Genomic DNA, 55,350 nt, shown 5'->3' on the forward strand with positions numbered 1-55,350 from the left:
CCCCCCCCCCCCCCCCCCCCCCCCCCCCCCCCCCCCCCCCCCCCCCCCCCCCCCCCCCCCCCCCCCCCCCCCCCCCCCCCCCCCCCCCCCCGGCGGCGCACCAGGCCCCGCCGGCCAGACGGGACTTTGACGACACGACCTAGAGGGAGCCGTGGAAGGTGCGGTTCAGCACGTCGAGCTGCTGGTCGCGCGTCAGCCGGACGAAGTTCACCGCGTAGCCGCTGACGCGGATGGTCAGCTGCGGGTACTTCTCCGGGTGCTCCATGGCGTCCATGAGCGTGTCGCGGTTGAGCACGTTCACGTTCATGTGGAAGCCGTCGACCGCCATGTAGCCGTCGAGCACGCCCGCCAGGTTCTTGATCCGCTCCTCGGGGGTGCGGCCCAGGCCGTCGGGGGTGACGGTGTTGGTCAGCGAGATGCCGTCCTCGGCGTCCTCGTACGGGAGCTTCGCGACCGACAGCGCCGAGGTGACGTAGCCGTGGGTGTCGCGGCCGTTCATCGGGTTGGCGCCCGGGGAGAACGGCTCGCCGGCGCGGCGGCCGTCGGGCGTGTTGCCGGTCTTCTTGCCGTAGACGACGTTCGAGGTGATCGTCAGCACGGACTGGGTGTGCTCGGCGCCCCGGTACGTCTCGTGCTTGCGCACCTTCTTCATGAACTCCTCGACGAGCCAGACGGCGATCTCGTCGACGCGGTCGTCGTTGTTGCCGTACGCCGGGTACTCGCCCTCGACGGTGTAGTCGGTGGCCAGACCGGTCTCGTCGCGCAGGGCGGTGACCTTGGCGTACTTGATGGCGGACAGCGAGTCTGCGGCGACCGAGAGGCCGGCGATGCCGCAGGCCATGGTGCGGCGCACGTCGCGGTCGTGGAGCGCCATCTCGATGCGCTCGTAGGCGTACCGGTCGTGCATGTAGTGGATGACGTTCAGGGCGTGGACGTAGGTGTCCGCGAGCCATTCCATCTGCTCGTCGAACTTGGCCATGACCTGGTCGTAGTCCAGGACCTCGGAGGTGAGGGCGCCGGTCTCGGGGCCGACCTGGGCGCCGGACTTCTCGTCCCGGCCGCCGTTGATCGCGTAGAGCAGGGTCTTGGCGAGGTTCACGCGGGCGCCGAAGAACTGCATCTGCTTGCCGACCGGCATCGCCGAGACGCAGCACGCGATGGCGGTGTCGTCGCCGAAGCGCGGGCGCATCAGCTCGTCGGACTCGTACTGGACCGAGGAGGTGTCGATCGAGACCCGGGCGCAGAACTCCTTGAAGCCCTGCGGCAGCTGCGGCGACCAGAAGACCGTCATGTTCGGCTCGGGAGCGGGTCCCAGGTTGTAGAGGGTCTGGAGGTAGCGGAAGGAGGTCCGGGTGACCAGCGGGCGGCCGTCCTCACCCATGCCGGCGATCGACTCGGTGACCCAGGTCGGGTCGCCGGAGAACAGCTCGTCGTAATCCGGGGTGCGCAGGAAGCGGACGATGCGGAGCTTGATGATGAAGTCGTCGACCAGCTCCTGGGCCTGCTCCTCGGTGAGGAGGCCTGCCTCGATGTCGCGCTGGAGGTAGACGTCGACGAAGGTGGAGGTGCGGCCGAGCGACATGGCCGCGCCGTTCTGCTCCTTCACGGCGGCGAGGTACGCGAAGTACAGCCACTGGATGGCCTCGCGGCCGGTCGCTGCCGGGCCGGAGATGTCGTAGCCGTAGGAGGCGGCCATCGCCTTGAGTTCGCCGAGCGCGCGGATCTGCTCGGAGAGCTCCTCGCGCAGGCGGATCGTCTCCTCCAGCGAACGGTTGCCGGCGGGGAGGGAGTTCAGCTCCTCCTTCTCCTCCTTCTTGAAGGAGACGAGGCGGTCCACACCGTAGAGGGCCACGCGGCGGTAGTCGCCGATGATGCGGCCGCGGCCGTAGGCGTCCGGGAGGCCGGTCACGATGCCGGCCTTGCGGGCGGCGCGGATCTCGGGGGTGTAGGCGTCGAAGACACCGGCGTTGTGGGTCTTGCGGTACTCGGTGAAGACCTTCTCCAGATCCTCGGAGACCGGGTAGCCGTAGGTCTCCAGGGCGCCGGCGACCATGCGCCAGCCGCCGTACGGCATGATCGCGCGCTTGAGCGGGGCGTCCGTCTGGAGGCCGACGATCAGGTCCTTGTCGCGGTCGATGTAGCCCGGGGCGTGCGCGGTGATCGACGAGGGGATGTCGTGGGCGACGTCGTAGACGCCCTTCTCGCGCTCCTGCGGGAACTTGTCCGTGATCGCCTTCCACACGGCGGTGGTGCGCTCGGTCGGGCCGGCGAGGAAGCCGTCGTCGCCCTCGTACGGCGTGTAGTTCTGCTGGATGAAGTCGCGGACGTCGATGGCGTCACGCCACAGACCGCCCTTGAAGCCCTCCCAGGCCTCGCCGGCCTCGCCGTTCTTCGTGGTTTCCGCAGGGGTGACAGTCATCGCCCGCACCTTCCGAGTCGCCTCATTGCTTGTCTCCATTGCACGCCTTTTGATCGATCATTTGGCGCCGCGTTGGTCCCGAGCTGGGGCCCGAAGGTCCCCCGGTTCACTGAATCCGGGGTCGTTCATGCCCTCTGACCTGGCATTTCGATCAGGCCGAAGGTCCATCGTGAGCTTGTGAATGCTTTCACAAGGATTTGAAGAAATCAGACGATATGAACCAGGACGAAGCCTGTGGATACCGCGACGCAGGTCGTGACCAGGCCGGGCAGCATGAAGGAGTGGTTGACGACGAAGCGGCCGACGCGGGTGGTGCCCGTCCGGTCGAAGTTGATCGCCGCGATGAAGGTGCCGTAGGTGGGGAGGAGGAAATAGCCGTTCACGGCGGGCCACATCGCGATGAGGAGGGGGGCCGGTATGCCGAGTGCCAGCCCGAGCGGCATCAGGGCCTTCGTGGTGGTGGCCTGACTGAAGAGCAGAGCGGAGAGGAGCAGCAGCATGATGGCGAAGAACCAGGGGTGGTCCTGCGCGACCCCGCCCAGCGCGCCGGTGATCCGGGCCTCGTTGGCGCCGATGAAGGACAGGCCCAGCCAGGACAGTCCGAAGACTCCGATGACGGCGACGAGACCGGACTTGGCCACGTCCGTGCCCGGTATCCGCTTGGCGTCGACCTTGCAGAGCAGCAGGATCAGCGCGGCCACGGCCATCATCAGGATCTCGATGGTGGCGGGCATGGACAGCGGGCCCTTGTCGGCCCGGGGACGCAGGTCGGGGAAGAGCCCGCTGAGCACGACGGCGACGGTCCCGCCGAGGAAGAGGTACGCCGACCAGCGCGCCCGCGGCGGCAGCGGCGGGGCGGCTTCGGCGGGGGCGGGGGCCTCGATCTCGCCGGCGGCCAGCCTGCGCAGGTACTCGGCGTCCTCCGCCAGCTCCTTGCCCACCCGGGACTGCACGGTGGCGGCCGCGATCACACCGAGCAGGGTGGCCGGTACCGCCACGGCCATGATCCGGGGCAGGTTCCATCCGTCGCCGTCGAACATCACGATCATGGCCGCCATGGCGGCGGAGACGGGGGAAGCGGTGATACCGAAGGTGGCGGCGATCGAGGAGACCGCGATGGGCCGCTCGGGCCGGACGCCGCCCTCGCGGGCGACGTCGTGGATGACGGGGAGCAGGGGGTAGAAGACGTGGGCCGTGCCGGCGCCGAGCGTGAACATCCATGACACCAGGGGGGCGACGTACACGACCCGGGCGGGCTTGCGCCTGATGGCCTTCTCGGCGACCCCGACGAGGTAGTCGATGCCGCCGGCCGCCTCCATCGCGGCGGCGGCCATGATCACCGCGAGGATGATCAGCATGACGTCGACGATGCCGGAGGTGTCGGCGGGGGTGACCCCGAAGAACGTCGCGAGCACGAAGACGCCGACGGCGCCCCATAGCCCCATGGCCACCCCGCCCTTGCGGGACCCCAGCCCGATGGCCGCCACCATGACGGCGAGTTGCAGGAACATGCCGAGCACTGGTGCGACCTTTCGTTCTGCCGGGGCGGAGCGCGCGTGCGGCGACGGGTCTAGCTCGGGGCTTCCGCGCCCTTGCGGGCGTAGAACCACCAGGCCACGACGACACAGGAGGCATAGAAGGCGACGAAGCCCCACATCGCGCTGGTCACGGCGAAGTTGGCGAACATCGCCGGGATGAAGAAGAAGCCGTAGGCGGCGATGGCGGCGGTGAAGCCGGTGACCGCGCCGGACTCGATCTCCGCCTGCTTGAGGGCCCTCGCGTACTCCGGCGTGCCCTCCGTCAGGCCCTTCAGGTGCTGGCCCCGGAAGATGACCGGGATCTGGCGGAAGGTCGAGCCGTTGCCGATGCCCGAGAAGAAGAAGGCCGACAGGAAGCAGAAGAAGAAGCCGTAGAAGGAGCCCTGGTCGGAGCCGGCCGGGAGGAAGGTGATGACACCGATGATCGAGGCCGCCATGCCCACGAAGGACAGGATCGTCACCCGGGCGCCGCCGAGCTTGTCGGCGATCCAGCCGCCGGCCCAGCGGGCCAGCGCACCGAGGGCCGGGCCCATCCAGGCGTAGGTGGCCACCGAGTACGCGGGGAAGGTGGTCTTGATCAGCAGCGGCAGCGCGGCCGCGAAACCGATGAAGGACCCGAAGGTGCCGACGTAGAGCCAGGTCATCAGCCAGTTGTGCTTGCGCTTGAAGATGATCTTCTGCTGGCTGAAGGGGGTGGAGGCGACCTTGAGGTCGTTCTGGCCGAACCAGGCGACGGCGGCGAGGACGATCAGGACGGGCACCCAGACGAAGGCCGCGTTCTGCAGGTAGATCTCGGAGCCGTTCGCCTTCTTCTGGCCCGCGCCGATCGCCAGGACCGACGAAGTGATCAGGATCGGGGTGAGCAGCTGGACCACGGAGACGCCCAGGTTGCCCAGGCCGCCGTTGATGCCGGTCGCGTTGCCCTTCTCCTGCTTGGGGTAGAAGAAGCCGATGTTGGCCAGGGAGGAGGAGAAGTTCGCGCCGCCGATGCCGCACAGCGCCGCGATGGCGATCATCGTGCCGTAGGAGGTGTCCGGGTTCTGCACCGCGAAGCCGAGCCACAGCAGCGGTACGACCAGCACGACCGTGGAGAGGGCCGTGAAGCGGCGCTGGCCGATCATCGGGCCGATGAAGGTGTAGAGGATGCGGGCGGTACCGCCGGTGATGCCCGGGACGGCCGTCAGCCAGAAGAGCTGGGACTGGGAGAAGCCGAAGCCGACGTCCTTCAGGTTGGTCGCCGTGATGCTCCAGACCTGCCAGACCACGAAGGCCACGAGCAGGGCCGGCACCGCGATCCACAGGTTGCGGGTGGCGACCTTCTTACCCGTGGACTGCCAGAAGGACGGATCCTCCGGCGTCCACTCCGTGATGGTGCGGCCGGGGCGGTACTGCGCCGGATCGGCCAGCGTCCTCTGCGCTTCCTGCGTGGCGGTACTCATTGCACGTCCTGAACTGCGAGAAGGGTCCTGACTTATCCAGGTTCCGCCTCGCTCGGCGCCCGCGGCAGAGGAGAACGCACTGTGGGCGACAGGACAAGGTCCCGTCGCCCACAGTGCGTTGGTAAGCGGCTCCGACAGCCTTACGGCCGCTTACGGCCGCAGGCCCACCGGCAGCTCCACCACCGGGAGCGACACCTCGGGGTCGTCCAGGCAGACGCCGGTGCGCAGGTCGAAGACCTGTTTGTGCATCGGGGACGCCACCACCGGCACCCCGTCGCGCGAGCCCATGATGCCGTTGGCGATCACGTCCGCGCCCGAGAAGGGGTCCCGGTTGGCGACCGCGTACACCTCGCCGGCGCGGTCCTTGAAGACGGCCGCCTGCGTCCCGTCCGGCAGTACGGCGGTGCGTCCCCGGCCCGGTTCCAGGGCCTCGCCGGCAGCCGCCTCGGAGTCCACCGCGCCGAAGTCCACCGCCCCGAAGCGCTCCAGCGCCGCCGGGTCCTCCAGCACGGCCTGCCACTCGTCCTGGTACGCCGCCACGTGCCGCTCCATCTGCGCCTCCAGCTCGGCGCAGATCCCGAGCGAGTCCTCGATCAGGACCTCGCGGAGGTGCTCCACCGCGGCCGTGCTCCCGCCGAGCCGCTCCATCCAGGCCGCCGTGCGCTCCAGCCGCTCGCCGGTGCGGATGTAGTACATGAGGAACCGGTCGGTCAGCGCGAAGAGTTCGGCGCTCGTCAGGTCCGAGGCCAGCAGGTCCGCGTGGCGCGGGGTCGCCCCGCCGTTGCCGCCGACGTACAGGTTCCAGCCGTTGGCGGTGGCGATGACGCCGATGTCCTTGCCCCGCGCCTCCGCGCACTCGCGCAGACAGCCGGAGACCCCGCCCTTGAACTTGTGCGGCGTGCGCAGCCCCCGGTAGCGCAGCTCCAGGTCGATCGCGAGCTGGATCGAATCGCCCTGCCCGAACCGGCAGAAGCGGGCGCCCACGCACGACTTCACCGCCCGCAGCGACTTCCCGTACGCCTGCCCGGACTCGAAGCCGGCGCCGCCCAGGCGCCGCCAGATGTCCGGCAGCTGCTCCTTGCGGACACCGAAGAGCCCGATCCGCTGCGCACCGGTGATCTTCGTGTAGAGGCCGTAGTCCCTGGCCACCTCGCCCAGTGCGATGACCTGCTCGGCCGTGATCTCGCCGCCCGCGACGCGCGGGACGACCGAATAGGTGCCGTCCTTCTGGAGGTTGGCGAGGAAGAGGTCGTTGGAGTCCTGCAGGGCCGCCTGCTCGCCCGCCAGGATGTGCCCGATGCCCAGGTCCGGCGCGAGGGTCCCGAGCACGTTCGCGACGGCCGGCTTGCACACGGCGCAGCCCTCGCCGCCCTCTCCGTACGCCTCCAGTAGCTCGCTGAAGCTGCGGATCTTCTCGGTGCGGACCTTCTCGTAGATCTCCGCCCGCGTGAGGGTGAAGTGCTCGCACAGCCCGCGCGGCTTCTCGATGCCCGCCGCAGCCAGTTCCGCGTCCAGCACCGCCTGCAGCGTGCCCAGGCAGCCACCGCAGCCGGTGCCCGCCTTGGTGCACTTCTTGATGCCGCCGATGTCGGTGAGGGATTCGGCCGCCACCGCCGTACGGACCTGCCCCTTGGTGACGTTGTGGCAGCTGCACACCACCGCCTCGTCGGGCAGCGCGTCCGCGCCCGGCAGGGCCACCCCCTCGGTCGACGGCAGGATGAAGGCCTCGGCCGGAGCCGGCAGCTGCCGGCCGGCGTGCGGCTTCAGCGATCCGTACGCCTCGGCGTCGCCCACCAGGATGCCGCCGAGCAGCGCCCCGTCCGGGCCGAGCAGCAGCTTCTTGTACACGCCTTCCCGGGCGTCGGAGAAGACCACCGAGACGGCCCCGTCCCGCCCCTCGGGCGCGAACGGGTCGCCGAAGGAGGCCACATCGGCGCCCATCAGCTTCAGCTTGGTGGAGGTGTCGGCCCCGGTGAAGGTCAGCGCCCCCGCCCCCGCCAGCGCCTCGGCGACCGTCTCGGCCATCTGGTAGCCGGGCGCGACCAGCCCGTACACCTTGCCGTCCACGGTCTGCGCGCACTCGCCGACCGCGTAGACGTACGGGTCGCTGGTGCGGCAGTGGGCGTCCACGACCACCCCGCCCCGGTCGCCGACGGCCAGCCCGCACTCGCGCGCCAGGCGGTCGCGCGGGCGCACGCCCGCCGAGAACACGACGACGTCGGAGCTGAGCTCCTGCCCGTTGGTCAGCCGCAGGTTGACGGCCTTGCCGTCCCCGTCGGTCTCGACCCCGGCGGCGCCCACACCCGTGTGCACGGCGACGCCCATGGATTCGATGGTGGCCCGCAGCGCGGCCGCGCCGCCGTCGTCCACCTGCAACGGCATCAGCCGGGGCGCGAACTCCACGACGTGCGTGGTCAGTCCCAGCGTGCGCAGCGCGCCCGCCGCCTCCAGGCCGAGCAGCCCGCCGCCGATGACCACGCCGGTCCGCGCCCCGCCGCCCGCGTACGCGGTCAGCGCCTCGACGTCGTCCAGCGTGCGGTAGGTGAAGCAGCCTACGGCGCCCGCGCCGTCGATCGGCGGTACGAAGGGGTAGGAGCCGGTCGCCAGCACCAGGGCGTCGTAGCGAAGGACGGCCCCGGACCGGCTGGTGACCGTACGGGCGGCGGTGTCGATCTGCTCGGCGGGGTCGCCGAGCCGCAGGTCGATGCCGTACCGCTCCAGGAACCCGGGCCCGACCAGGGACAGCTCCTCGCCCGTGGACCCGGTGAAGGCGCCGGACAGGTGCACACGGTCGTAGGCGGGGCGCTCCTCCTCGGCGAGGACGGTGACCTGCCAGCCGCCGCTGCCGGGGCGGGCCGGGTCGGCGAGCGCGTCACGCTCGGCAAGCGCCTCCAGCAGGCGGTGTCCCACCATGCCGTGGCCGATGACAACCAGCGTCTGCCCCATGGATCACTCTCCGAGTGCGTGCATACGTTCCGACCTTTCGACGGTAGGTCCGCCCCACCGGCAGGACCGCCCGAAAAGGGCCCCTCGTGGCGGGGAGCCCGACCCCTTTCGCACAGGACCTGTGACCTGCGCCGAAGGTCTTTGGCCGGGCTCCGCCGGGGGCCGCGCCCGCCTAGCGTGGAAGGCATGCTCGTACTCGCCGTACACGGCAGCGCGGCCCCGGCCGCCGCCGCCACCATCGGCCGGCTCGTCACGGCCATCGAGGCACGGAGCGGGGTCCGCGCGGCCGTCGGCCACCTGGACGTGCAGCGCCCCTGCCTCGCCGACGTCGTACGCGACCACCCGCGCGCGGTGGTCGTCCCGCTGCTGCTCGGCGACGGCTACCACCGCCGCGTGGACATCCCGGCGGTGCTCGACGGGACCGGCTGCGTGCTGACCGAGGGCCTCAGCGGCGAGCCCGACATCGCCCTCGCCCTGCACAGCCGGCTGCGCGACGCCGAGCGCCGCCACGGCCCGCGCGCAAGGGCCGACGCCGTCGTCGTGGCCGGAGCCGGCTCCTCCCGCCCGGGCGGCAACGCCGGTACGGAGGCCTGCGCGGCCGGGCTGGCCGCCCTGCTGGAGTACGACCGCGGCCCCGGGCCTGAGCCCGTCCCGGTGGTTCCCGCGTACCTGACCTCGGCCGGGCCCACCGTTCCCGAGGCCCTGGCCGCGCTGCGGGATGCCGGCCACCGCCGGATCGCCGTCGCCGCGCACCTGCTGGCCCCGGGCCGTTTCACCCAGGCCCTCGCGGGCCTCGGCGCCTGGACGGTGTCCGCGCCGCTGGCCGACCATCCGCACCTGGCCCGGCTGGTGCTGGCGCGCTACAAGTCCGCCCGGGGCATGTGGGCGCTGAGGGCCGCGCGCCTCGCCTGCTGAACCGGTACCCCTCTGGTCTGCTGTCGGCCATGGCCTACTCCCCCATGACCGCCCGCAGCCGTGACGAGGACCACCGGGCGGCCACGCCGCTGGAGCTGTTCTTCGACCTCTGCTTCGTCGTCGCCATCGCCCAGGCCGGAGCCCGGCTCGTGCACGCGCTGGCCGAGGGCCATCCCGGCACCGGCGTGATCGGCTACTGCTTCGTCTTCTTCGGCGTGTGGTGGGCGTGGATGAACTTCACGTGGTTCGCCTCCGCCTACGACTGCGACGACGTGCCGTACCGGATCGCGACCCTCGTCCAGATCGCCGGCGTGCTCGTCTACGCGGCCGGCGTGAGCCGGGCCTTCGACCAGAACGACTGGACGGTGGCCGTCATCGGCTACCTGATCATGCGCGTCGCGCTCACCGCCCAGTGGCTGCGGGCCGCCGCGGGCGAGAGCGGCGAGGCCCGCGCGGCGGCCCTGAAGTACGCGGCCGGGCTGGTCGTCTGCCAGGCCGGCTGGGTGGCGCTGCTGTTCGCCCCGGACGACGCCAAGCGCTGGCTGTTCCTGGTCCTCGTCGTCGCCGAGCTGCTGGTCCCGGTGCTGGCCGAGCGCGGACACCAGACGCCGTGGCACGCCCACCACATCGTCGAGCGGTACGGCCTGTTCACGATCATCGTGCTGGGCGAGACGATCGCGGCGAGCACGGTGGCCGTGAAGTCGGCGATCGACGAGCACGAGGCGCTCGGCGAGCTGCTGCCCATCGCCGCGGGCGGCCTGCTGATCGTCTTCGCCGCCTGGTGGATCTACTTCGCGGTGCCGATGCACGAGCACCTCACCTCCAACCGGGAGGCGATCCCGTGGGGTTACGGGCACCTGCTGATCTTCGGCTCGGGCGCGGCCATCGGCGCCGGCATCGAGGTCGCGGTCGAGCACGCCGTCGGCAAGGCCCACATCTCGCAGCTCGCCGCGAACGCCGCCGTCACCGTCCCGGCCGCGGTCTTCCTGCTCATGGTCTGGCTGCTGCACTCCCGCCATTTCAAGCGGGGCCCCGCACAGCAGCTGACCCTGCCGGTCTCCGCCCTCGCCGTGCTCGCCTGCACCTGGGCGGGCCCGTACGCCGTCCTGTACGCGGGCCTCGTCGCGGCGGCGACCGTCGCCGTCGGCATGACCCTGGCCACCCGCGGGCCCGGCCCCGCCGCCCGGGTTTGAGGCGCCGACCCGTCACCCCCGCGCCACCGGCGCCGTTCTCCAGCGCAGGACGACGCGTCGCAACTGGAGGCAGGCCATGACACTCCCGGCACAACGGCACGGCACGGGCGGCGACCCCGGCAGGGAGCTGGCCGACCCGGGCTTCTGGCAGCAGCCGCCCGCCCACCGGCTGGCCGCCTTCGCCCGCCTGCGCGCCCTGGACTCCCCCGTGTTCGTCCCCGAGGGGAAGGGCGGCCACTGGGCCCTCGTACGGCACGCCGACGTACAGGAGGCGAGCCGGCTGCCGAAGGTGTTCGCCAGCGCGCCCGGGGTGACCACCCCCGAGCCGGCCCGCTGGGTGCGGGCGCTGTTCGGGGACTCGATGGTCAACCTCGACGGCGCGGACCACGCACAGCTGCGCAAGATCGTGCAGCGGGCCTTCACGCCCCGTCTGCTGGCGGCCGCCGAGGAGGACATCCACGCGGTGGCGGCCCGGATCGTCGACGACGTACTGGCCGAGGAGCCCGACGAGTTCGTCTCGGCGGTGGCCTCCAGGCTGCCGCTGGAGGTCATCTGCAACATGATGGGCATCCCGGAGCGCTACCGCGCCGAGATCGCCGACCGCGTCAACCACGCCTCCGAGAACATCGGCGTGGAGCGGGCCCTGGCCTCCCGGCTGCGCATGCCCGGGCGCGGGCTGCGCGCCCTGGCCCGGATGCAGCGGATGGTCGCGGGCATCGGCCGGGAGCGGCGCAAGAACCCCACCGACGACCTGATCTCGGCGCTGGTCCGCGCGAACGTCGACGGCCAGGCACTGGGAGCCCGGCAACTCGGCGCCTTCTTCAGCCTGCTGATGGTGGCGGGCGTGGAGACCACCCGCAACGCCATCACGCACGGGCTGACCCTGCTGACCGACTTCCCCGAACAACGGGACCTGTTGCTCTCGGACTTCGAGAAGTACGCCGAGGGAGCCGTCGACGAGATGATCCGGCACTCGACGCCGATCATCCAGTTCCGCCGGACGGTGGCCGCCGAACACACCCTGGGCGGACACCCGCTGCACCCCGGCGACAAGGTGGTGCTGTACTACGCCTCCGCCAACCGGGACGAGGCCGTCTTCCCCGACCCCGACGCCTTCGACATCACCCGCTCCCCCAACCCCCACCTGGGCTTCGGCGGCGGCGGACCGCACTTCTGCCTGGGCGCGCACCTGGCCCGGGTGGAGATGAAGGCGCTGTTCCGCGAACTGCTGACCCGGCCGGTCGGCCTGCGTGCGGCCGGGCTGCCGGATCTGGCGGGGTCCAACTTCGACAACCGCGTCCGCTCGCTCAAGTTCGCCTTCGAGCGCCCGTAGCCCCGTAGCCCGGCGGCCGCCCACGGGAGAACCGGCCACCGGGCAGGCTGGGAGCCCGGCGGCCGGAGCGGGATGGGCTCCCCCGTCCGCGCTACTTCTGCAGGCGCCGCACCGCGAGGACGGCGTGGGCGCTGCTGGTGAGCACCTCCTCGTCACCCGCGAACGCCTGCAGGGTCTCCGCGGAGACCGGCTTGCCGGGGACCGCCTCGGGCCAGGCGCGCGTCGCGAAGAGGAAGTACGCCTGCCCGCTGTCGTCGGCGGCGGCGACCCACTCCGGCGGGGCGATGCACTTCGCGTTCAGACCCGGCAGGGTCAGCGCGATCTGGTTGCCCTCCAGGAGGATCTGCACGGGGAAGCCCGCCGGGTTGCGCACGCCGTCCATGACCACGTCGCCGATGGGCAGGCCGAGCTCCTCCAGCAGCCCGCGGGCCGCCTCCTCGCCGGCCTCCGGGCCGTCGGGGCCGTCACCGAGGGAGTAGGCGAGGAGGTACGGGATGTCGTGGGCCTCATCGGGGTCGCCGATCCAGGCGAGCACGGAAAGGGTGCCGAGCTTGGACCGGTCGATTTCGGCTTTGGTTGAAGTCATGCGCGCACCCTAGTGGTCTCTCCCCCGGACCCTTCACGGCCTTTCACCCGGCCGGGCTACACCGCCCAGAATCCACCTCCGGGATTCGCCTGCGTGTTCGCGTCCTGGTACTGGAGCCGCACAATGCGCGTATTTTCCGGAATTTCGAACACGACCCAGCCTTCGGCCCGCTCACCGACCGCGAGGGAATCGAAGACGAGGGGTTTGCCGGTCGTCAGTTCACCGGTCGGCACCACCGGATGGCGCTGCCCCGCGCCGTCGAGCGCCCACATGCGTCCGAGGGCCCCGTACGAGGCTCCGCCGACGTTGACGAACGACATCGAGGCGGCCACCCAGCGCTTGCCCGCGGGCGGCGCGAAGTTCTTCTCGACGCTGACCGCGGGATCCACGTACGCGTTGAGCACCGCCTGGAGGTGGCGGCCCACCTGGGCGCCGTGCACCCGTACGGACTCGCCCACACGGGCGGCGTTCTGCGTGGTCCGCGCGGGCGCGTCCTCCACCCCCGGCACCCCGTCGTCCACCGGGACGGCGGGACCCGCGGCCGGCGCGAGCGCGGCTCCCTCGGGAGCGCTCTGACAGGCCGTAGCACCGAACAGGAGGAGCGGGAGGAGAGCGGCGGCGAGGACGGAAGCGGACTGGCGCATGCGGGATCCCTCCGGGGATGTATTTCGGCCAGTCTCACGCGCCCGAGCGGGCAATTGCACACACCGACACGAGCCCGCGGGGCGAGTTACCCCCTCGACTGCCAGCACAATGCGTTCCGGCGGTTCCCGCCAACCGGATCCCTCTGGAGCAAAAATGCGAGGACGAATGCGCACGCCCGCCCGCCGAATGGCACTGACGGCCCTCTCCGCACTGGCCGCCACTGCGGTATTCACGGCCCCGGCCGAGGCCACTGTTTTCAACCAAGGCATTTCCGTGGACAAGTACGCCGCCATCAACTCGGACGACGGCGTCACCCTTTCCGGCAGCTACCACTGCGAGCAGGCGTCACCCTCGGGGGCGATGCAGATCAAGGTGACCGTCGCCCAGGACGGCAGCAGCCTCAGCATCGGAACGAGCGGCGACCTCGTCTGCGACGGCCACGAGCGCCAGTGGCGGGCCCACTCGCCGCTCAGCGGCGGCCTGCACCCGGGCCACGCGACGGCCAGGGTGCAGCTCCAGGAGATCCAGCTCTCCGGCGGGCTGTTCCCGCGCTCGATCAGCACGGTCGCCGAGGACACCCAGGACATCAAGATCCACGGAGTCCACTGAGTCCGTGGCTCGCCCGCAGGCCGGTAGCCGCCGCTACCGGCAAGCGGGCGCGACGGCCGTCATCGACATGAACGCGACGGTCTGGCACCCGGGATCCGCGTGCGGACGCCCCGTCGTCCAGTCCACGACCGTCGGCATCCCGGCCGCCAGCAGGAGCAGGGCCAGGATGCCCAGCGCGGCGCCTTTGCCCAGGCGGCTCACAGCAGAACCTCTTTCATGGTCCGCATCATCACCCCGACCCCGGCGGGCCACAACTCGACGTGAGCACGCGGTCACCCCATGCGGTCACCCCGCGCTGCGAGCCGCGCTGCCCGCCGCGTCGAACTCGCACCACACCGCCTTGCCGTCGCCGCGGGACTCCACGCCCCAGTGCGTCGCCAGCGCGTCCACCAGCAGCAGCCCGCGCCCGGTCGTCGCCGACTCGCCCGGGGTCCGCCGCCGCGGCCACACGCTGGAGCGGTCCTTGACCCACAGCCGGATCCGCCGGACCGGCTCGGGCAGCACCTCCATCGTCAGCACCGCCCCGCCGTCCGTGTGCAGCAGGGCGTTGACCAGCAGCTCCCCCGCCGCCAGTTCCACATCGTCCGCGAGCTCCGGCATGCCCCAGTCCCGCAGCGCCTGCCGCAGGGCGTAGCGCGCCTCGGAGAGCCCCTCGGGGTCCGCCTGGTGGATGTACTGGTGGATGCGCGGGGCCCGGTGGGTGCCCGGGTCGGGAGCCCGGCGCAGCACCAGCAGCGCCACGTCGTCGCCGGAGCCCCAGCGCTCCCAGAGCCGGTCCGAGAGGTGGTCGGCGAGCGCGCCCGCCTCCTGCGGGCCGCTGCGCACCGCGTGGGCCAGGGCCTCCATGCCCTGGGTGATGGCGGTCCCGGGCTCCTCCACGAGGCCGTCCGTGCACAGGACGAGGGTCTCCCCGGGGACCAGGTCGAGGCGGGTCTCGGGGAACTCCTCCTGCTCGAAGATCGAGGCCAGCCCCAGCGGCAGGCCGCCGCGCACGTTGGGCCAGCCGGTACGCCCGTCCGTGTGCCGGATCAGCGGGCCGAGATGGCCCGCGCGGACGGCCCGTACGCCTCCGGTCTCCAGGTCCACCTGCGCGTACATGCAGGTCGCGAAGCGCTCGGTGTCCAGTTCTGCCAGGAAGCGCGAGGCCCGCGCCAGCACCGTGGAGGGCGGGTGGCCCTCGCCCGCGTACGCCCGAAGGGCAATCCGGAGCTGGCCCATGATGGCCGCGGCGTGCGTGTCGTGGCCCTGTACGTCGCCGACCACGATGCCGACCCGGTCACGGGGCAGGGAGATCACGTCGTACCAGTCCCCGCCGACCTCCCGTCCGCTCCATGCGGAGTGGTAGCGGACGGCGATCTCCCCGCCGGTGATCTCCGGGATCCGGCGCGGCAGCATGGACGCCTGCAGGCCGGTCGCGAACTCCCGCTCCTGGTCGAAGAGGAGCGCCCGCTGGAGCGACTGGGCGACGATGCCGGCCAGGCCCAGGCAGAGGTTCTTCTCCTCCGGGGTGAACTCACGGCGCCGGCGGTAGAAGAGCACCAGCCCGCCGATGGCCTTGGCCTGGGCGATCAGCGGCAGGTAGGCGGCCGCGTCGAACTGGATCCGGTTCAAGTAGTCGGCGAGCAGCGGGAATTCGCCCGCCAGCTCGGTGAGCGAGGTGACGAAGCGCGCCTGCCGGGTGATCACGGCGTGCGACAGCGGGAGCGTCCCGTCCAGCCGGGTGAACTTGCGCTCGCTGAGGATCTCCAGGGACTCCCCGCTGAGCGCGATGATCTTGATGGCACCGTTCTCGACCAGCCCCAGCGCCAGCCCGTCCGCGCCGAGCCGCTCCAGCGCGCCCGCGCCGGTCAGCGTCGCCGTGACGTCATCGACGGTCACCGCCCGCGACAGCGCCTCCGTCGTCCGCTGCACGATGGTCGTCTGCTGGGCCCGCGCCGTCTCCAGCCTCCGCAGGATCGTGGCGTGCTCCAGCTCTGCGGTCGCGTCCCGGACGATCCCGAGGATCCGGTACGGCCGCCCGTCCGCCTCCCGCAGCACCCTGCCCTGGGTGTGGGTCCACTGGGCGCGGCCGTCGCGCCGCTGCACCGTGAAGTACGAGCCGTACGTCTCCTCACCGCCCTCCAGGACGGCGATCACGGAATCGGCGAGCCGCAGGCTGTCCTCGGCCGGGATCCGCAGCCCGAGGCCCTCCGGGGTCCCGTCGAACTCGCCCGGACCCAGGTCGTAGACGGCCATCCCGGCCTCGTCCAGCGCCAGCGTCCCCGCGTCGAGGTCCCACTCGAAGCTGCCCATGCCGTTCAGCGCGAGCCGCTCGCCGGGCCCGGTCACGGGCTCCGGGCGGTCCTGCCCGGGTCTGTCGCGTCGCTCCGCCGCTGCCAAGAGTCACACCACCTAACGGCCGGGCCAGCACGGCTGGGAGATGAGCCGCTCCCACTCCTCGTCAGGATGCCCCGGAAGGGTGCGTCCGGCCTCCCGCCAGCGCTTGACCAGGGACATGTAGATCACCGTCTGGTCCCCGTACGTGGCCCCCGCGTACGGCGGGTACGCGGGGTACTGGGCATACGGGGGCGTCTCGTACGGGGACGGCCCGGCCGTGGCGGTCCCGGGCGCCGCGGCCCTGGGGCCCGCGGACGCGCCGGTCCTGCCGGGCTGTTCCCCGCGGCTGGCGGGAATGCGTACCCAGCCACGGCCCTGTCCTCGCTCCGCGCTCATCGCGGACCCCTCTCACCGCAGATACGTGCTCGGATTGCCGGCAGTGGTCCGGTCCGGCCGCGCCCCACCGGTGGGGCCCGGCAGCGGACCCCGGGCGCCGAGGCGCTTTCGGACTCCTCTGACCAGTCTCCCCGCCGTGAAGCCCGCGCCGTGCACGAATCGCATGGAAGGGCCGAATGAGGGAGCCGTCAGCAGCCCCGCGAAGAACAGCCCCGGCCAGGAGGACTCGAATCCGGGGCTCAGCTCCGGCGTCCCGCTCCCGCCCACCGTGGCCAGCGCGGCCCGCAGCCCCGCGTCGAGCAGCTCCAGCCGGGCCAGGTCCGGGGTGAAGCCGGTCGCCGCGATCACATGCGCGGCGTCGAGCACCACGGACTCCCCGGCCGCCGTGGTCAGCCCCAGCCGGGTCCGCTCCCCCACCGCGACGGCCCGGTGCAGCCGGTGGCCGAGCAGCGCGGGGACCCGCCGCTCGAAGCGCTCCCGCAGCCACCAGGCCCCCGCGGGGCCCAGCGCGGTCGCCACGATCCGCTCCCGGGTGGGCGCGGGCAGCCGCCGCACGGCCCAGGGCAGCTCCGACCAGGCCCAGCTGCGCCAGCCGGTGCCGAGGCCGCTGTGCGGGTCGCGCAGGGCGCGCAGCGGGGGCCGCCGCAGCGGCTGGGGCACGGTGTTCCAGTTCAGCCGGGAGCGCCGGGCGACCAGGCAGGGCCGGGCGCCGCTCTCGGCGAGCAGGGCGGCCGTCTCCAGGGCCGCCTGCCCGGCTCCGAGCACGGCGACCTCCCGGCCGGCGAACCGGGCCAGGTCGCGGTGGCCGCTGCTGTGCGAGTAGTGCGTGGGCGGCAGGTCCCGCAGGACCTCGGGATGGTTGACGAAGGGCATGACCCCGACCGCCAGGGCGACGGTGCGGGCGAGCAGCGCGGGCCCCTCGGCGGTACGGACCCGGAAGCCCTCGCCCTCGGGCGTGACCTCGGTGACGGTGACCTCCTCCACTTCGGGCGCGGCGTGCCGGGCGAACCAGAGCCCGTACGAGCTGAACGTGCCGATCGGCAGCGGAGTGCCGTGTTCCGCCGGAATCCCGCGGGTGGCGCAGTAGTCGGCCAAGGTGTGGTCCCCGCCCGGCGCGGACAGGTTGGAGGACCACGGCTCCGACTTCAGGTACATGCCGTCGGGCATATGGTCCCGCCAGGAGGCCATCGGCCGTCCGAGCACCCGTACGTCGAGTCCCGCGCCCGCCGCGTGCGCGGCGATCGACAGCCCGTACGGGCCCGCGCCGACCACCACGAGATCGTCCATCCGCGTCACGGCCGTCCTTCCAGTCTCACGTTCAAGAGGTCACAACTCATCGGGCACCGCGGGCCGCAGCCTCAGCGGATCACCGGGCCACCAGTTCGTCCGGCTCCGCCGCCGATGCCCCGGGCGGCGCGGTCCGGGAGGCCGGCGCGGTCGCGCCCGGCGCCGCTGCCGCCGACGGCAGGTCCCGTCCGCGCTGGCGCGGAGCGCGGACCACCGCGCGCGCGGTCCGCCGCCCGTGCGCCGGTACGCCGCGCAGCGCCCGTACGCCCTTCCCCGCGCCCCGGCCGAGGAAGGCGGCGAGCATCGCCAGGAACGGCAGCGGGTCGTCGGCGGCGAACCAGGCCGCCTCCATCCGCCCCCGCTCCCCGCGCGGTACGGAAGCCTGCGCGGGCTCGCGGCGCCGCGGGAGCGACCCGCCCCGCACCGCCGCCAGCAGGGCGTAGTTCTCCGCCACGAACACCCGGCCCGGCCCCCCGGAGGGCTCCGGCACCCGTTGGCCCGTCAGATCCAGGTACATCGCCTGGACCACGTCCAGCCCGGCCGCGTCCGCGAACAGCCGGAACTGCGCTCCCGGCCGCGGGTTGAAGTCCACCAGCCGGAAGCAGCCGCGCTCGTCCCGGCGGAAGTCCAGGTCCAAGATGCCCTGGTAGCCCAGCCGTTCGGCGATCCGCAGCCCCGCCTCCTCCACGGCCGGATCCGGCAGCCAGCGCCCCACCGCCGTCAGCCCGGTCCGCACTGGCCAGGACAGCTCCTTGCGGCCCGACCCGGCCAGCAGCGGCCGCCCCCCGCGGGCGAAGGCACCGTGGAAGAACCAGTCCGTGTCCGGCCCGGCGGGAAGGAACCGCTGGAGCAGCAGCCGGCTTCCGGCCTCGGCGGAGCGCTCGTACAACCGCCGCGCCTCGGCAGCGGTCTGCACGAGCGTGGTGCTGCGCAGGTCCGTGCCGGCCGGCAGCAGCCACGGCCGACTCCACTTCGCGATCACCGGCAGCCCCAGCCGCCACGCGGCCTCCGCCGCCTCGGCCCCGCTCGCCGGGATCACGGTCTCCGGGTGCGGGATGTCCCAGCGGGCGCACAGCCTCGACAGCTCGGCCTTGTCGGCGACCCGCGCGGGCAGCCCGTCCGGCTGATGGGGGATCAAGAGCCTGCCCTTGAGCATCGGCGCGATCCTGGACACCGCGATGGCGCTCAGATCGTCCATGGCGAAGAGCACCGCGGGCCGCCCGATCCGCTCCGAGACACCGACCAGGCATTCGAGGAGCGCCTCGGGCGCCTCTGGATCCAGCCCGTCCGCGCCGCAGTCGGGCCCGGGGTGCACGGTGCGCAGGTAGCGCGAACGCCCCATGGGACCTCCCCCGGCCTCGACGACGGCATGGACCTCCACGCCCTTGCGCCCAAGGGATCTGACGGCGCCGAGGGTTCCGTGGTGGAACGGATTCCGATCGAGTCTGAGCAGAACAGCGGGCACATGGTTGGCGAACGCGTGCATGGAAACGGTGTCTTTCACCTAGTCGGACCAAGCGGGGAGGATGCGCACCTGCGAATGGCCTATGCAGCGGTCACCGGACAGGCCATTCGTCAGATGTGATGCCTAACGTCTTTGACAAGCACACCGATTCAGGAGAGCTCGGGAGACGCCATGCCCAGACCACGCCACAGACTGGCGAGCACCTGCATCGGTACGGTCACGGCCGCGCTGCTCGCCACCGGGGCCGCGCTCGCGGCGCCCGAGGGGGACCAGCCCGAGGGCTCCGACATCGCCATGGGCGCCTATCTCGACTACGGGCCGCCGGGGGTGGCCCGGATCCCGTACCTGTCGCGCTGGCTGGGCGGCAAGGAGATCCGGGTCGGGCACACCTATCTGCCCGGTGACCGGTGGGCCGGCATCGAGGGCAACGTCAGCTTCCTGCAGAACTGGGCGCAGTGGCGCCGGGCCGAGGACGACCGGATGTTCGTCCTCAACGTGCCCATGCAGGAGCGCAACGAAAGCCGGGTGCCGGACTACCAGGTGGCCCAGCTGATCCGCGCGGGCGCGGACGGGGACTACGACCGCCACTTCAAGAAGCTCGCCGAGCGGCTGGTGGAACTGGGCGTCCCCGACACGGTGATCGTGCTCGGCTGGGAGATGAACGGCACCACCTACACCCACCGCTGCGGGCCGGACCCGGAGAACTGGAAGGCGTACTGGAAGCGCATCGTCACCACCATGCGCTCCGTACCCGGTCAGCGGTTCAAGTTCGACTTCGCCCCGAACCGGGGTACGGACGCGATCGGCTGGACCAAGTGCTACCCCGGTGACGACGTGGTCGACATCGTCGGCATGGACTCCTACGACCAGGCTCCCGGCCGCACGTTCGACGAGCAGATCAGCCAGCCGTACGGGCTCCAGGCGCATGTCGACTTCGCGAAAGCACACGGCAAGCAGATCTCGTACCCGGAGTGGGGGCTGTTCCGGCACGGGGACAACCCGGAGTACGTGCGGCGCATGCTGAAGTGGATCGAGCAGCACCGGCCGGTCTACCACACCATCACCGACTACTGCCCGCACGGCGTGTGGCAGTGCAAGCAGAACCCGCAGTCCGCGAAGGCCTTCCGCGAGGCGCTGACGCCCGAGAAGCCGGGCCCGGCGATCCCGACGCCGGGGATCCCGACTCCGGCCATCCCCACGCCGGTCGTCCCGACCCCGCAGATCCCGACGCCCGAGGTCCCGACCCCGCAGGTCCCGACCCCGCAGATCCCGACGCCCGAGGTCCCGACCCCGCAGGTCCCGACCCCGCAGATCCCGACGCCCGAGGTCCCGACCCCGGCCGTCCCCACGCCCGTGGTGCCGAGCCCGGCCGTCCCCACGCCCGACGTGCCGTTCCCCTCGCCGGTGGTGCCCACCCCCGAGGTCCCGCTGCCCTCGCCGGTGGTCCCGGCGCCCGAGGTCCCGGTCCCGGTGCCCAGCCCCGCCGTGCCCGAGCCCACGCCCGACGTACCCAAGCCCGACCCCGTGCCCGAGGTGCCCGGTCCGGCCGTGCCCACGCCCGCCGTACCCACGCCCGAGGTGCCCACGCCGGACGTACCCACGCCGGACGTGCCCAAGCCCGAGCCCGTGCCCGACGTGTCCGTCCCCGCGCCCGTGCCCTCGCCCGAGGTCCCGTCGCCCGAGGCACCGTCCCCGCTGCCGTCGCCCGTGGTGCCCCCGAGCCCGCTCGCGCCCGAACCGCCCGCGCCCCAGCCGCCGCTGAACAGCGCGCAGTGGTGCGTGCCGCTCAACTTCGGCGAATGGCTCTCCAAGCTGGTCGGCAAGCAGTCGGTCTGCGTCAAGATCGACTGGGGCAGGGAGTCCGGCATCTGGCCCTTCTAGACCCCGGCCCCCGCCCCGGTCCCGGCGCGGCGGTCCGCTCATCGGACCCGGAGTTCGTTGAGCCGGGCCCGCCAGTCCCGGGCCGCCGGCAGCGCCTCCCGCAGTACGTCCACCGCCCGCTCCCGCCCCGACACCTGCGACTCGTGCAGCCGCAGCAGGGGCGCGAGCGCGGCCGTGGCCAGCAGGAAGCGCTGGTTGACCACGGTCTCGGGCCGCCAGTGGTTCTTGTACGGCTCGTTGCCGCGCAGGAAGCTCACCACCGGGCGGCCCTCCGCGAGCGCGCGCCCCGTCTCGTAGCGCAGCAGCAGGGTCGCCACGTCCACCTTCCGGTCGCGCAGGTCCGGGTCGGCCCCGTACAGGTAGCCGCCGCTGAGCGCGCCCGACAGCAGCGTGAGGTTCGCGGCCACCACCTTCCCGTCGAGCCGGAACTCGGCCAGCCGCCCCTCCCCGGCCCGCACCATCCGCCGCGTGGCCCGGGTCAGGTGCTCGGCGAAGCGCGGCTTGAGGTGTTCGGGGGTCACCCCGCGGCCGCGCCACTGCTTCTCGTGCAGCCGCAGCAGCGTCCGTACGGCACGGGGCACTTCCTGCTCGGTGACCTCGTGCTCCTCGATGCCGGCCGCGTCGGTCTTGCGGAGCTTGGCCCGCACCCGCTGCGCGCCGGAGGCCGGCATCCGCTTGACCAGCTCGTCGAACGGCATCGCGGGCAGCTCCATGCAGGTGGAGTCGGCCAGCTTGCAGCGCGCCCCCGGCCACGCCTCGTACACCGCCTCGGCGGCGGCCCCGGGCCGTACCTCGCGCAGGTCCACCACGGCGCCCCGGGCGGCCCGGTGCAGCCCGCGGGCCAGCGCCGGGACGACCTGGTCGGCGTGCTCCCCGGCCACGAGCACGTCGAAGTAGTCGGTGATCCCGCCGCCGAGCGGCACGAGCAGCGGCAGCGGCCGGTGTACGAGCATCAGCGCGGCCGCGCCGACCAGCTCGTCACCGCGCCGCGCGAGGACGATCCGCAGCCGGCCGTCCTTCCCGTACGAGAGCCACCAGGAGTGCAGCCAGGCGTGGCTCTGGAAGGGGGTGGCGGTGGGGCAGCCGCGGACGAGCCGGTTCCACTGCTCCTCCAGCGCGGCGAACTGCCGGGGGTCGCGGCACAGCGTCACCGACAGGGCCCCTGCGGAGCCCGCGGTCATCGAACGGGCTCCTTCTCCTTGGATTCGGTGTGCTCGCTCTGCGCGGGCAGCGAGGCGTACTCCTCCACGGCGGACTGCCCGGCCTCCTCCGCCGCCGGCTCCTCCCGGCGCCGGGTCGGCCGGGCGAGGAGCCACAGGCCGCCGAGGAGCCCGCCGGCGCACAGCCCGACGGCCCCGCTGACGGGCGCGGACGGCGAGGCCGGGTCGCTGGGCGCCACGGCCTGGTTGAACAGGAGCAGCTGGACCCCGGTGTTCTTGGCGGCCTGGTTGCTGCTGAGGGACAGGGCGTCCGCGACGGCGTTGGCGATGTCGGCGGCCTCGGCCGGGCTCTTGGAGGTGCCCGTGATGGCGATCATCGGGGACTCGGGAGAGGTCTCGGCCCGCACCTGCGTGCGCAGCTGCCGGGCGCCGATGCCCGCGCGCGGCTGGGCGTACGCGAGGGTGGAGCTGCTGGTCGCGATGCGGGCGTACGCCTGGGCGAAGCCGAGGGCGGTGGCCGGCTCGGTGGTGTCGTCCGGGACGGCGACGACGTAGCTGGTGGCCGCGTACTCGGGCGCCTTGAGCACCCCGTACGCCCCGCCCGCGGCCAGGCCGAGCAGCGCAAAGGCGGGCAGCGGCCACCAGGCGGGCGGCGGCAGCAGCCGCGTCCGGCGGCGGTGGACGGTCTTCTTCTGGTCTGCGGTATCGGCCATGAGCGTGCTCACTTCCTGAGTGAAGGGGGTTCCTGGGATCCCGTGCGGGGCGTGTCCAGCCCCGCCCGGGGGCCCCTGCCGGCGGCGGGGGGAATCGGGGGCGCGGGGTCCGGGGCGGCCAGCGCGACGGCGTAGACGGACAGCAACTGCTCGGCGCTGCGCGCGATGTCGTAGCGCCGGACGACCGGGGGCGGCGGGAGCCGGCGCGCGCCCGCCTCCATGTGCCCGCGCAGGGCGGCGACCAGCTCCTCGGTGCCGGTCCCGATGCGCCGCGCGCCGGGGGCCTGGGTGGCGGGGAGGTCGTCGATGGCCGGGCAGGTCACGTGCAGCACGGGCAGCCCGGCCGCCAGCGCCTCGACCACGGCGAGGCCGAAGGCCTCCTCGCGCGACGGGGAGACGAACACGTCCATCGCCGCGAGCAGCGCTGGGATGCCCGGCGTACGCCCGTCCGCGCTGTCGCCGAGCGGGTCCCGCTCCCCCAGCAGATGGATGCGGCTCTGCGCGCCCAGCTCGGCGGCCAGGGTGCGCAGCGCGGCCCGCTCCGGCCCGTCCCCGGCCAGCAGCAGGTGCGCCCCGGGGAGCGCGGCGACCGCCCGTACGAGTACGTCGAACCGCTTGCCCGGCACCAGCCGGCCGACGCCGCCCACCACGAACGCCCGCTCCGGCAGCCCGGTCCGGGCCCGGGTGGCCCGGCGGACACCCTCGTCGAAGCGGAAGCGGACGGCCTCGATCCCGTTCGGTACGACGTGCACCCGCGCGGCCGGCACCCCCCAGCCCTCCAGCCGCGCCGCGACCGTCTCCGACACCGCGACCGTCGCGGCGCCGAGGCGCTCGCTGGCCAGGTACAGCGCCCGTACCCCGCCCGACAGCGGCCGGCCCTCGATCTCGCCCTCGCCGAGGGAGTGTTCGGTGGCGACCGTCGCCCCGACCCCCGCGAGGCGCGCCGCGAGGCGCCCGTACACGCAGGCCCGGTACAGGTGCGTGTGCACGAGGTCGTAGCGGCCGCGCCGGATGAACCTCACCAGCCTCGGCAGCGCCCCGAGATCCCGGTTCCCGCGCATCCCGAGGTGGACGACCCGCACCCCGTCGGCCCGCAGCCCTTCGGCGACCGGGCCGGGGTTGGTCAGCGTCAGCACGTCGCACTGCATCGGCATGTGCCGCAGCAGCAGGCGCAGTTGCTGCTCGGCGCCGCCGACGCCCAGGCCCGTGATGATGTGCAGCGCCTTCAGCGGTGTCACCGGCGTCACCGCGCCACCGCCCGCCGCAGCTCCCGCACCCGGTGGCGCAGCTGCTTGACGCGCAGCCGGGACCCGCCGTCCGCCTGGCTGATGTGCGTGCGCGGCAGGGCGTGCGGGCCGGCGAGCCGCCCGGGGTCGATGGCGCAGGCGTACGCGTACCCGGCGGCCCGCGTCTGGGCGACGACCCGGGCGTCGAGGTGCCCGTACGGGTAGCAGAACCCCTCGGGCAGCTTCCCGGTCAGCTCGCGCAGCAGGTCGCGGCTGCCCCGGAGCTCCTGCTGGAGCACGTCGTCGGGGGTGCTGGTGAGGTCCTGGTGGAGCAGCCCGTGCGAGCCGATCTCCTGCCCGGCGGCGGCGACTTCGCGGATGCCCTCGGCGGTGAGCAGGGACTTGCGGGGGCCCAGCGGGTCCCACACGTTGTCCACGCCGAGCCGGCCGGGCAGTACGAACAGCGTCGCCGTGCAGTCGTGGCGGCGCAGCAGGGGGAGCGCGTTGGTCAGGAAGTCGGTGTAGCCGTCGTCGAAGGTCAGGCCGACGAGTCCGGCGCCGCGTCCTGCCGCGCGGGCCCTGAGCAGCTCGCCCACGGACACCCCGCGCAGGCCCCGGGAGCGCAGCCACAGCAGCTGGGCCTCCAGCACCTGCGGGGTGACGGTGATGCCGTACGGGTCCTCGGCGTTATCGGTGAACTCGGCGACCGAGTGGTACATCAGGACCCACGGCGATGCGGCCCGGCGGGCGGGAACCACCGCGGCGGGCTGCGCCGTGTGGGTGTCAGCGGACATTGCGGAACCTCTGGGTGAGCTGGGAGGTGAGCGAAGCGGAGAGCTTGGCGATCTGGGCGGGCATGGCGGTGACCTCCAGGGCCCGTATGGCCATTCCGGTGGCCCCGAACATGGCCGGGACGAGCAGGCAGCCGAGGGCCGCGCTGACCAGCGGGTCGGGGATCATCGGCCCGGCGATCCAGCCGGTGGCGCAGGCGGCGAAGGCGGCGACCGAGAGCCGGCCGATGCTGATGGCCACCCGGCGGACCTGGATGGCGATGATCCGCGAGCCGAGGCCGGTGAGCAGCAGCGCGGCGGTGGTGGAGATGCCGGCGGCGTTGGCGGCGGCGATGCCGTAGGTGCCCCACCAGCCGACGGCGAAGGCTCCGGCCACGATGTTGACGAGGAGTCCGGCGCCCATCGCGAGCGCCGGGAACCAGGTGGGCCGGGCGGTCGAGAAGAAGGGCCGGGACAGCGCCCCGACGAGGCAGTGGCCGAGGAGCCCGAGGCCGTAGACCCGCATGACGGAGGCGGTGGCGACGGTGTCCTGGTGGGTGAAGGCGCCGCGTTCGAAGAGGACTTGGATGATCTGGGGCGCGTAGCCGATGACGAGGGCTGTGCCGATCAGGACGGCGAGGGAGGCGAGCGCGAGGTCCTGCTCGACGCGCCGCCGGGCCTTCTCCCGCTCGCCGCCGGCCATGGCCTGGGCGACGACGGGGAAGGTGACGGTACAGATCATCAGGGAGAGCACCATCGGCATCTGCGCCACCTTCTGGGCGTAGTTCAGGTGCGAGATGGCGCCCGGCGGCAGCGAGGCGGCGAGGAACCGCTCGACGAGCACCTGGGACTGCCGGAACACGGCGAAGAGGATCACCGGGGCGATGACCCCGAAGGCGATCAGCGTGGGCCGGTCACGGTCGCGCAGGCTGCGCGGGGCGCCCTTGGCCCGGGGCGGTCCGAAGCCCACGTTGCGGATGAAGGCGGGCAGTTGGACCAGGGCCATCAGCAGACCGCCGACGGCGACCCCGGCGGCCGCGGCCCGCACCCCCCACACGGCGTGCAGGGCCACCATCGTGCCGATGATCCCCACGTTGTACGACACGTAGATGGCGGCGGGCGGCACGAAGGAGCGGTGCGCCCGCAGCGCGGCGCTGAAGTACCCGGCGATCCCGAACGACAGCACCGTCAGGGCCGTCATCCGGGTGCACTCGACCGCCAGTTCGGGATCCGGCAGCCCGGGGGCGAGGACGGAGACGACGAGCGGCGCGGCCACGATCAGTACCGACGCGACGGCGGCCAGGAACACCGCGAGGCGCGGCAGCGTCGCCCCCACGAGCAGTCGTACGGGATCGGCCGCGCGGGCCTCCCGGCGGGTGAGCCCGGCCCTACTGGCGGCCCGGCGGGCCAGGGCGTGGCTGAACGCGGGCACCATCAGCAGCGCCATGGCGTCCTCGATCAGCAGCGTCGAGGCCATCTCGGGCACGGTCCAGGAGATCAGGAACGCGTCGCTGTCGTGCCCGGCGCCGAAGAGGTGCGCGATGGTCTGGTCGCGTACGAGCCCGAACACCGCGCCGGCGGCGGTCAGCCCGGCGGTCACCGCGGCGGCCTTGGCCAGGAACCGTCCGAGCGGCGCCGGTCCGCTGCCGCCGGGCGAACCGGGTTCGGAACCACCGCCCGCCCGCGCACCGGCGACGGGTCCGGGCCGCCGCGGGCCGGCCGCCGCCCGGGCGTCCCGCCGGGACACCACCCGGACGGCCCTCGCCCCCGGCCCGCCGCCCGGGCGGGGGGGTGTGCCCGGGACGTGGGCGGGGCCCGCCCCGGCCGGAGGGCCGGAGGCGGGCCGCCAAGGCGTGGTGTCCGTCACCGGCCGGCCGCACCCTCAAGGGCCGGGCGGCGCAGTGCGTCCGCGTCCCCCCGGGAAGGCAGGGCCCACCAGGCGGCCAGGCCGATGATCACCCCGGTCAGGACGGTGGACGGGCCGCCGATGTCCGCGTACAGGAAGTCGGTCAGCTGCCAGACGAGCAGCCCGACCGCGACCAGGCCGCAGTCCCGGATCCCCCGGTCGGCGCCGCCGGCGGCGAACCGCCGCAGCCCCGCGACCAGTACCGCCGCCCAGCCGCCCGCCAGCGCGGTCAGCCCGATCAGGCCCTGCTCGCTGAGCACCAGCAGGTACATGTTGTGCGGGGAGAGCAGCGGCTGGCGCAGGTACGCCTGGCCCGCGCCCGCGGTGTCGCTGCCGGAGGAGAGCCCCAGCGAGGAGTGTCCGTCCCGGTGGGCGGGGAAGCCCTTGAGGCCCACCCCGGCGGCCGGCCGCTCGCGCCACATCGAACCGGCGGCCGCCCACATCGTGTAGCGGTCGGTCACCGACTGGTCGGGCGCGCTGGAGACCTGCGTGATGGAGGTCAGCCGCTCCGCCACCATCTCGGAGCCGACCCCGAGCCCGCCGACCAGCACCACACCCGCCGCACCGAGCGCGAGGAGCACCTTGACGGCCCGCCGGATCCCGGCCAGCCCCATCACCAGCACCGCCGCGCCGAGGGTGGCGATCCAGGCGCCCCGGCTGAACGACAGCACCAGCGGCAGCACCAGCACCAGGGCCGCGCCGCCCGCCAGCCGCCGGACCTGCCTCGGCAGCCCCGGGGCCAGCGCCACCGCGGTCGCGACGACCAGCCCGTACGCCACCACCGTGGCCATGCCCATCACGTCGCCGGGGCCGAAGGTCCCGACGGCCCGGATGTCCTCGCCCTGGTACGAGGCCCCGGTGTGGGTCGCGTACTGCACGACCCCGACCGCGCCCTGCACCAGCGCCAGTACCACGAAGCACCCCGCGGCCAGCCGGAACTCCCCCGCGTCGCGCACCAGCAGCACGATCGCCGCCGGGACCAGCACGAACACCTGGAGGTAGCGCACGAACCCGGGCAGGGCGGCGTACGGGTCCCCGGCGGTCACGGTCGCGACGGCCAGCCCGACGGCCGGCAGCCCGAGGAGGAACGCCGCGAGCGGGGTCAGGGACCGCACCCGGCCGCGCAGCGCCTGCACGGCGCAGACGAACACGAGCAGCAGCGAGGCGGCGTCGGCCGGGCCGACCTTGCCGGAGGCGGTCGCGTCCCCCGCGGGGAGCGGGGCGAGGAGGAACAGTACGGTCGCGGCGAGCGGCAGCAGCGGCCAGTGCCGGCGCAGCAGCACCGGCAGCTCGGGCCGTAGCCGGGTCGTCGATACGGCAAGGCTCATGTTCAGCTGCCCCCCAGCCGGAATCGGAAGAACGAGGCCGCGGTGCGGGCCAGGATCCACAGGTCCTGCCACAGCGACCAGGTGTCGATGTAGTGGTTGTCGAAGCGGGCCCGGTCCTCGATGGAGGTGTCCCCGCGCAGGCCGTTGATCTGCGCGAGGCCGGTGATGCCGACGGGCATCCGGTGGCGGGCCTCGTAGCCGGGGTGGACGCTGCTGAACTTGGCGACGAAGAAGGGCCGTTCGGGGCGCGGACCGACCAGGCTCATGTCACCCCGGACCACGTTCCACAGCTGCGGCAGCTCGTCCAGCGAGGACTTGCGCAGGAAGGAGCCGATGGGGCTCATCCGGCGGTCGCCGGCCACCGTCCAGCGGGTGGCGGACTCGTGCGCGTCCGCGCTCAGGGTGCGGAACTTCAGCAGGGTGAAGGACCGCCCGTACAGGCCGACCCGCTCCTGCCGGAAGATCACCCCGGGCCCGTCGGAGAGCCGTACGGCCAGGGCGCACAGCGCCATCACGGGCGCGGCCGCGACCAGTGCGAGCGAGGCCAGGAGGGAGTCGATGCCCCGCTTCGCGAACCGCTCCAGCGGCCGCGCCGGGCGGGGCAGCAGCGGCTGTACGGCGTACCCCCACAGCTGGTCGGCGGGCTGCGCCACCCGCATACCGGTGACCTTGGCGGTACCGGCCGGGTCGGCGAGCCAGAGCCGGCAGCCGTGGTCGTGGAAGAGCCGGACCAGGGAGGCGGTGCGCTCGTCGGCCTCCGGCGGGCGGGTGAACACCGCGTGCCGGACCGAGTTCTGGATGACCGCGCGGCGGATGTCCTCGTGGGTGGCGAGCACGGGCACGGCGCCGCTGTCGCCGTCGGCCGCCGCGGCGGTGTCGGCGAGCCCGACGGGGCGCAGCCCGTACTCGGGGCGCCCGTGCAGGGCGGCGGCGACCGCGCTCGCCCCGGCGACGGGCCCCACGACCAGGGTGGAGGCGGGCCTGCGGACGCGGACCCGGCGGCGGAGCTGGTTGACGAACCCGCGTCCCGCGCACGCCAGTACGGCCTGCAGGCACACCGCGCCGAGCAGTGCGCCCCAGGCCAGTACCCGCCCGGGTGCGGCGGCGGCCACGACCGCGGCCGCCGCGCACCACAGGACGGCGGCCCGCCCGGCCAGCGTGGGCAGTTCCCGGAGCGCGGAGGGCGCGAGCCGCGGCCGGTACAGCCCGGCCTGCGCGTGCAGCCCGGCGAGGACCATGGCCGCGGGTACGGCCGCCTCGACGGGCAGTCGCAGTCCGGGCAGGGCGGCCGCCGTCGCCACGACGGCCAGCGCGTCGGCGGTCAGCAGCGGGAACACCCCGTCACGGCGGCGGGCCCGCTTGGGCCGTACGGCCGCCCGGGCCTGCTCCGCCTTGGGCCCGCGCGGCGGGTGGATGGCGGTCACGGAACGGCGGACGGCGGTGGTGCCGGTGCCGGTACTGCCTCCGGAAGGCCCCGTGCCGCCCTGCCCGGTGTGCCGGGCGGGTGCGCTGTCCATCGTCATCGGCTGATGCGCTCCTGGTTCAAGGGCCGGGGCCTGCCCAGCAGTTCGTGGTACAGACCGGTGACCGCGTCCGTGGTCCGCCGCACGTCGAAGTCGGTCCGGGCGTGCTGCTGGGCCTGCTCGCCGAGTTCGGCGAGCAGCCGCGGCTCGGCGAGCAGCCGTCCCAGGGCCTTGGCCAGGGCCGCCGGGTCCTCCGGCGGCACCAGGCAGAGCCGTCCCTGGCCGGGCGGCAGGCTCTCCCGGGCACCGCTGACGTCGGAGACCAGGACCGGTCGGCCACAGGCCATGGCTTCGAGCGGGGCGAGCGCCATGCCTTCCCACCGCGACGGCAGTACAACGAGATCGGCGGCCCGAAGCCACGGTCGGATGTCGCAGGCGGCCCCCGCGAAGTGCACTGCGGACGGCGCGGCGCGGCGCAGCCGTTCGGTGTCGGGGCCGTCGCCGACGAGCGCGAGCCGGGCTCCGGGCAGGTTCCCGAGCACCTCCGGCCAGGCCCGCAGCAGGATGTCCTGGCCCTTCTGCTGGCAGATCCGGCCCACGCAGACGACGAGCGGCCCTCCGCCGTCCCGGAAGGAGGTGGGCAGCAGCAGTCCGGCGCGCGCCCGGGCCCGGTCCAGGTCTGGGTCCGGGCCGCCGGGGCGGAAGTGGTCGAGGTCGACTCCGTTGCGGATCACCGACCAGCGGGCGGCGATCCCCTCGGACTCGCCCGTTCGGCGTTCGGCCTCGCTGACGCAGAGCACGCGGTCGGCCCAGCGGGCACCGAACCGCTCCCAGCGCAGGGCGAGCGCGGCGGTGGCCCCGCCGACGGCGTCGAAGGACCAGGCGTGCGGCTGGAAGACGGTCGGCACGCCGCCGCGCACGGCGAGCCGGCCGGCCAGCCCGGCCTTGGCGCTGTGGGCGTGCAGGATGTCCGGCTGGACGCGGCCGATCACCCGGCGGGCGCCGAGCACTTCGGCGGGCAGGCCGGGCCCGGGGGCCCGTCCGGCGCGCCAGTTGAGCACCTCGGCCCCGGCGTCGCGGGCGGCCTCGGCGAGCTGTCCGCCGCGCGGGCAGCCGACGACGGTCCGCAGCCCGGCCGCGGACTGGGCGCGGACGAGGTCGACGACGACCCGGGCCACACCGCCCTCGACGGGCTGGACGAGATGGAGGACGGTCACCTGCGGGGGGTTCGGGGGTTGTGCGGTCGAAGGCTGTGGTGACACGTGGAGTGATCTCCTACGTTCAGCGGCGCGCGTCTGTCTGAACGAAGAGCACACCGAGGAAATGACCCTGGCTTTCGCCCGCGAACCTGAAGGTCAGGTTCCGGGCGCCACCGGACAGGGCGGGACTCAGGTCGAACACGTCCGCGTCATATCCGAGATTATTCATATGTTCGGGCTGTCGCACGAACGAGTGATGCCCGAATTCCGTGATCGTGGAATTCATAACATCATTAAAAGGATTTTCTCCATCACTGAGGCTCACCCGTCGGCCGCTGTCGGCCGTCACGGTCAGTGAGTCCCCGAGCGTCCCGCGGTCCCCGTCGTACGCCACCACCCCGACCCGCCCCGCGGACCCGGCCGCCGCGTCCAGACCGGAGAGCTCCACCATCTCCCCCGAGGCCTCGCCGGGCCCCGCGGCCAGCCCCTCGAAGCCGTCCCACAGCGAGATCCGGCGTACCGGCTCCTGGGGGTGCTCGTAGGCGACCACCAGCGTCCAGCCGCCCCAGGCGCCCACCTCGGAGTGCCCCATGGCGATGTTGAGCTGGGCCACCGTCCACATCCCCGCGCCGCCCTTGCGGACCAGCGGGGTCACGTCGGCGGAGGCCTGGTAGGCATCGCTGCCCGCGTCGCTGCGGTGCCCGATCACCGTGTCGGCCACCACCGCCTTGTACGCGCCGCCCGGCTCGGCGACCAGCACCCGGCCGTTGTCCTCCGGCGGCTTCTGCTCGCCGACCCGCAGGTTCCCGCCCCAGTACAGCCGGGCGTACGAGACCTTCGCCCCCTGCGGGACCTTGAGCTCGGCGCGGGTCGAGTTGTACGTGTCCGGGTCCTTGTCGACCTCGTCGTAGAACATCTCGAAGTCGCTGTTGACCCCGGCGGCGCCCCGCTTCACCTCGGCGCACGACTCGGCCTCCTCGGACTCCTCCTTGCGGCAGCCGATGGACGAGTTCGAGGCCCGGACCAGCCCGCCGTGCTGCACGGCCTGATAACGCTGGGTGAACGGCACCCGGGGCAATTCGCGCGTCCCCGGCGGGGCCGCAGCGCCGGCTGCGGGCACGTTCGCCGAAAGTGCGAGGCAGGACAGCAGACCGAGCGTGCCGAGGATTCTGCGGGGTGAACCCATGACCCTGTCTCCATTTTCGATCAAGGGGACAAAACAGGAGTGAACTTTGGCAGAAATCAGGCTGGAAATCACGCCGGACTCGCTCGTACGGCCTTTTGGGCGATAGCACGCACCCTCGCACCTGTCAGGTCGTTATGGGGGTGCACCATTGTTCGAACCGAAAGGGAAAACGGAGATGCAGAAGAGGCTGGTGCGCGGCACCACCATGGCGGTCGCGGGCGCGGCGATGCTGATGGGCGGCGCGGGCCTCGCCTCCGCGCACGGCGGGGACGGCGCGACGGCGACGGGCTTCACGGCCGAGTCCCCGGGCGTGCTGAGCGGCAACCTCGGGCAGGTCCCGGTCCACGTCCCGGTCAACGTCTGCGGCAACACCGTCAACGTCATCGCGCTGCTGAACCCCGCGTTCGGCAACACCTGCGTGAACGCCTGAACGTCAACCCCGCCGCCCGAAACGGCGGCATCCGAGTGAAGTCACGCAACCCGGACCGGGGTCCGGCCGTTGATCCGGGTGCTCCAGTACCGGGCAATCCTGCCAAAAAAGGGACGACAATGATCAAGAAGTTTGCAGCCGGCGCAGCGGTTGCCGCCTCCTTCGTGGGCCTGGGTGCCGCCATGGCCCCGCAGGCGATGGCGATCGGGAACGACAACGGCATCAACACCGTCAACGGCAACGGTGCCTCGCAGATCTACGGCAACCAGGCGACCTACGGCCACATGAGCCCGCAGATGGCGCTGATCCAGGGCTCCTTCAACAAGCCCTGCATCGCCCTGCCCGCGAAGGCCAACGTGCAGTCCGTCCTCGCCCTCATCAACGTCGGCGTCCAGGACATCCCCGTCCTGTCCAGCCCGCAGAACCAGCAGTGCACCGAGAACTCCACCCAGGCCAAGGGCGACGAGGCTCTCTCGCACATCCTCAGCAACATCCCGATCCTGTCGGGCAACGCCTCGGCCGGCAGCTGATCGCACCCCCCAGCGCCCCGCGCCAGCGAGGCCGCCGCACCTTCGGGTCGCGGCGGCCTCGCCGCTTGTAGGGCCTCCTCCGAATTCTCGCGCAACGCGCAAATCGACCTCGAATTCCCAGTGCGCGAGCGTCGGAGTGAATTTCCGACACACCCCGGAAAACCTGTGGTTTCTTTTTCCGGAGCCACTCGTTATTAATTCTGCAGCGGATACGCCTCTGCGGGAAGGATCGAAATCAAATGACGTACAAGAAGGCAGTGGTGCTGGCCGCCGGCGTGCTGATGGCCGCCGGTGCCGCCTCCCCCGCCATGGCCGACTCGGTGGCCGACGGCAAGGCCGTGGGCTCCCCGGGCGTCCTCTCGGGCAACCTGCTCCAGGTCCCGGTGCACGTGCCCGTGAACGTCTGCGGCAACACCGTCAACGTCATCGCGCTGCTGAACCCCGCGTTCGGCAACACCTGCGTCAACGCCTGACGAAGCACCTGTGCCCGCAAGGGCAGACCTCCTCGGGGTGGCCTCGGAGTGCACGGCGGTGCACTCCGAGGCCACCTTCGATTCAGCACCGGCCAGCAGCGCCGGTAGACAGGGAAGGACCCATGCGACAGGTACTGAGCCGACAGGTACTGGGCAAGGGCGTGCTCACCGCGGCGGCCGCCTCCAGCCTGCTGTCGATCGCGGCGGGCGCGGCCTACGCGCATCCCGGGGCCATGGCCGAAGCCTCGCATTCACCGGGTGTGCTGGCCGGCAACAGCGTCTCGGTACCGATCACCTTCACGCCGAACGCGTGCGGCAACACCGTGGACGCCGGGGCGGGCCTGAACCCCGCGATGGGCAACAACTGCGCCACCGCGACCGGCTCCGCCGCGCACGGCGACCACGACTACGAGCGCTACCTCAGCCCCGAGAACGCCGAGGCCCTGGAGCGGTACCTCGACGAGCGCGAGGCGCGGCACGCGATGCCGCGGCAGCGGGTCGAGGAGGCGCCCGACGAGACGCCCCGGCGGGCGCCGAAGCACGCGGCACCCAAGCACGCCGCCCCGAAGCACGCGGCGCCGCGCCACGCCGAACAGGCGCACGACGAGGGCGGCTACGGCGGCTCGGGCGAGTCCGGCGGCCCGGGCGAGGAGGAGTGCGACGACCACCCTCCGCAGCCGCAGCCCCACGCCGAGCACCCGCAGGCCCCTCCGGCGCACCACGCTCCCCCGGCGCCCCCCAAGCCCGAGCCGAGGCCCGAGCCGAAGCCCGAGCCCGTCGTGGCGCAGCCGGCTCCGGCGCCCGCACCGGTCCAGGAGGCGCCCCAGCCGCCCCCGGCACCCGCCCCGGTTCCGGTCCCCCCGGTCGAGGAGGCGCCCCACACGCTCCCGGCCCCGGCTCCCGTCCCCCCGGCCGAGGAGGCGCCCCACACGCTTCCCGCGCCGGCGCCCGGGCCCGCTCCCGTAGCGGAGGAGGCGCCCGCTCCCATGCCCCCGCGCGGGAGCCAGGTCGTAGAGCACCCGGCGCCCGTCCCCGCGCCCGTGCCGCAGACCGTACGTCCCGCGGACCAGCCGCCGGCAGCCCCCGCCGGTGACCTGCCCGTACCCATGCCCCCGGCGCCCGTTCCGGCGCCCGTTCCGGCGCCCGTTCCGGCGCCCGCGCCCCTCCCCGCGCCGGCCGCGGCGCCCGCTCCGGCTCCCGTACCCGCGCAGGTCTCGGCGCCCGTACTGGCCGAGACGGGTGCGGGGCAGACCGGCGCCGCCGCAGCCCTCGCCACGGCCCTGATCCTGGGCGGCGCCATTCTCTACCGCAGGTCCCGTATCGCCTGACGGCAATACCGGTAATAAGAAGAAATATCGGCCGGAGAGTCCCTTGTCGGATTCTCCGGCCGTTGCCGTGTTCGGTTCCGCGTTTCCGGATCGGCGGGGAATCGTTAGCCAGGGCGAAAGCGGCGCGACGGTCGCCGCTGACGCCTCTGTCCACGAAAGAAGAGGATTTCCATAATGAAGCTCTCGAAGGTCGCCGCTGTCGTCGTCGGCTCCGTCGCCGCACTCGGCGCCACCGCCCCCGCCTTCGCCGCCGAGGCGCCGACGACCTCGCCGGCGATGAGCCTGACGAGTGGGGTGACGGAGACCCTCAACGCCGTCAACCCGGTCTCGCAGGCGCTCCCGCAGACCCTCGGCAACGGCCTGGCCGAGCAGGGTGAGGCCGTCAACAAGGTCGTGGGCACCGTGCAGAGCGTCAACAAGGTCCGCAACGATGCGCCGGGCGAGGTCATGAAGCTGGCGAACGGGGCCACCCAGGGCAACCCGATGCTCGGCGGTGTGAAGCTCAACGGCGGCGCCAGCTGACGGGCCCTTCCCCCCAGTGCGCAGATACGACTGTGGGCGCCACCGGCGAGGCCGGTGGCGCCCACAGTCGCGTGCGCGACGACTGACGTCAGTCGTTGATGCAGGTGTTGCCGAACGCGGGGTTCAGCAGGCCGATCACGTTCACGGAGTTGCCGCAGACGTTGACCGGGACGTGAACCGGGACCTGGAGCAGGTTGCCCGAGAGGACACCCGGGGAGCCCACGGCCGCACCCTCGGCCGAGGAATCGGCGGCGGCGGAACCGGCGGCACCGGCCGCAGCGAGACCGGCGGAGGCCAGAACCAGGGCGGCCTTCTTGGCAGAGTTCATGGGAAGTGCACCTTCTGTTCGATGTTCTGCCCCGATCCGGGGCTCACACCGAGCGAAACGGTCCACCATCCCAGACGACACGGGTCGGTGCGCGATCAGACCTGTTCAGCTTAATAGTCGTAACCACGCACGAGTCCCGTCACGGCGATCCGAGGATCGGGATGTCGGGAATGTCGGGGATCGCGGGCACCAGCTCCACCGGGGGCGCCACGGGTACCGACGGCACCGCCGGGTTGGAGACGGGCAGCTGCGGGACGCCGGGGATCTCGGGGATCGTGATCTCCGGGAGCGGGATCTTGGGGATCTCCGGGATCGCCGGCAGGTTCGGCAGGTTCGGCAGCTTGATCTCCGGGAGCTTCACCCCGGGCAGCAGGGTCTCCAGGGACTTGAGGAGGTCGGCCAGGGTCTTGGAGACGCCCGCGAGGAGGTCGTCCAGGGGTCCGGCCGCCGCCACTCGCTCGTTGATCTCCTCCTGGGCTGCCGCCACCCGGTTCGTGAGGGCGGCGGACCCGGCACCGTCGGCGGCGCCCGCGGGGGCAGCCGCGCCGGTGAGTATGACGACCGCGAGGGCCGACGGGACGAGGATGCGGACGCGGGAGGGCTTCGTGCGGTGCATGGGGGATCCGTTCTGGTGGTCGCGCAGAAACGGACCCGAGCGATCCGCCTCCTTACCCACCGTGCGAACACCTCCCACGGTCCGCAACCGGACCGTGGAGCCCCGAACACGGCTGCTGGCTGCGTACGGGCTTCGCGCACGCGTCCGGAGGCGGCTCACCCGGCCCGGGGAAATCCTCGCCCTCCGCAGGCCGTTTGAGTGAAGCAGCAGAACCAACCCCCGTCCGGGCAGTTGATCAGGGCGCTCCACTAGCGGGCACTCGTGCGACAGACAAAAGGATCAAGATGCTCAAGAAGATCATGACTGCTGCCGCGGTCACCGCCGCCGCCGTCGGCGCGGGCGCTGCTGTTGCCGCCCCGGCCATGGCCATCGGCAACGACAACGGGATCAACACCGTGAACGGGAACGGTGCCCAGCAGATCTACGGCAACCAGAAGACCCACGGCGACATGAGCCCGCAGCTCGGCCTGGTCCAGGGCACGCTGAACAAGCCCTGCATCGGCCTGCCCGTCAAGGTCAACGCCCAGTCCCTGGTTGCCCTGCTCAACGTCGGTGTCCAGGACATCAACGTCCTGTCGAACCCGCAGAACCAGCAGTGCACCGAGAACTCCACCCAGGCCAAGGGCGACGAGCCGCTCTCGCACATCCTGGACAACATCCCGGTCCTGTCGGGCAACGGCTCCATCGGCAGCTGATCCACGCACCCCTCGCGGTCCGGGCGCACGGCGCCCGGCGTGGAGCAGGAACGACGAGGGCCCCGGCAGCCTCCAGCTGCCGGGGCCCTCGCCCGTGCGGTACGGGTACGGGGTCGGGCCGCCGCCGTCAGCTCGTCCAGAACTCCCACCACCGGGTCAGGATCAGCATCCCGATGACGCCGGCGTGCAGGGCCGGCGGGGCCCAGCCGAACTCGGCGAAGAAGCCCCTGACCGGGGCGGGCGCGGGGAGCGTGCCAGCGGTGACGTTGTGCGCGGTGACCGCCCAGAACATCAGCAGGGTCGCCACCCAGGCCAGGCAGCACCACAGGCAGAGCGCGTTGATCTCGTAGAGCGACTGGACCATGAGCCAGGAGCAGAATCCGACGCCGAAGGCCGTTCCGGCGTTCAGTCCGAGCCAGAACCAGCCGCGGTGGCGGGCCCCGGCCAGCAGGCCCGCGCCGACGCACACGACGACCCCGTAAGCGACCAACCCCAGCATCGGGTTGGGGAAGCCGAAGACCGCCGCCTGGTCGCTCTTCATGACGCTGCCGCAGGAGACGACGGGGTTGAGGCTGCAGGCGGGCTTGAAGTCGGGGTCCTCCAGCAGCAGGAACTTGTCGAGGGTGATCACCCAGGAGGCCAGCAGGCCGGCCGCTCCAGTGAGGACCAGCAGCCAGGCCAACCCCCGGGGGGTGGCGGGCGGTTCGCCGTCGATGCGGTTGCGGGGCCGTCCCTGCTGGCGGGGGACGCCCACTGTATTCGTTGCCATGCCACCCATAGTCCCGCCTTTCCTTCCATACCGGGCCTAACCATGCCCATGCGTAAGGAAGTTGACCTGAAGGTGTGGCGGGAACCCCTGATGCTTCCCGGACGTTTTACCGAACCCCGGACGTGATGTCAGAGCCAGGGGCTACGTTGAGCTTCCGCGAAGTGACAAGCTGCGACGGCCTGGAGACCCACCTTGAGCGATCCGTACGAGACAACCGAGGCGCACCTCGAGCGACTCCTGGGCCGCGCCCTCAACTCCTTCGACCTGCCCGACCGGTTGGTCGAGCGCCTCGGTACGGCGCTCGCCCACAGCTCTTCGCTGTACACCACCCACCGCAGCCACGCGGCGGGGGTGTGGCGGGAGACCCACCGGCACACCTACCTGCTGGCCGACGGCGGGGCGGTGTCCCTGTGGGAGCTGGCGTACCGGCTGGAGGGCGACCGGGCCGTCCGGCACGAGGTCTTCGCGGGCAAGGCCGAGACCTGCCTGGCCGTGGCCCGGCTGTTCGGCGAGGCTCCCGCCGAGGCGCTGCTGGACCCGACGCTGACCGACTCCGACGATGACGACGCGAGCGATGTGGCCGTACTGAGCGCGCTGTTCGCGGCCGCCGCGGCCGCGCCGGCGCAGCGGTACCGAGAGTACGCGGTGGAGCAGTCCGCGGACCACGCGCGGCGGGTGCTACGGCGTGCGGAGAATCCGGACCGGCCCGGTGAGCCGGTGGCGGAGCGGCTGCGCTCGGCGTACGCGCACCAGATCACCCAGGCCTTCGGCGGCCGCCAGTGCCTCCTCGACGGGCGGGACGCGGGTTTCAGCCTGTACGAGCACGCCTTCGTCATGCTGGACGGCAGCGAGTTCAGCCTGTGGGAGGTCGAGCACACGGCGACGCCGGACGGGCGCCACATGTGCGAGGTGTACGAGAGCGAGGCCGCCGCGCGCGGAGCGATGGAACTGCGCGCGCGGGTCCGGTGAACTTCCCGGTGAACCTTGCCGGTCGCATCACTGGCTAGGCCGCGGCGCCGATCTCCTGCCGTTCGGCGCCTTCCGCGTTCTCGGCCGCGGGGGCGGGGGTTTCGCCCCGGCCCCGCGCGCCCTTGAGGAGGATGACCAGGCCGGCGCTGGTGGCCGTACCGGCGGCGATGGCGAGCAGGTAGAGGAGGGGGTTTCCGATCAGCGGGATCACGAAGATCCCGCCGTGGGGGGCCCGCAGGGTGCACTCGAAGGCCATCGAGAGGGCACCGGTCACCGCGCCGCCGGCCATCGCGGACGGGATGACCCGCAACGGGTCGGCCGCGGCGAAGGGGATGGCGCCCTCGCTGATGAAGGAGGCGCCGAGGAACCAGGCCGCCTTGCCGTTCTCGCGCTCGGTGCGGGAGAAGAGCCGGCCGCGCAGGGTGGTGGCCAGCGCCATCGCGAGCGGCGGCACCATGCCGGCGGCCATCACGGCGGCCATGACCTTCAGGCTGCCCTCGTTGGGGGTGGCGAGGCCGCCGATGGCGAAGGCGTAGGCGACCTTGTTGAGCGGACCGCCGAGGTCGAAGCACATCATCAGGCCGACGACGACGCCGAGGATGACCGCGTTGGCCCCGGAGAGGCCGGACAGCCAGTCGGTGAGGGCCTGCTGGAGCGAGGCGACGGGCTTGCCGACGACCAGGAACATCAGGAACGCGGTGACGGCCGAGCCGATCAGCGGCAGCACGACCACGGGCATGATCCCGCGCAGGGCCGCGGGGATGTTCAGCTTCTGCACCGCGAGGACGGTGGCGCCGGCGATGAGACCGGCGATCAGGCCGCCGAGGAAGCCGGCGTTGATGGTGAGCGCCACGGCGCCGCCGACGAATCCCGGTACGAGGCCCGGCCGGTCCGCCATGCCGTACGCGATGTAACCGGCGAGTACGGGCACGAGGAAGCCGAAGGCGAGGCCGCCGGTCTGGAAGAGGAGGGCGGCCCAGCTGGCGGCCTCGGTCCAGACGAAGTGTTCGGCCACGGAGGGGGCGTTGTTGATCTCGTACCCGCCGATGGCGAAGGCGAGGGCGATGAGCAGTCCGCCGGCGGCGACGAACGGGACCATGTAGCTGACGCCCGACATGAGCCAGGTGCGCAGTCGGGCCCCGTAGCCGTCCTGTGGTTGTCCGGCCTGCTCGACGGGGGTGGGTGCGTGCGCCTCCACCTCGCCACGGGCGGCCTTGTCGCGGGCCTCGGCGAGGAGTTCGGCGGGGCGGTTGATGCCGGCCTTGACGCCGACGTCGACAGTGGGCTTCCCGGCGAAGCGGGCCCGGTCCCGCACCGGGACGTCGTGGGCGAGGACGACGGCGTCGGCGGCGGCGATGTCCTGTGCGGTCAGCCGGGTGAAGCCCGCGGAGCCCTGGGTCTCGACGGTGATGTCGATCCCCGCCGCGGCCGCGGCCTGCTGGAGCGCCTCGGCCGCCATGTAGGTGTGCGCGATCCCGGTGGGACAGGAGGTGACGGCCACGACGCGCAGCGGCACTACGGGGCTCGGGCGGGCCGGCACACCGGCCTCGGCGGAACCCGATACCAGGGCGGCGGCCTCGGCCGGGTCGGCGACGCCCCGCAGGGCGGCGGTGAACTCCGCCCGCATCAGGCGGCGGGCCAGTGAGGACAGGATCGAGAGGTGGGCGTCGTCGGCGCCGGCGGGGGCCGCGATGAGGAAGACCAGGTCGGCCGGGCCGTCCGGGGCGCCGAAGTCCACCCCCGCGGCCGAGCGGCCGAAGGCCAGGGTCGGGGCGCTCACGTGGACCGAGCGGCAGTGCGGGATGCCTATCCCGCCTTCGAGGCCGGTCGGCATCTGGGCCTCGCGCGCGGCCACGTCCGCCAGGAAGCCTTCGAGGTCCGTGACCCGGCCCAGGGCGGCCATCCGCTCGGCGAGGGCACGTGCCGCCCCCTCCTTGGACTCGGCGGACAGGTCGAGGTCGACCAGTTCGGGGGTGATCATCTCGCTCATCGCTCGTCACTCATTTCGGACAGGGGGAGGTCCAGGGGCAGGTCCTGGGTGACGTGGACCGCTTCGGGGCGCAGGTCCGAGGGGGTCGGCATGGCGCTGCCGGGGAGTTGGACCGCGGCCGCGCCGTGGGCCAGGGCGCTGGCCAGGGCCTCGGCTCCGGTGCCTCCCCCGGAGCCCCCGGCCCGGGAGGGGCCCGCGGCGATCAGGAAGCCGGCCAGGGAGGCGTCGCCCGCGCCGACGTTGCTGCGGACGCGGGAGACCGGCGCGGTGCCGTAGAAGGTGCCCTCCGCCGAGGCCAGGAGCTGGCCGTCCGCGCCGAGGCTGGCCAGTACCGCGCCCGCGCCCAGCGAGCGGAGCTCCTCCGCCGCCTTGACCACGTCGGCCAGGGTGGACAGCGGGCGGCCCACCGCCGCGGCGAGTTCCGAGAGGTTCGGCTTGATCACGTCCGGGCGGGCCGGGAGCGCCGCGAGCAGCGCGGGGCCCGAGGTGTCCAGGGCGATCCGGGCGCCGGCTTCGTGGGCGCGGGTCACGAGGTCGGCGTACCACTCGGGGCGAAGGCCCCGCGGGAGGCTGCCGCAGCAGGCGATCCACGACGCCTGGCCGGAGCAGGTGCGCACCGTGTCGAGGAGGAGTGCCGACTCCTCGGGCGAGAGTTCGGGGCCCGCCGCGTTGATCTTGGTGAGGGTGCCGTCCGGTTCGACCACGGAGATGTTCGAGCGGGTCTGCCCCGCGATCGAGACCGCCGTGACGTCCACGCCCTGCGCGCCCAGCAGTTCGGCGATCAGCGTGCCGGAGGTGCCGCCGAGCGGCAGGACCGCCGTCGTGCGCACGCCCGCGGCGGCCACCGCGCGGGAGACGTTGACGCCCTTGCCCCCGGGGTCGACCCGGTCGCCGGTGGCGCGCAGCACCGCGCCGCGGTCCAGCGAGGGGACCTCGTAGGTCCGGTCGAGGGAGGGGTTGGGGGTGACGGTGAGGATCATACGAGCGCAACTTCCGTACCGGCGGCCTCGATCGCCGCCTTGTCGTCAGGGTCGATGCCGGAGTCCGTGATGAGGAGGTCCACGCCCGCGAAGGTGCCGAAGCGGGCGAAGTGCTCCTGGCCGGCCTTGGTGGAGTCGGCGAGGAGGACGACCCGGCGGGCGGCGTCCATCGCGGCCCGCTTGACCGCCGCCTCGGCGAGGTCGGGGGTGGTCAGGCCGCCGGCCGCGGAGAAGCCGTTGGTCGCGAGGAAGAGCACGTCGGCGCGGACCTCGGCGTACGCGCGCAGTGCCCACGCGTCGACCGCGGCGCGGGTGCGGTGGCGGACGCGGCCGCCGACGAGGTGGAGGTCGATGCCGGTGTGGTCGGCGAGCCGGGCGGCGACGGGCAGGGCGTGGGTGACCACGGTGAGGGCGGCCTCCAGCGGGAGCGCGGCCGCGAGGCGGGCGACGGTGCTGCCCGCGTCGAGGATGACGCTGCCGCCTTCGGGGAGCTCGGCCAGCGCGGCGGCCGCGATGCGGTCCTTCTCGTCGGCCGCGGTGGCCTCGCGCTCGGTGAGGTCCGGCTCGAAGCCGAGGCGGCCGGCCGGCATGGCGCCGCCGTGCACCCGGCGGACCAGGCCGGCGCGGTCGAGGGCCTTGAGGTCGCGGCGTACGGTCTCGGCGGTGACCTGGAACCGGTCGGCGAGGGACAGGACGTCGACCCGGCCCGCCTCGTGGGCGAGACGCAGGATCTCTTGCTGGCGCTCCGGTGCGTACATGTGGGTTTGGTTCCGTTCCGTGCCCGACTCTGTGGGTTCCCCCTTACCGTACGCCCACTTCGATCCAAAAACAAAGCAAACGGGCATGCCCGCCAACAGAAGCGGACATGCCCGTCAGAGTGCCGTACGGGGAGCTACCCGACCGGGACCTTCTCCGCGGCCGGCTCCGGCACGTGCGCCGTGCCGCCCTCGCGCTGGTCCACCGGGACCGCCTTGCGCGGCAGCATGAACATCACCGCGAAGATCACGACCAGTACCGCCGCGCACCACCACAGGGCGGTGCGGAAGGCGCCGACGTACTGCGGACCGAAGAGCACGCCCTTGTCGATCACCCCGAAGTAGACGACGGAGGTCAGGCCGAGGCCCAGCGCGTTGCCCATCTGGCCGGTGGTGTTGATCAGGCCGGAGGCCGAGCCCGCGTGCTCGCGCGGCACCTCGGACAGCACGGTGTCGGTCAGCGGCGCGATGATCAGGCCCATGCCGAGGCCCATGAGGACCAGCGGGGCCGCCATCTGCCAGGAGGCGATCTCCATGCCGTAGTGCTCGGACTCCCAGATGTACAGGAGCAGGCCCGCGGCCATGACCAGCGCGCCGGCCTGGAGCACCTTGCGGCCGAAGCGCGGTACGAGCTTCTGGACCGAGATGCCCGCGGCGGCCGAGACGGCCAGAGAGAAGGGGATGCCGGTCGCGCCGGACTTCAGGGCGCTCCAGCCGAGGCCCATCTGCATGTAGAGCGTCCAGACCAGGAAGAAGATGCCGGTCGCGATGCCGAAGGTGAGCTGGACGGCGATGCCGCCCGCGAAGCTCTTGACCTTGAAGAGGGAGAGCTCGACCAGCGGGGAGCCGTCCTTCTTGATCTTGTACTTCTCGTAGGCGATGAAGGCGGCGAAGACGAACGGCACCGCGCCCATGCACAGGAAGCCCCACAGCGGCCAGTCGTTCTCCCGGCCGTGGGTGAGCGGGAAGATCAGCATGACCAGGCCCAGCGTGGCGAGCACGACGCCGACCAGGTCGAGGCGCAGGGCCTTGGGGGCCTTGGACTCGCTGATGAACTTGCGGCCCAGGACCACGCCGGCGATGCCGACGGGCAGGTTGATCAGGAAGATCGGACGCCATTCGAGACCGAGGATGTTCCACTCGGTGAGCAGCGCGCCGAGCATCGGGCCCGAGACGGCGCCGAGGCCGACGATCGCGCCGAACATGCCGAAGACCTTGCCGCGCTCGTGCGGCGGGAAGGTGACGTGGATGATCGCCAGCACCTGCGGGACCATCATGGCCGCCATGGCGCCCTGGAGGATGCGGGAGGCGACGAGCACGTCCGGGTTGGGGGCGATGCCGCAGAGCAGCGAGGCGGCGGTGAAGCCGGAGATGCCGATGAGGAACAGGCGCTTGCGGCCGTAGATGTCACCGAGACGGCCGCCGGTGATCAGACCGGCGGCGAACGCGAGGGCGTAACCGGCGGTGATCCACTGGATGGCGCTGGTGGAGGCCCCGAGGTCGTCCTGCATCCGGGGTATCGCGATGTTGACGATCGTGACGTCGACCAGGTCCATGAAGGCCGCGGTCATCACGATGGCGAGCGCCAGCCAGCGGCGGCGGTCTGCGGGTGAGGTGGCTGTGTCGTTCCGCTCTTCTTGTACGGGCCCGTTCACGCTTTCGGGCGATGCCTGGGGTGTCTCGCTGCTCATGGAGAGAAACCTAGACGGCATCTAGGTCAGTCCGTGTCCTATTTGGCTGGCAGCCTTGATTGCATGACGGATACCCCGGCCCGGCTGCTCTCCTTGCTGTCCCTCCTCCAGACCCCGCGCGAGTGGCCCGGCAGCGAACTGGCGGAGCGGCTGCGGGTGAGCGCGCGCACCATCCGGCGCGACATCGACCGGCTGCGGGACCTCGGCTACCCGGTGGAGGCCACGCTGGGCGCGGACGGCGGCTACCGGCTGGTCGCGGGGGCCGCGATGCCGCCGCTCCTGCTGGACGACGAGGAGGCGGTGGCCATCGCGGTGGGGCTGCGGGCGGGGGCCGGGCACGCCATCGAGGGGGTCGAGGAGGCCTCCGTACGGGCCCTCGCGAAGCTGGAGCAGGTCCTGCCGGGGCGGCTGCGGCACCGGGTGAGCGCGCTGCAGTCGGCCACGGTCGCCCTGACCCGGGGGGACGGCCCGAGCGTGGACCCGCGGACGCTGACGGTCATGGCCTCGGCGGTGGCCGGGCCCGAGCGGCTGCGGTTCGCCTACCGGGCACGGGACGGGGTGGAGTCGCGGCGGCTGGTGGAGCCGTACCGGCTGGTGAGCGCGGGGAGCCGGTGGTACCTCGTCGCCTACGACCTGGAGCGCGAGGACTGGCGGACCTTCCGGGTGGACCGGGTGGCCGAGGCCTTCGCGACGGGGGCCCGGTTCGCGGCGCGGGAGCTGCCGGTGGACGCGGTGACGTTCGTACGGCGGGGGCTGCGGGGCGGTGAGACGTACGCGGTGGACGTGTCCTTCGCGGTGGCCCCGGCGGAGCTGCCGGGGTGGCTGCGCGGGCAGGCGGTGGCCGAGCCGGGGGGCGGGGCGCGGGCCCGGTTCGACAGCGGGGACTCGCCGGAGTGGCTGGCGGCCCGGCTCGCCCTGACCGGGCTGGCGTTCACGATCCACGCCCCGTCGTTCCTGGCGTCGGCGGCCGCCGGGCTGGCCGCGCGGCTCACATCGGCGGCGCCGACGGCGGAATGGGCGTAGTCGGCGGGCGCCGCACCGGGCAAGGGGGAGCCCCGGCGCCTGGGGGGGGATAGGCACCGGGGCTCGTTCGGGGGGCGGCCGCGTCAGGCCACGGCGTCGAAGCCGGTGTCGCGCGCCATCTTCTTCAGCTCCAGCAGCGCGTGCTTCTCGATCTGGCGGATCCGCTCGCGGGTCAGGCCGTGCTGCTTGCCGACCTCCGTCAGCGTCCGCTCGCGGCCGTCGTCGATGCCGTACCGCATCTTGATGATCGACGCCGTGCGCTGGTCGAGCTTGCCCAGCAGGTCCTCCAGCTCCTCGCTGCGCAGCAGCGAGAGCACGGACTGCTCCGGGGAGATCGCCGAGGTGTCCTCCAGCAGATCGCCGAACTGCGTCTCGCCCTCGTCGTCCACGGCCATGTTCAGGCTGACCGGGTCGCGGGCCCAGTCCAGTACGTCGCCGACGCGCTTCTCCGTCGAGTCCAGCTCGGCGGCGATCTCCGCGTGCTCCGGGTCCCGGCCGTTCTCCCGGTTGAACTCGCGCTGGATCCGGCGGATCCGGCCGAGCTCCTCCACCAGGTGGACGGGGAGGCGGATGGTGCGGGACTGGTCGGCGATGGAACGGGTGATGGCCTGGCGGATCCACCACGTCGCGTACGTGGAGAACTTGAAGCCCTTGGCGTAGTCGAACTTCTCGACCGCGCGCACCAGGCCGGCATTGCCCTCCTGGATGAGGTCGAGGAGCGGCAGACCGCTGCGCGGGTAGCGGCGGGCGACGGCGACGACCAGGCGGAGGTTGGAGCGGATGAAGACTTCCTTGGCGCGCTCGCCCTCGGCGGCCAGCGCCTCCAGCTCCTCGCGCGCGGGCGTCCTGCCCGTGCGCTCTATCGCACCGTCGAGGATCTGCTGGGCGTACACGCCCGCCTCGATGATCTGCGAGAGCTCCACTTCCTTGGCGGCGTCGAGCAGCGGGGTGCGCGCGATCTCGTCCAGGTACATCCCGACCAGGTCGCGGTCTGCGATCTCTCCGCCCACGGAACGGGCGCTGCTCGAGGACTGACGACGGGCGACGGCGCGGGTTGCCATGCGTGCTCCCTTGCGATGAGTTCGGTCGCGGTGCGGCTGCGGAACACGCCCTGATGCTCGGCCGGCGCGTCCTCGGACACTCTCCCGAGTGCCCGCTTCCGAAGGAAACAACGACTGGAATCGGGACAGAATTCCCACAGTGCTGCCTCTTTTTCGAGATCTTGCAGTACCCTGCCCGGCCACCAGCCGGGCGGAACGCCGCAAGACCCGGGAGAGGTGCAGGTCAGACCCCGGATGGAGACCGATCCGGAGACCCTCGCGGACCCGTACGACCACTGCGTCTGCGAGACCGCCGTCACCTTTGACGCAGCGCTCTCCCACCCTGAAGACGGCATGCACCGGCTCTTGGTTGCCTGGACCGGCGCTCGAATCGCTGGATACGCGACAAGCAGCTATTAGCGGCGACAAGCGGCCTATTTCAGCCGAACTGGAGGGAGCGCTTGGAGAGGCCCATCCAGAAGCCGTCCACCGTGTCGCGGCGGGCCGAGAGGTCGCCGGCGGCCTCCGCCGCGCCCAGGGTCACGAACAGCGGGGCGAAGTGTTCCGTACGGGGGTGGGCGAGGCGGCCCGACGGGGACTTGGCCTCGAAGTCGAGCAGGGAGTCCAGGTCGCCGGCCGCCAGTGCCTCGTGGCCCCAGGCGTCGAATTCCGCGGACCAGGACGGGACCCCCGGTCCGGTGTGGCGCAGCGCGGCGAGGTTGTGCGTGAAGAAGCCGCTGCCCACGATCAGTACGCCCTCGTCCCGCAGCGGGGCCAGCTTGCGGCCGATCTCCATCAGGCGGCGCGGGTCCAGCGTCGGCATGGAGATCTGCAGGACCGGTATGTCGGCCCCGGGGAACATCTCCACCAGCGGGACGTACGCGCCGTGGTCCAGGCCCCGGTCGGGGATGTCCTGGACGGGGGTGCCCGGGGCCCGCAGGAGGGCCCGTACCGAGGCGGCCAGGCCGGGGGCGCCCGGGGCGTCGTACCGGACCCGGTAGTAGTGCTCGGGGAAGCCCCAGAAGTCGTAGACCAGCGGGACGCGCTCGGTGGCGCCGAGGGCGAGCGGGGCCTCCTCCCAGTGGGCGGAGACCATCAGGATCGCCCGGGGGCGGGGCAGCCCGGCGGACCAGGCGGCCAGCTCGCCCGGCCAGATGGGGTCGTCGGCCAGGGGCGGGGCGCCGTGGCTGAGGTAGAGGGCCGGCATGCGGGTCCGCTCGGGTGCCGCCGTCTCCATCGTCTCGGGGTTCACGGGGCGCTCCATTCGTGGGTGCGGGGCCGGTATACGAAAAGACTAACCCCGCGTCGTTCAAATTTGAACGACGCGGGGTCATCAGTCATTCCCGGTACCCGGAGCCTCCGGTCGGCCGGGTCAGTGGGCGATCACCGGAACCTTGAGCTCGGCCTCGGCCTCGGCCCCGGCGCCCTCGCCGTCGCCGTCGCCCGAGGCGACCGGCCCGCCGGCGCCCGGACGGCCCGTGGTGATCAGGGTCAGGGCGATGACCGAGCTGGCGACGAGGATGCCGACCGCCCACCAGATCGCGGAGGCGTAGCCCTCGACCATGGCCTGGGCCTGGATCAGCTTCGCGCCCGCCCCGCCCGCCGCTGCCTGCGCCGCGTGGTCGGTCAGGTACGCGGTGGTCGCCGAGGCGGCGATCGTGTTCAGCAGGGCGGTGCCGATCGCACCGCCGACCTGCTGCGAGGTGTTGACCATCGCGGAGGCGACACCGGCGTCGGCCGGCTCCACCCCGTGGGTGGCCAGGGACATGGCGGGCATGAAGGCCGTACCCATGCCGAGGCCCAGCAGCAGCTGCGCCGGCAGGATCAGCGCCGGGTACGAGGACCCGACCTCCAGCTGCGTCAGCAGCAGCATGCCGGTGGCGGCGAGCAGGAAGCCCGGGCCCATCAGCAGGCGCGGCGGGACCCGCGTCATCAGGCGGGCGCCGATCTGCGTGGAGCCGGCGATCATGCCCGCGATCATCGGGAGGAAGGCGAAGCCGGTCTTGACGGGCGAGAAGCCCTTCACGACCTGGAGGTAGTACGTGAGGAAGAGGAACAGGCCGAACATCGCGATGACGGCCAGGCCGAGCGAGAGGTAGACACCGCCGCGGTTGCGCTCCAGCAGGACGCGCAGCGGCAGCAGCGGGGACTTCACCTTGGACTCGACGAAGACGAAGGCGGCCAGCAGCCCCGCGGAGGCGACGAACATGCCCACGGTCACGGCGTCCGACCAGCCCGCGGACTCGGCGCGGGTGAAGCCGTACACCAGCGCGACCAGGCCGAGCGTGGAGAGGATCACGCCGGGAATGTCGAGAGGGGCGCGGTTGCGGCCGCCGGACGGCTCGCGGATGACCATCCAGGCACCCACGGCCGCGACGATCGCGAACGGGATGTTGACGAAGAAGGTCCAGCGCCAGTTCAGGTACTCGGTGAGGAAACCGCCGAGGATCAGGCCCACGGCGCCGCCGCCGCCGGCGATCGCACCGTAGATCCCGAAGGCCTTGGCGCGCTCCTTGGCGTCGGTGAACATGACGGCCAGCAGCGAGAGGGCGGCGGGCGCGAGCAGGGCGCCGAAGGCTCCCTGGAGGGCGCGGGCGCCGAGCATCATCGCCTCGCCGGTGGCGGCGCCGCCCAGCGCGGAGGCCAGGGCGAAGCCGGCCAGGCCGACGACGAACGCGTTCTTACGGCCCCACTTGTCGGCGATGCGGCCGCCGAAGAGCAGCAGTCCGCCGAAGGCCAGGGCGTACGCGGTGATGACCCACTGGCGGTTGCCGTCGGAGATGCCGAGATCGGTCTGGGCCGAGGGGAGGGCGATGTTCACGATGGTCGCGTCGAGCACGACCATCAGCTGGGCCAGGGCTATGAAGACGAGGGCCTTCCAGCGGCTGGGGTCGGCTGAGGTCAACGTCAGCGGCGGATTCGCGGCTGTTTTTGACATGGGGGTACCCACTTCATGGTGCGAAATGACTGAAAAGGATGGCTCAGTAAGGTTTTAGGGAGGTTGTGACGCTAACGGGCGCGACCCTGGGCGTCACATGGTTTTCCGCCTCAGGTCCTCCAGCGTGGCCGCGGAACCCGGCAGCTCGGAGCGGGCCGGAGTGCGCAACCCGTCGAGGAACAGCTGGAGATGGCGGTGGACGAAACGGTCCACCTCGAAGCAGGCGATGCCGGGGAGCGGGCGCGCGAGCTGGGACATGGCGATCATCAGGTCGCCGGCGCCGATGTCGGTACGGATCAGCCCCGCGGACTGCCCCGCCGCCATCAAGGCCTCGGCCGCCTCCTCCAACTCGATGCGCGCGGCGTCGAGTTCGGGGTGGTCGCGGTCGAAGTCCCCGTCGAGCATGGGGCACAGGGCGCCGATCCGCTCGTCCGCCGCCGCGTGCGCGAACCGGCACAGCGCGGCGAAGGCGTCCGGCTCCTCCCGCAGCGCGTCCTGCGCCTGGGTGGTGACCCGGTCCATCACGAACAGCACGACGTGGTGCACGAGGGCGGCCCGGTCCGGGAAGTGCCGGTAGAGCGTGGCATTGCCGATACCGGCCCGGCGGGCGATCTCGTCGAGCGGGGCGCCGGCGCCGAACTCCACGAACACCTCGCGCGCCGCTGCCAGGATGCGCTCCCGGTTGCGTACGGCGTCGGCGCGCGGCCGTGGCACCTTGGCCTGCGCGGCGGCGATCGTGGTGGGGCGCTTCATTTCCGGGCCTCCTGGCACTGGCACTGGTACTGGCACTCGTACAAGCGGGGAGCGGGTCCCCGTTTCAAGTCGGACTCAAGTGCAAACGGGGATTACGTCCCCGGTTATTTCACTCGTTGGTGTGACCTGGGTCACACCGATACGTACCGTTTTGTCCCGTTTGGACGCTTTCGGCGCGCGGGAGCGCCGCAGCCGTCGGAGGGTGAGCGCACAGAGCGCAGACCGGACCCGGCCGGCTGCCGCGGACCCGAAGGCCGATCTCCATGCCGCAGACGCGCCACCGGATACGCAAACCGCACCGCACCAGCGCCTACATCGGCCTCACCGCGCTGGCGCTCGGCGTCACGGCGACCGCGAGCGCGGGCATCTCCAACCGCACCCACTCGGCCTCCGGGCCCGTGGCCTCGACCGCCGAATCGGCGCTCGCGCCCTGCCGCATCGCCGGCACGATGGGCGTGCAGATGTCCGAGGGCCTGCCGACCCCGCCCGGGTACGCGCGCTCGACCGGCGAGGTCCGTGCACTGAACCTGATGATCGACTTCCCCGACGCCAAGGGGGAGGGCGCGGCCGGCGACCGGCTGGCGGAGTTCTTCCCGCAGACCTCCGACTGGTTCCGGACCAGCTCCTACGGCCGGCTCGACTACCGGGCCGAGGCGCCGGTGCGGAACTGGCTGCGCATGCCGATGCCGTTCGCGGCGTACGGGATCGAGCGCGGCTCCCCGTACGAGCCCGGCTACCGCCAGCTGGTCGAGCACATCGTGAAGGCCGCCGACACCGAGGTCGATTTCTCCCGGTACGACCTGGTCAACATCCTGGTCACGCCGAACGCCGGTCCCTCGGCGCTCGACGCCGTGCTCTCGGTGACCTTCTCCGGCAACAGCGAGGCGCCCATGGCCGACGGGGTGCCGCTCGCCAACACGTCCTTCGTCTACAGCCGGCAGGACGACGGCTCGGGCTCCTACCGGGAGACCGGCTACCGGGTGCTCCCCCACGAGAACGGGCACGTCTTCGGCCTGCCCGACCTGTACACCGCCGACGGCGGGGGCACGGTCGGGCACTGGGACATCATGAGCGAGGACTGGGGCGCCAACAACGACCTGCTCGGCTGGCACAAGTGGAAGCTGGGCTGGCTCGACGCCTCCCAGATCAGCTGCGCCGGCAAGTCCGGCGTCAGCGACCACGTCCTGTCCCCGCTGGCGGTCGAGGGCGGCACCAAGCTGGCCTTCGTCCCGGTGTCGGAGAGCGCCGGTTACGCGGTGGAGGTGCGCACCAGGGCCGGGAACGACGAGGCCGTCTGCAAGCCGGGCGTACTCATCTACAAGGTCGACTCCGACGTGGACACCGGGCGCGGCCCGGTGATCGTCTCCGACAGCGCGAACGCGAGCGGCGGCTGCACCAGGCGGCCCAACGTGCACGCGGAGCTCTCGGACGCGCCGTTCCGGCCGGGCGAGACCTTCTCCGACGAGAAGGCGGGCATCGGCATCTCGGTCGTCGGCGAGCTGCGCAACGGCAGCTACCAGGTCCGCGTGACGCGGCCGTGAGGGCGGGCCCGGCACCGGCGGGCCCGGCACCGGAGGCGGGGCTCGGGGCGGAGCGGGCGCGGGAGCGGGCCGGATGACCCGGTTCGGGACCGGCGGCGGCACCGGGTCCGGCCACTCGGCCCGCCGGCTACCGACCTCCGGCCCCCCGCAGCACCGCACCCGGGCGGCGACTGTTGAGGCGTAAGGCGTAAGCGTCACGACGTAGGGAGACCCCGTGAAGGCCTTCGCGCTGCGCCGCCCCGGCGAGCCGCCCGCCCTGGTCGAGCTCCCGGTCCCGCGACCGGGGCCCGGCGAGGTCCTCGTACGGACCACGGCCGCGCTCATCTGCGCCTGGGACGGCCACACCGCCGCCGCCGCGCCCAGCGGGCTCGGCCACGAGGCCGTCGGCGTCGTCGCGGCCGTCGGGCGCGGGGTCTGCCCGTCCTACGTCGGCCGCCGCGTCGGCGTCGAGGGGCACGGGCGGCTCGCCGAGTACTTCCGCGCCCCGGCGGCCGGGGCGGGGCTGGTCCCGCTCCCCGACACCGTCAGCGACCACCAGGCCCTGTACGCGGCCGGGGCGCTGCCCACCGGCTTCGCCGCCGCCGAGGAGGCCGCGCCGGCCCCCGGCGGGAGCATCGCGATCTTCGGACAGGGCACGGTCGGGCTCAGCGCCACCGTGGCCGCCGGGCGGCTGCGCGGGGCGCGGGTCATCGCCGTGGAGCCGGAGATGAAGCGTCAGCGCTTGGCCCTGCGGTTCGGGGCGGACGTGGTGGTGGACCCCGCGTACGAGGAGGCCGCCGAGCGGCTCCTGGAGCTGACGGGCGGGGCCGGGGCGGACTGCGCGATCGTGGCCACCCCCTCGCCCGGCGCCGCGCGGGCGGCCCGCGCGGGCACTGCCGAGGGCGCGAAGGTCACGTACGCCCGCTGCCGACCGCCCCGGGGGCGCGGTGAGCGGCTGGCGCGGGCCCTGCACCTGATCGGCGACGGGCTCGTGGAACCGACGGTGATGACCACGCACGAGTTCCCCTTCCACCGTGTCGGGGAGGCGTTCGCGCGGCTCGGCGCCCGCGAACCCGGCATGATCAAGACGATCATCCTGTTCCCGCGGCCCGCGGGACCACAGCAGCCGACGGAGACAGGAGAGCCGCGATGACCGCGACGCCCAGCACCCCCGAAGAGCGCCTCGCCGCGGCCGGGCTGAAGCTCCCGCCGACCCCCGAGCCCGTCGCCGTGTACGTGCCCGCCGTACGCAGCGGGCACTACGTCTACACCTCGGGCCAGCTCCCGATGGTGGACGGCGCCCTGCCGCTGACCGGCAAGGTCGGCGCCGAGGTCACCGCGGAGCAGGCCAAGGAGCTGGCGCAGCAGTGCGCGCTGAACGCCCTGGCCGCCGTCACGTCGGTCACCGGGGACCTGTCGGCCGTCAAGCGCGTGGTGAAGGTCGTCGGCTTCGTCGCCAGCGACCCGCACTTCACCGGCCAGCCGGGCGTGCTCAACGGCGCCAGCGAACTGCTGGGCACCGCCTTCGGTGACGCGGGCATCCACGCGCGCAGCGCGGTCGGCGTGGCGGTGCTGCCGCTGGACGCCCCGGTCGAGGTGGAGATCACCGTGGAGCTGCACACGCCGATCGGCGTCTGATCAGTCGTTGTTGAAGGTGACCTGGTAGTCGCGGCCCTGGAACACCTGCGCGTTGAACGTGCCGCCGCTGATGGTGTTCGTCGTGTTCTGCGCGGAGACCGTCTGGGCCGCGCGCCATTCTGGGTTCAACTCGTCGAGCAGCTCGGTCAGTTCGCGTACGGCCGCCGGGTCGTTCTCCAGCGCGGCCCGCAGGCGGTCCCGCCAGGCCTCCTCGACGCGGACCGCGGCGGCCTCGTCGCCGTCGGCGCGGGCGACGAGGAGTTCCGCGCGGGAGGCGCGGAGTTCGGCCTCGGCGGCCGGGTCGGCCGAGTCTGCGGGGTCGGCGTCCGGGTCGGCTGCGTCCGGCCGGCCGAGGAGGCGGGCGAAGCGTCCGCTCGCGTAGGTCCAGGCCTCCGAGGCCATGAGGCCGACGATCGTGGTCGCACCCGCCGTCACCAGTGCCGCAACATCCATGCGGGCCACGCTAGCCGTAGGGTGGCCGCGGCGGGCACGGATCGGGAAAGCGGTGGTGTGTGTGCGGACGGAGCGGGCACTGCCGGCCCGGAGGTGGCTCACGGTGCCGGCCGAGCGCACAGTGCTGGGCGTCATCCACAACGTCACGTCCGCGACCAGGCTGCTGGACGTCCTCGCCGTCTTCGAGGGGGATCCGCGCGTCCGGGTGGTGTTCACGTGCACGGGGTCCTCGGTCTTCGAGGACGGTGTCCCCGAATTCGTCTCCGCGCACGGGCTGTTCTTCCTGCCCTGGGAGAGCGCCCTGAAGGAGGAATTCGACCTCGCGGTGAGCACCAGCCGCGGCGGAGACCTGGAGGCGATTTCCGCACCTCTCATCGGCACCCCGCACGGCGCCGGATACAATAAAAAGCTCATCCGGAATCCGGAATCCGGAATCCGGAATCCGAGGCAGAGGCAGAGGCAGAGGCAGGGGCTTTCGGGCTGTCGCCCGAGTGGCTGCTGCACAACGGTGAGGTCGTCCCGTCCGCGATCGTTCTCTCGCACGACGAGCAACGCTCCCGCCTGGCGCGCGACTGCCCCGAGGCCCTCCCGTACGCCCACGTCGTCGGGGACCCCTGCGCGGACCAGCTGGACGCCTCCGCCCCCTTCCGTACGGAATACCGCACGGCCCTCGGAATCCGGCCGGAACAGAAACTCCTGCTCATCACCTCCACCTGGTCCGATCGATCCCTCCTAGGGTCCGCCATCGAATTCCTGGAGCGGGCAATCGCCGAATTGCCGTACGACGAATTCCGCGTCCTTGCCGCCATCCACCCCAATGCCTGGTACGGGCACGGCGGATTCCAGATCGGCCAATGGCTGGAGCGCGCCCGCCGGGCCGGGCTGATCCTGCCGCAGCCCGCCGGCGCGACCTGGAAGGCCGCGATCTGCGCCGCCGACGCCTTCGTCGGGGACCACGGCTCGCTCAGCCTGTACGCGGCCGCGCACGGACTGCCCGGGCTGCTCGCCGCCTTCGGTGCGGGAACCGTCGCCGCCGGCTCCCCCATGGACTGGCTCGGCGGGCAACTGCCCCGCGTGGACCCGGTCCGCCCGCTGGCCGAGCAGCTCGCGCAGGCCGTCGCCCTCCCCGGGGCCGCCGCGCGCGTCACCTCGCGCCCCGGCCGCTCGCTCGCCCTCCTCCGCGCCCTGTGCTACCGGCACCTGAACCTCCCCGAGCCGGGCTTCCCCGTACTGCCGCGGCCCGTCGCGGTACCCGGACCCGGCGCCGTACGCAGCCCGTTGGGCCCCGCGTTCTACGTCGACACCCGCGTCCGGGGCCGGGAAGTACGGGTCCGCCGCTACCCGGCCGAGTTGCAGGGCCGGGGCGCTGCCGCCGCCCATCTCGGCGCCGACGTGCACGTGGTGGCCAACGCCGCCGAGCCGGACCCGCGGCTGCGCGGCCTCGCCGATGTGCTGGTGGCGCGCCCGGACGCGGACCCGACGGCGGTGTTCGCCCGGAACCCCGGATGCGCGCTGGTCGTGACCGGGGCGGGGCTCCTCGCGCTGCGCTCCGGGCGGGAGTTCGAGGCCCCGGTCGGCGCCGAGCCGGCTGCGGCCGCGTCGGCCCTGCTGGCGCTGCTCGGCGAAGGCCTCGACCCCGAGGGCGGCTGCACCCTCCGGATCGGCGGCGCGACCTCAGCCCTGCGCTTCACCCCGGCCGGGGGCCGCGGCACTGCCGGCCAGGCGGATGCGGGCCTCCTCGGCCCGGACGCTGCGCAGTGACCCGTACAGCTCCAGAGCCGCCTGCCAGTCGGCCCGGGCGGCCTCCGGGTCGCCGAGGGCCCCGCGTACGTCTCCCCGTACGAGCACGGCATCGGCCCGGTTGAGCGACGGATCGGCGAACGCCTCCAGGGCCAGCGCCAGCGGCTCCACCGCCTCCTGGGGGCGGCCCGCGGCGAGGCGGGCCATGGCGTAGCGCAGCCGGGTCTTGGCGGCGTTCCCCGTATCGGGC

At 72.8% G+C, this 55,350-nt stretch carries 50 protein-coding genes (1 of these 50 only partly in view); 17 read left to right on the plus strand and 33 right to left on the minus strand.

Going from position 1 to position 55,350, the window contains the following annotated elements; translation table 11 throughout:
• Positions 1-139: 139 nt before the first annotated feature.
• From pflB to nirB, 4 genes are all read right to left on the minus strand, one after another.
• Positions 140-2,419, minus strand: a complete 2,280-nt coding sequence (pflB, locus tag ACZ7GJ_RS34560; RefSeq protein WP_470757434.1) for a formate C-acetyltransferase — start codon at positions 2,417-2,419, stop codon at positions 140-142.
• A 206-nt stretch (positions 2,420-2,625) separates the two neighbouring features.
• Entirely contained in the window at positions 2,626-3,930 is a 1,305-nt protein-coding gene (locus ACZ7GJ_RS34565; protein WP_470757520.1) for an anaerobic C4-dicarboxylate transporter family protein, read from the minus strand.
• Between the two features lie 59 nt (positions 3,931-3,989).
• Positions 3,990-5,396: an MFS transporter gene (locus ACZ7GJ_RS34570; protein WP_470757436.1), complete on the minus strand. Its 1,407-nt coding sequence runs from the start codon at positions 5,394-5,396 to the stop codon at positions 3,990-3,992.
• A 150-nt stretch (positions 5,397-5,546) separates the two neighbouring features.
• Positions 5,547-8,342, minus strand: a complete 2,796-nt coding sequence (gene nirB, locus ACZ7GJ_RS34575; RefSeq protein WP_470757437.1) for a nitrite reductase large subunit NirB — start codon at positions 8,340-8,342, stop codon at positions 5,547-5,549.
• Positions 8,343-8,528: 186 nt separating this feature from the next.
• On the opposite strand from nirB, the gene ACZ7GJ_RS34580 reads away from it, so the two are divergent.
• The 3 genes from ACZ7GJ_RS34580 to ACZ7GJ_RS34590 all read left to right on the plus strand — a co-directional run bounded on the left by ACZ7GJ_RS34580 (position 8,529) and on the right by ACZ7GJ_RS34590 (position 11,783).
• The gene (locus tag ACZ7GJ_RS34580; protein ID WP_470757438.1) at positions 8,529-9,257 is read left to right on the plus strand and encodes a sirohydrochlorin chelatase; all 729 of its coding nucleotides are present in this window, start codon (positions 8,529-8,531) and stop codon (positions 9,255-9,257) included.
• A gap of 29 nt (positions 9,258-9,286) precedes the next feature.
• Entirely contained in the window at positions 9,287-10,450 is a 1,164-nt protein-coding gene (locus ACZ7GJ_RS34585; RefSeq protein WP_470757440.1) for a low temperature requirement protein A, read from the plus strand.
• Between the two features lie 76 nt (positions 10,451-10,526).
• Positions 10,527-11,783, plus strand: a complete 1,257-nt coding sequence (locus ACZ7GJ_RS34590) for a cytochrome P450 (RefSeq protein ID WP_470757441.1) — start codon at positions 10,527-10,529, stop codon at positions 11,781-11,783.
• Positions 11,784-11,874: 91 nt separating this feature from the next.
• Here the strand turns inward: ACZ7GJ_RS34590 and ACZ7GJ_RS34595 are convergent, their stop codons facing one another.
• On the minus strand, positions 11,875-12,369 hold the full coding sequence (locus tag ACZ7GJ_RS34595) for a DUF5949 family protein (protein ID WP_470757443.1): 495 nt from the start codon (positions 12,367-12,369) through the stop codon (positions 11,875-11,877).
• A 56-nt stretch (positions 12,370-12,425) separates the two neighbouring features.
• Positions 12,426-13,013 carry a DUF4352 domain-containing protein gene (locus tag ACZ7GJ_RS34600; protein WP_470757445.1) on the minus strand — a complete coding sequence of 196 codons (588 nt, stop codon included), beginning with the start codon at positions 13,011-13,013 and terminating at the stop codon, positions 12,426-12,428.
• A 166-nt stretch (positions 13,014-13,179) separates the two neighbouring features.
• Here ACZ7GJ_RS34600 and ACZ7GJ_RS34605 point away from each other — a divergent pair, with 166 nt between their 5' ends.
• The gene (locus tag ACZ7GJ_RS34605) at positions 13,180-13,623 is read left to right on the plus strand and encodes a DUF6299 family protein (RefSeq protein WP_470757446.1); all 444 of its coding nucleotides are present in this window, start codon (positions 13,180-13,182) and stop codon (positions 13,621-13,623) included.
• Between the two features lie 33 nt (positions 13,624-13,656).
• Here the strand turns inward: ACZ7GJ_RS34605 and ACZ7GJ_RS34610 are convergent, their stop codons facing one another.
• The 5 genes from ACZ7GJ_RS34610 to ACZ7GJ_RS34630 form a co-directional block, all read right to left on the minus strand.
• Positions 13,657-13,824 (minus strand): hypothetical protein, encoded by a 168-nt coding sequence (locus ACZ7GJ_RS34610; protein ID WP_470757447.1) that lies wholly within the window; start codon positions 13,822-13,824, stop codon positions 13,657-13,659.
• 84 nt (positions 13,825-13,908) lie between these two features.
• The gene (locus ACZ7GJ_RS34615; protein WP_470757521.1) at positions 13,909-15,915 is read right to left on the minus strand and encodes a SpoIIE family protein phosphatase; all 2,007 of its coding nucleotides are present in this window, start codon (positions 15,913-15,915) and stop codon (positions 13,909-13,911) included.
• A gap of 99 nt (positions 15,916-16,014) precedes the next feature.
• Positions 16,015-16,335 (minus strand): hypothetical protein, encoded by a 321-nt coding sequence (locus ACZ7GJ_RS34620; protein ID WP_470757448.1) that lies wholly within the window; start codon positions 16,333-16,335, stop codon positions 16,015-16,017.
• Positions 16,336-16,347: 12 nt separating this feature from the next.
• Positions 16,348-17,622: an NAD(P)-binding domain-containing protein gene (locus tag ACZ7GJ_RS34625; RefSeq protein WP_470757449.1), complete on the minus strand. Its 1,275-nt coding sequence runs from the start codon at positions 17,620-17,622 to the stop codon at positions 16,348-16,350.
• A 79-nt stretch (positions 17,623-17,701) separates the two neighbouring features.
• Complete coding sequence (locus ACZ7GJ_RS34630) at positions 17,702-18,964, minus strand: carboxylate--amine ligase (RefSeq protein ID WP_470757450.1); 1,263 nt, start codon at positions 18,962-18,964, stop codon at positions 17,702-17,704.
• Between the two features lie 294 nt (positions 18,965-19,258).
• On the opposite strand from ACZ7GJ_RS34630, the gene ACZ7GJ_RS34635 reads away from it, so the two are divergent.
• Entirely contained in the window at positions 19,259-20,968 is a 1,710-nt protein-coding gene (locus ACZ7GJ_RS34635; protein WP_470757451.1) for a glycoside hydrolase family 26 protein, read from the plus strand.
• A gap of 38 nt (positions 20,969-21,006) precedes the next feature.
• On the opposite strand, the gene ACZ7GJ_RS34640 is transcribed toward ACZ7GJ_RS34635, so the two are convergent.
• The 9 genes from ACZ7GJ_RS34640 to ACZ7GJ_RS34680 form a co-directional block, all read right to left on the minus strand.
• Complete coding sequence (locus ACZ7GJ_RS34640) at positions 21,007-22,149, minus strand: GNAT family N-acetyltransferase (protein ID WP_470757453.1); 1,143 nt, start codon at positions 22,147-22,149, stop codon at positions 21,007-21,009.
• Entirely contained in the window at positions 22,146-22,841 is a 696-nt protein-coding gene (locus ACZ7GJ_RS34645; protein ID WP_470757454.1) for a YveK family protein, read from the minus strand. Before ACZ7GJ_RS34645 ends, ACZ7GJ_RS34640 begins: the two co-directional genes overlap by 4 nt.
• A gap of 8 nt (positions 22,842-22,849) precedes the next feature.
• Positions 22,850-24,070 carry a glycosyltransferase gene (locus ACZ7GJ_RS34650; RefSeq protein ID WP_470757522.1) on the minus strand — a complete coding sequence of 407 codons (1,221 nt, stop codon included), beginning with the start codon at positions 24,068-24,070 and terminating at the stop codon, positions 22,850-22,852.
• A gap of 14 nt (positions 24,071-24,084) precedes the next feature.
• Complete coding sequence (locus ACZ7GJ_RS34655) at positions 24,085-24,861, minus strand: polysaccharide deacetylase family protein (protein ID WP_470757455.1); 777 nt, start codon at positions 24,859-24,861, stop codon at positions 24,085-24,087.
• A complete protein-coding gene (gene murJ, locus ACZ7GJ_RS34660) occupies positions 24,851-26,587 on the minus strand; it encodes a murein biosynthesis integral membrane protein MurJ (RefSeq protein WP_470757457.1) in 1,737 nt (578 codons plus the stop codon). Before murJ ends, ACZ7GJ_RS34655 begins: the two co-directional genes overlap by 11 nt.
• Before the next feature lie 113 nt (positions 26,588-26,700).
• The gene (locus ACZ7GJ_RS34665) at positions 26,701-28,071 is read right to left on the minus strand and encodes an O-antigen ligase family protein (protein WP_470757458.1); all 1,371 of its coding nucleotides are present in this window, start codon (positions 28,069-28,071) and stop codon (positions 26,701-26,703) included.
• A 2-nt stretch (positions 28,072-28,073) separates the two neighbouring features.
• Positions 28,074-29,594, minus strand: a complete 1,521-nt coding sequence (locus ACZ7GJ_RS34670; RefSeq protein WP_470757460.1) for an exopolysaccharide biosynthesis polyprenyl glycosylphosphotransferase — start codon at positions 29,592-29,594, stop codon at positions 28,074-28,076.
• Positions 29,591-30,751 (minus strand): glycosyltransferase family 4 protein, encoded by a 1,161-nt coding sequence (locus ACZ7GJ_RS34675; protein WP_470757462.1) that lies wholly within the window; start codon positions 30,749-30,751, stop codon positions 29,591-29,593. Before ACZ7GJ_RS34675 ends, ACZ7GJ_RS34670 begins: the two co-directional genes overlap by 4 nt.
• A gap of 64 nt (positions 30,752-30,815) precedes the next feature.
• Complete coding sequence (locus ACZ7GJ_RS34680) at positions 30,816-31,919, minus strand: DUF3344 domain-containing protein (RefSeq protein ID WP_470757464.1); 1,104 nt, start codon at positions 31,917-31,919, stop codon at positions 30,816-30,818.
• 175 nt (positions 31,920-32,094) lie between these two features.
• Between ACZ7GJ_RS34680 and ACZ7GJ_RS34685 the strand changes: the two genes are divergently transcribed.
• From ACZ7GJ_RS34685 to ACZ7GJ_RS34705, 5 genes are all read left to right on the plus strand, one after another.
• The gene (locus ACZ7GJ_RS34685) at positions 32,095-32,349 is read left to right on the plus strand and encodes a chaplin (RefSeq protein WP_470757466.1); all 255 of its coding nucleotides are present in this window, start codon (positions 32,095-32,097) and stop codon (positions 32,347-32,349) included.
• A gap of 119 nt (positions 32,350-32,468) precedes the next feature.
• On the plus strand, positions 32,469-32,879 hold the full coding sequence (locus ACZ7GJ_RS34690) for a rodlin (protein WP_470757467.1): 411 nt from the start codon (positions 32,469-32,471) through the stop codon (positions 32,877-32,879).
• Positions 32,880-33,118: 239 nt separating this feature from the next.
• Positions 33,119-33,352, plus strand: coding sequence for a chaplin (locus ACZ7GJ_RS34695; protein ID WP_470757469.1), 234 nt, complete (start codon positions 33,119-33,121; stop codon positions 33,350-33,352).
• A 122-nt stretch (positions 33,353-33,474) separates the two neighbouring features.
• Positions 33,475-34,680 (plus strand): chaplin, encoded by a 1,206-nt coding sequence (locus ACZ7GJ_RS34700; protein ID WP_470757471.1) that lies wholly within the window; start codon positions 33,475-33,477, stop codon positions 34,678-34,680.
• 174 nt (positions 34,681-34,854) lie between these two features.
• Positions 34,855-35,202, plus strand: coding sequence for a hypothetical protein (locus ACZ7GJ_RS34705; RefSeq protein ID WP_470757472.1), 348 nt, complete (start codon positions 34,855-34,857; stop codon positions 35,200-35,202).
• A gap of 88 nt (positions 35,203-35,290) precedes the next feature.
• Here the strand turns inward: ACZ7GJ_RS34705 and ACZ7GJ_RS34710 are convergent, their stop codons facing one another.
• Together ACZ7GJ_RS34710 and ACZ7GJ_RS34715 are read right to left on the minus strand one after the other, a co-directional pair.
• Positions 35,291-35,530: a chaplin gene (locus ACZ7GJ_RS34710; RefSeq protein ID WP_365916854.1), complete on the minus strand. Its 240-nt coding sequence runs from the start codon at positions 35,528-35,530 to the stop codon at positions 35,291-35,293.
• A 139-nt stretch (positions 35,531-35,669) separates the two neighbouring features.
• Complete coding sequence (locus tag ACZ7GJ_RS34715; protein WP_470757475.1) at positions 35,670-36,146, minus strand: hypothetical protein; 477 nt, start codon at positions 36,144-36,146, stop codon at positions 35,670-35,672.
• A gap of 284 nt (positions 36,147-36,430) precedes the next feature.
• Here ACZ7GJ_RS34715 and ACZ7GJ_RS34720 point away from each other — a divergent pair, with 284 nt between their 5' ends.
• On the plus strand, positions 36,431-36,841 hold the full coding sequence (locus ACZ7GJ_RS34720; protein ID WP_470757477.1) for a rodlin: 411 nt from the start codon (positions 36,431-36,433) through the stop codon (positions 36,839-36,841).
• Positions 36,842-36,968: 127 nt separating this feature from the next.
• Here ACZ7GJ_RS34720 and ACZ7GJ_RS34725 read toward each other — a convergent pair whose 3' ends face one another.
• Positions 36,969-37,610: a vitamin K epoxide reductase family protein gene (locus tag ACZ7GJ_RS34725; protein WP_470757479.1), complete on the minus strand. Its 642-nt coding sequence runs from the start codon at positions 37,608-37,610 to the stop codon at positions 36,969-36,971.
• A 192-nt stretch (positions 37,611-37,802) separates the two neighbouring features.
• Here ACZ7GJ_RS34725 and ACZ7GJ_RS34730 point away from each other — a divergent pair, with 192 nt between their 5' ends.
• Positions 37,803-38,579, plus strand: a complete 777-nt coding sequence (locus tag ACZ7GJ_RS34730; protein WP_470757481.1) for a DUF6227 family protein — start codon at positions 37,803-37,805, stop codon at positions 38,577-38,579.
• 34 nt (positions 38,580-38,613) lie between these two features.
• On the opposite strand, the gene ACZ7GJ_RS34735 is transcribed toward ACZ7GJ_RS34730, so the two are convergent.
• The 4 genes from ACZ7GJ_RS34735 to ACZ7GJ_RS34750 all read right to left on the minus strand — a co-directional run bounded on the left by ACZ7GJ_RS34735 (position 38,614) and on the right by ACZ7GJ_RS34750 (position 43,995).
• The gene (locus ACZ7GJ_RS34735; RefSeq protein WP_470757483.1) at positions 38,614-40,569 is read right to left on the minus strand and encodes a PTS fructose transporter subunit IIABC; all 1,956 of its coding nucleotides are present in this window, start codon (positions 40,567-40,569) and stop codon (positions 38,614-38,616) included.
• Positions 40,566-41,549, minus strand: a complete 984-nt coding sequence (pfkB, locus tag ACZ7GJ_RS34740; RefSeq protein ID WP_470757485.1) for a 1-phosphofructokinase — start codon at positions 41,547-41,549, stop codon at positions 40,566-40,568. Before pfkB ends, ACZ7GJ_RS34735 begins: the two co-directional genes overlap by 4 nt.
• The gene (locus ACZ7GJ_RS34745; RefSeq protein ID WP_470757486.1) at positions 41,546-42,307 is read right to left on the minus strand and encodes a DeoR/GlpR family DNA-binding transcription regulator; all 762 of its coding nucleotides are present in this window, start codon (positions 42,305-42,307) and stop codon (positions 41,546-41,548) included. Before ACZ7GJ_RS34745 ends, pfkB begins: the two co-directional genes overlap by 4 nt.
• 134 nt (positions 42,308-42,441) lie before the next feature.
• Positions 42,442-43,995: an MFS transporter gene (locus tag ACZ7GJ_RS34750; protein WP_470757488.1), complete on the minus strand. Its 1,554-nt coding sequence runs from the start codon at positions 43,993-43,995 to the stop codon at positions 42,442-42,444.
• Positions 43,996-44,058: 63 nt separating this feature from the next.
• Between ACZ7GJ_RS34750 and ACZ7GJ_RS34755 the strand changes: the two genes are divergently transcribed.
• Complete coding sequence (locus tag ACZ7GJ_RS34755; protein WP_470757489.1) at positions 44,059-45,018, plus strand: helix-turn-helix transcriptional regulator; 960 nt, start codon at positions 44,059-44,061, stop codon at positions 45,016-45,018.
• Between the two features lie 83 nt (positions 45,019-45,101).
• Here the strand turns inward: ACZ7GJ_RS34755 and ACZ7GJ_RS34760 are convergent, their stop codons facing one another.
• The 4 genes from ACZ7GJ_RS34760 to ACZ7GJ_RS34775 form a co-directional block, all read right to left on the minus strand.
• Entirely contained in the window at positions 45,102-46,079 is a 978-nt protein-coding gene (locus ACZ7GJ_RS34760; protein WP_470757491.1) for a sigma-70 family RNA polymerase sigma factor, read from the minus strand.
• A gap of 418 nt (positions 46,080-46,497) precedes the next feature.
• Positions 46,498-47,295 (minus strand): dioxygenase family protein, encoded by a 798-nt coding sequence (locus ACZ7GJ_RS34765; protein WP_470757523.1) that lies wholly within the window; start codon positions 47,293-47,295, stop codon positions 46,498-46,500.
• A 135-nt stretch (positions 47,296-47,430) separates the two neighbouring features.
• Complete coding sequence (locus ACZ7GJ_RS34770) at positions 47,431-48,996, minus strand: MFS transporter (protein WP_470757493.1); 1,566 nt, start codon at positions 48,994-48,996, stop codon at positions 47,431-47,433.
• A 93-nt stretch (positions 48,997-49,089) separates the two neighbouring features.
• Positions 49,090-49,749, minus strand: coding sequence for a TetR/AcrR family transcriptional regulator (locus tag ACZ7GJ_RS34775; protein ID WP_470757495.1), 660 nt, complete (start codon positions 49,747-49,749; stop codon positions 49,090-49,092).
• A gap of 263 nt (positions 49,750-50,012) precedes the next feature.
• Here ACZ7GJ_RS34775 and ACZ7GJ_RS34780 point away from each other — a divergent pair, with 263 nt between their 5' ends.
• The 3 genes from ACZ7GJ_RS34780 to ACZ7GJ_RS34790 all read left to right on the plus strand — a co-directional run bounded on the left by ACZ7GJ_RS34780 (position 50,013) and on the right by ACZ7GJ_RS34790 (position 52,907).
• The gene (locus ACZ7GJ_RS34780) at positions 50,013-51,290 is read left to right on the plus strand and encodes a M6 family metalloprotease domain-containing protein (protein WP_470757497.1); all 1,278 of its coding nucleotides are present in this window, start codon (positions 50,013-50,015) and stop codon (positions 51,288-51,290) included.
• Between the two features lie 214 nt (positions 51,291-51,504).
• Positions 51,505-52,422, plus strand: coding sequence for a zinc-dependent alcohol dehydrogenase (locus tag ACZ7GJ_RS34785; RefSeq protein ID WP_470757499.1), 918 nt, complete (start codon positions 51,505-51,507; stop codon positions 52,420-52,422).
• A complete protein-coding gene (locus ACZ7GJ_RS34790; protein WP_470757501.1) occupies positions 52,419-52,907 on the plus strand; it encodes a RidA family protein in 489 nt (162 codons plus the stop codon). The genes ACZ7GJ_RS34785 and ACZ7GJ_RS34790 overlap by 4 nt, the downstream gene beginning before the upstream one ends.
• Here the strand turns inward: ACZ7GJ_RS34790 and ACZ7GJ_RS34795 are convergent, their stop codons facing one another.
• The gene (locus ACZ7GJ_RS34795; RefSeq protein WP_470757503.1) at positions 52,908-53,360 is read right to left on the minus strand and encodes a hypothetical protein; all 453 of its coding nucleotides are present in this window, start codon (positions 53,358-53,360) and stop codon (positions 52,908-52,910) included.
• A 774-nt stretch (positions 53,361-54,134) separates the two neighbouring features.
• Between ACZ7GJ_RS34795 and ACZ7GJ_RS34800 the strand changes: the two genes are divergently transcribed.
• Complete coding sequence (locus tag ACZ7GJ_RS34800; RefSeq protein WP_470757505.1) at positions 54,135-55,121, plus strand: hypothetical protein; 987 nt, start codon at positions 54,135-54,137, stop codon at positions 55,119-55,121.
• On the opposite strand, the gene ACZ7GJ_RS34805 is transcribed toward ACZ7GJ_RS34800, so the two are convergent.
• A protein-coding gene (locus tag ACZ7GJ_RS34805; RefSeq protein ID WP_470757507.1) for a hypothetical protein crosses the window boundary here: on the minus strand, positions 55,035-55,350 show its end. The gene runs 1,799 nt beyond the window's last position; 316 of the gene's 2,115 nt are visible here — the last part of the coding sequence; the start codon falls outside the window, past its right edge; the stop codon is at positions 55,035-55,037. The two genes, ACZ7GJ_RS34800 and ACZ7GJ_RS34805, sit on opposite strands and share 87 nt — an antisense overlap.

The organism is Streptomyces sp. NPDC037242, from assembly GCF_055604165.1.

Excerpts from the sequence above, each read along its gene's own strand:
- pflB (WP_470757434.1), bottom strand. The coding sequence starts at position 2,419 with ATGACTGTCACCCCTGCGGAAACCACGAAGAACGGCGAGGCCGGCGAG.
- ACZ7GJ_RS34565 (WP_470757520.1), bottom strand. The coding sequence starts at position 3,930 with ATGTTCCTGCAACTCGCCGTCATGGTGGCGGCCATCGGGCTGGGGTCC.
- ACZ7GJ_RS34570 (WP_470757436.1), bottom strand. The coding sequence starts at position 5,396 with ATGAGTACCGCCACGCAGGAAGCGCAGAGGACGCTGGCCGATCCGGCG.
- nirB (WP_470757437.1), bottom strand. The coding sequence starts at position 8,342 with ATGGGGCAGACGCTGGTTGTCATCGGCCACGGCATGGTGGGACACCGC.
- ACZ7GJ_RS34580 (WP_470757438.1), top strand. The coding sequence starts at position 8,529 with ATGCTCGTACTCGCCGTACACGGCAGCGCGGCCCCGGCCGCCGCCGCC.
- ACZ7GJ_RS34585 (WP_470757440.1), top strand. The coding sequence starts at position 9,287 with ATGGCCTACTCCCCCATGACCGCCCGCAGCCGTGACGAGGACCACCGG.
- ACZ7GJ_RS34590 (WP_470757441.1), top strand. The coding sequence starts at position 10,527 with ATGACACTCCCGGCACAACGGCACGGCACGGGCGGCGACCCCGGCAGG.
- ACZ7GJ_RS34595 (WP_470757443.1), bottom strand. The coding sequence starts at position 12,369 with ATGACTTCAACCAAAGCCGAAATCGACCGGTCCAAGCTCGGCACCCTT.
- ACZ7GJ_RS34600 (WP_470757445.1), bottom strand. The coding sequence starts at position 13,013 with ATGCGCCAGTCCGCTTCCGTCCTCGCCGCCGCTCTCCTCCCGCTCCTC.
- ACZ7GJ_RS34605 (WP_470757446.1), top strand. The coding sequence starts at position 13,180 with ATGCGCACGCCCGCCCGCCGAATGGCACTGACGGCCCTCTCCGCACTG.
- ACZ7GJ_RS34615 (WP_470757521.1), bottom strand. The coding sequence starts at position 15,915 with ATGGGCAGCTTCGAGTGGGACCTCGACGCGGGGACGCTGGCGCTGGAC.
- ACZ7GJ_RS34620 (WP_470757448.1), bottom strand. The coding sequence starts at position 16,335 with ATGAGCGCGGAGCGAGGACAGGGCCGTGGCTGGGTACGCATTCCCGCC.
- ACZ7GJ_RS34625 (WP_470757449.1), bottom strand. The coding sequence starts at position 17,622 with ATGGACGATCTCGTGGTGGTCGGCGCGGGCCCGTACGGGCTGTCGATC.
- ACZ7GJ_RS34630 (WP_470757450.1), bottom strand. The coding sequence starts at position 18,964 with ATGGGGCGTTCGCGCTACCTGCGCACCGTGCACCCCGGGCCCGACTGC.
- ACZ7GJ_RS34635 (WP_470757451.1), top strand. The coding sequence starts at position 19,259 with ATGCCCAGACCACGCCACAGACTGGCGAGCACCTGCATCGGTACGGTC.
- ACZ7GJ_RS34640 (WP_470757453.1), bottom strand. The coding sequence starts at position 22,149 with ATGACCGCGGGCTCCGCAGGGGCCCTGTCGGTGACGCTGTGCCGCGAC.
- ACZ7GJ_RS34645 (WP_470757454.1), bottom strand. The coding sequence starts at position 22,841 with ATGGCCGATACCGCAGACCAGAAGAAGACCGTCCACCGCCGCCGGACG.
- ACZ7GJ_RS34655 (WP_470757455.1), bottom strand. The coding sequence starts at position 24,861 with ATGTCCGCTGACACCCACACGGCGCAGCCCGCCGCGGTGGTTCCCGCC.
- ACZ7GJ_RS34665 (WP_470757458.1), bottom strand. The coding sequence starts at position 28,071 with ATGAGCCTTGCCGTATCGACGACCCGGCTACGGCCCGAGCTGCCGGTG.
- ACZ7GJ_RS34670 (WP_470757460.1), bottom strand. The coding sequence starts at position 29,594 with ATGACGATGGACAGCGCACCCGCCCGGCACACCGGGCAGGGCGGCACG.
- ACZ7GJ_RS34680 (WP_470757464.1), bottom strand. The coding sequence starts at position 31,919 with ATGGGTTCACCCCGCAGAATCCTCGGCACGCTCGGTCTGCTGTCCTGC.
- ACZ7GJ_RS34685 (WP_470757466.1), top strand. The coding sequence starts at position 32,095 with ATGCAGAAGAGGCTGGTGCGCGGCACCACCATGGCGGTCGCGGGCGCG.
- ACZ7GJ_RS34690 (WP_470757467.1), top strand. The coding sequence starts at position 32,469 with ATGATCAAGAAGTTTGCAGCCGGCGCAGCGGTTGCCGCCTCCTTCGTG.
- ACZ7GJ_RS34695 (WP_470757469.1), top strand. The coding sequence starts at position 33,119 with ATGACGTACAAGAAGGCAGTGGTGCTGGCCGCCGGCGTGCTGATGGCC.
- ACZ7GJ_RS34700 (WP_470757471.1), top strand. The coding sequence starts at position 33,475 with ATGCGACAGGTACTGAGCCGACAGGTACTGGGCAAGGGCGTGCTCACC.
- ACZ7GJ_RS34705 (WP_470757472.1), top strand. The coding sequence starts at position 34,855 with ATGAAGCTCTCGAAGGTCGCCGCTGTCGTCGTCGGCTCCGTCGCCGCA.
- ACZ7GJ_RS34710 (WP_365916854.1), bottom strand. The coding sequence starts at position 35,530 with ATGAACTCTGCCAAGAAGGCCGCCCTGGTTCTGGCCTCCGCCGGTCTC.
- ACZ7GJ_RS34715 (WP_470757475.1), bottom strand. The coding sequence starts at position 36,146 with ATGCACCGCACGAAGCCCTCCCGCGTCCGCATCCTCGTCCCGTCGGCC.
- ACZ7GJ_RS34720 (WP_470757477.1), top strand. The coding sequence starts at position 36,431 with ATGCTCAAGAAGATCATGACTGCTGCCGCGGTCACCGCCGCCGCCGTC.
- ACZ7GJ_RS34725 (WP_470757479.1), bottom strand. The coding sequence starts at position 37,610 with ATGGCAACGAATACAGTGGGCGTCCCCCGCCAGCAGGGACGGCCCCGC.
- ACZ7GJ_RS34735 (WP_470757483.1), bottom strand. The coding sequence starts at position 40,569 with ATGAGCGAGATGATCACCCCCGAACTGGTCGACCTCGACCTGTCCGCC.
- pfkB (WP_470757485.1), bottom strand. The coding sequence starts at position 41,549 with ATGATCCTCACCGTCACCCCCAACCCCTCCCTCGACCGGACCTACGAG.
- ACZ7GJ_RS34745 (WP_470757486.1), bottom strand. The coding sequence starts at position 42,307 with ATGTACGCACCGGAGCGCCAGCAAGAGATCCTGCGTCTCGCCCACGAG.
- ACZ7GJ_RS34750 (WP_470757488.1), bottom strand. The coding sequence starts at position 43,995 with ATGAGCAGCGAGACACCCCAGGCATCGCCCGAAAGCGTGAACGGGCCC.
- ACZ7GJ_RS34755 (WP_470757489.1), top strand. The coding sequence starts at position 44,059 with ATGACGGATACCCCGGCCCGGCTGCTCTCCTTGCTGTCCCTCCTCCAG.
- ACZ7GJ_RS34760 (WP_470757491.1), bottom strand. The coding sequence starts at position 46,079 with ATGGCAACCCGCGCCGTCGCCCGTCGTCAGTCCTCGAGCAGCGCCCGT.
- ACZ7GJ_RS34765 (WP_470757523.1), bottom strand. The coding sequence starts at position 47,295 with ATGGAGACGGCGGCACCCGAGCGGACCCGCATGCCGGCCCTCTACCTC.
- ACZ7GJ_RS34770 (WP_470757493.1), bottom strand. The coding sequence starts at position 48,996 with ATGTCAAAAACAGCCGCGAATCCGCCGCTGACGTTGACCTCAGCCGAC.
- ACZ7GJ_RS34775 (WP_470757495.1), bottom strand. The coding sequence starts at position 49,749 with ATGAAGCGCCCCACCACGATCGCCGCCGCGCAGGCCAAGGTGCCACGG.
- ACZ7GJ_RS34780 (WP_470757497.1), top strand. The coding sequence starts at position 50,013 with ATGCCGCAGACGCGCCACCGGATACGCAAACCGCACCGCACCAGCGCC.
- ACZ7GJ_RS34790 (WP_470757501.1), top strand. The coding sequence starts at position 52,419 with ATGACCGCGACGCCCAGCACCCCCGAAGAGCGCCTCGCCGCGGCCGGG.
- ACZ7GJ_RS34795 (WP_470757503.1), bottom strand. The coding sequence starts at position 53,360 with ATGGATGTTGCGGCACTGGTGACGGCGGGTGCGACCACGATCGTCGGC.